Genomic DNA, 57,081 nt, shown 5'->3' on the forward strand with positions numbered 1-57,081 from the left:
GTCCCAGAAGCAGCTGAAGGTCCAGAAGAAGACCGTCCAGGACAAGCTGACCGAGGCCCGGCGGCTGCTGGCGAATCTGACCGCCAAGGAGAAGGCGCGGCTGGCGGCGATCGAGAAGAAGAAGGCGGAAGAGGCCCGCCGTAAGGCCGCCGAGCTGGCCGAGAAGCAGCGGCAGGAGGCCGCCGCGCGCGAGAAGCAGCAGGAGCAGAACGCGGGTGGCTCCGGTTCGACGTCGCCCTCCACGCCCTCTGCCCCGGCCAACAGCTCCAAGGCGGCCCAGGCCATCGCCTTCGCCAAGGCGCAGCTCGGCAAGCCGTACGTCTGGGGCGCCACCGGGCCCAGCTCCTTCGACTGCTCCGGGCTGACGCAGGCGGCCTGGAAGTCCGCCGGGATCTCGCTGCCGCGCACCACCTGGGACCAGGTGAAGGCCGGTACGCGCGTCTCGACGTCCCAACTCCACCCGGGCGATCTCGTCTTCTTCTACGACGACATCAGCCATGTCGGCCTCTACATCGGCGACGGGATGATGATCCACGCGCCGAAGCCGGGCGATGTGGTGAAGAAGGCGCCGATCACGGAGATGCCGATCTACGGAAGCGTGCGGCCCTCGTAGGGCCCCTGATCGCGACGATGCCGCTGCCGGGGCCGGACCCCGGGCAGCGGCATCGCCATCAGCTCAGCGGCGCCGTCAGCGCCTGACGGCGCCGTCAGTGGCTCTCGGCGCCGTCAGCGCCCCTGGACGCCATCAGTGGCTCAGGTGCCGGGCTTGCGCCCGTAGACGTACACGTCATCGCCGTTCTTCAGCAGGCTCCAGTACTTCTTGGCGTCGCCCTTACGCATGTTGACGCAGCCATGGGAGCCGGGCGGGGACCATACGCTGCCGGCGATCGAGTGAAACGCCTGGCCGCCGTCGAAGAACTGGCTGTACGGCATGGCGACCTTGTAGAGCGTCGACCAGTGGTTGATGTTCCGCCAGTAGACCCTCTTCAGCCCGGTGCGGGTCTCGAAGCCGTCCCGCCCTGACCGCACCGGCACCGGTCCGTAGACCAGCCGGGAGCCGTCCTGGACCCAGCTCAGCTGGCGGGTGAGGTCCACGCAGGCGATACGGCCCCTGTTGGTGGGGCACTTCTTCGCCGCGTTCGGATTGTGCCCGGCGGCCTTCTGGGCGCTGATGAGGCTCATCACGCCCGAGGTGATCGGGCCCGCGTAGCCGATCGTCGGGCTGATGCCGTGGCCGATCTGGAACTTCTGGATCGCGAGACAGTCCGCCCGCGACTGCCGCCCGTCCACGGGACGGCCCAGGAACCGCTCGGCCTGCTTCTGGTACGGCCCCGCGGTGGTCGTGCACGACGACGCGGCCATGCTCACCGGTGTCACCGTGCCGGCCGACCGGCCCAGTGGCCGCGCCTGAGCCTGCGCCGGACCGGCGACGGCCACCGCGAGCGGCACCGCCATCCCCGCCAGCCCCAGCGCGACGCCCATGCGCCGCCTATGACTTCTTACTGCCCCCACTACCCCCATTGGCCACTCCTCTCGACTGCCTCGCTCATTACTAAGACAGCTCGCGAGTGCAAACGGTTGCCTCGGGATCGTGTCGCGATTGCCTTGGGATTACCCCCAGAACACTCGTTCGTCAGGTCCACAGCACGGCGATGAAGATGTTTGCCGTTGTCAAGGCACCCACCGCGCCGAAGGCGGCCGACTCTACCTTCTCCTCGTCGCGCTTCACATAGACCAGGCCGAGGATTACGACCAATAGCGCCAGCTTTATACCTATTTTGACGTTATTGACGCTGTTGTCGTCCGCCTGGTTGAGCCCGACCAGCGCCACACCGGTCACCAGCATGGTCAGCGCGCCGTGCAGCATCGCCGGGATCATCCGGGCCTCGCCCGCGCGCGCGGCTTTGAGCTGCGAGAAGAAGCCACCGAGCAGCGCGCCGATGCCGACGATGTGGAGGCCGACGAACACGTGAATGAGTACGTCCATGGCTCCGGAGACTAGCCGCGCGCATATCATCGCCCGGCACTCGGGTGGGGCCCTATCGCCGCTTCGATCACGGCCGCCCCACACTTCCGACCTCCCCACTCGCGGGGCGATCAGCAGCCGTCACGGGACCGACGAAATCCGTGCACTCCCGTTCAATCCCCCGCATGACCCCCGCTTTCCGGCCTAGCTTCCTCCTCCAGGTGGCAGTCCGCTTCCCGTCAACCGAGGGTCCCCGCCTCATGGCGGACTGCCACCTGCCCGTCCGCTCCCCACAAGGGTCCAGGATCCGCCGAATGTCCTGGATTGCCCGAACTGGAATTGCCCAAGAAAGACCAGGTGAACCGCCGCAGTGGCGTCGCACAGGAAGCCCAAGCAGCGCTCGCTCACCAGCAGCACCGCCCGCGCGGCCGCGCTCCTCGCCCTCACCGGCGCCGCGTCCGCCACCCTCCTCGACGGCACCGGGCACGCCGAGAACCGCCTCACCCCCGCTCAGGTGAGGGCGAAGGTCGACGCGTACCAGCGGGAGGCCGAGGAGGCCACCGAGAAGTACAACGGCGCGAGGGAGAAGGCCGACAAGGCCCGCCGGACGCTGGAGGCGCTGCGCGACCAGGCCGCCCGCCGCACCACCCGGCTCAACACCGCGCGCAACGCCCTCGGGGCCTTCGCCACCGCCCAGTACCGCTCGGGGACGATCGCCCCGGCCCTCCAGCTCGCCCTGTCCTCCTCCCCCGACCAGTACCTTCAGCGCGCCTCGCTCGCCGAGCGCGCGGGGAGCCGCCAGGCCGCCCTGATCGCCACGATCGGCCGCCAGGAGCGGAAATTACGCCAGGTCCGCGGCGAGGCGGCCGACCGCCTCGCCGCTCTGCGCGCCTCCCGGACGGCCGCCGCCCACCACAAGCGGACCGTCCAGGAGAAGCTCGCCGCCGCCGATCGCCTCCTCGGCCGGCTGACCCTCGAGCAGCGGCAGCGCCTGCTGGCGGCGCGGGGCGGCGACAAGGCCGCCGGCTCCCTCGCCCCCGCCGAGGGCCGCGCCGCCCGCGCCGTCTCCTACGCGTACGCGGCCCTCGGCAAGCCGTACGTATGGGGCGCCACCGGTCCCCACGGCTATGACTGCTCCGGGCTCACCCAGGCCGCCTGGCACGCCGCCGGGGTCGCCCTGCCCCGCACCACCTACACCCAGATCAACGCCGGACAGCGCGTCAGCCGCGATCAACTGGCCCCCGGCGACCTGGTCTTCTTCTACTCCGGCATCAGCCATGTCGGCCTCTACATCGGCGGCGGCCGCATGATCCACGCCCCGCACCCCGGGGCCCCGGTCCGGTTGGCCTCCGTGGCGGACATGCCCTTCGCGGGGGCATCCCGCCCGGCGTAGCGGTCCCGGACGGCGTCCCGCCCGGTAGCGGTACCCGGTCCCGACCTGGTGGCACAAGCCCGATCTGATGGCACAAGCCCGGCCTGGTGGCACAAGGCAGACTGGCCGCATGTCACGCGAAGCCGAAGTCGGGCCCGAACCCTCCGTCGTGCTGTCGGGGTACGGCCCGGTGGGCCGGGCCTACGCCGAGCGGCTGATCGGCGGCGCGCTGCCGCTGCGGCTCGCCGCCGTGCGCACCAGCGCGGCCGAGGGGCTGCCGCCGGAGCCGCGCACCGGCTGGGGCCCGCTGCCGCCGCTCGCCGAGACCCTGGAGCGTACGGGGGCGGTGGTGCTGGCCCAGGCCGTGCCGTCGTCCCCGGCGGTGCGCGAACAGGCCGCCGCGGACGCGCTGTCGGCCCTGCGCCAAGGGGTCCATGTGGTGACCGCCACCAAGAGCCATCTGCTCAGCCACTGGGGCGAGCTGGGCCGGGCGGCGGCCGAGGGCGGCAGCCGCATCCGGATCTCGGGCGCCACCGGAGCCGCCCTCCCCACCGCCGACCTCGCGCGGATCGGGGTACGCGGCCTCGGCTGCCGTACGCTGCGCGCCTGCCCCAACGGCACCGCCACCTTCGTCCTGGACCGGCTGGCGGACGGCGGCGTGCTGGACGACGCGGTCGCGGAGGCCCAGCGACGCGGTATCGCCGAGGCCGACCCGACGGCCGATCTCTCCGGTGCCGACGCGGCCGTGAAGGTACGGCTGTTGGCGGCGCTGCTGTGGGGGTGGGACGCGACGGCCGTAAGGACGGAGGCGGGCCCGGGGATCGACGCCGGGACGGCGGAGGCGGCCCGTACGGCCGCCGCGCGGGGCCGCCGTCTGCGGTCGGTCGCGACCGCGACCGCCGATGAACCGCTCATCGTCCGCGTCGCGTTGGAGGAGACGGAACCGGGCGACCCGCTGCACGCCCTCAAGGGCCCCGAGAAGGCCGCCGTCTACGGCTGCCCCGACGCCGGCGACATCACGGTGAGCGGCGGCCGCTCCAGCCCCCTGGGCGCGGCGCTCGCCATGGTGAAGGACACGCTGGACGTGGCGGGGCCGGTGGGTTCCGGGTTCGCCTGAGCGGCGATCTGTCGGCGGGGTGCCGGGGGTGACGGCGCTCTGTCGGCGAGGTACGGGGGATGACGGCGCTCTGTCGGCGGGGCGTCGGTGACGACCGTAAGGCTGATACGCGTTCAGCGTGAGCCCCATTGGGCACCGTCCCCGCCCTCACGAACGCAAAGGAGCCCCCGTATGCCTTCCACGGCCCCGACCGAACCCTCGACCGGATCCCCGGCCGGATCCCCGGCCGAGCCCTCGACCGAGCGGTGGGACGTCCACAGCCTTCCCCGGGCCGACGGAAAGACCTTTCTGGTGACCGGAGGCAACGCGGGGATCGGTTACTTCGTCGCCGAACAGCTCGCCGGTACGGGAGCCACCGTCGTCCTCGGCAGCCGGGACCCGGGCCGGGCGGACGCCGCCGTGTCCTCGATCCGCTCCCGGGTCCCCGACGCCCGGGTGCGTCATATCCGGCTGGACCTCGCCGATCTCCCGTCGCTCGAAGCCTCCGCGGAAGCGCTGGGGTTGGACCGTCTGGACGCGGTCGTCCACAACGCCGGGGTGAAGTTCGACCAGCCGCCGCGCCGAGAGACCGGGGACGGCCATGAGGCGATGTTCGGCATCAACCACCTCGGGCACTTCGCGCTGACCCACTGGCTGGCCCCACTGCTCGCGGCCGCCCCCGAGGGCCGCGTCATCACCACGGGCAGCTTCGCGGCCATGTCCGAACGGCTGGACCTCGACGACCTCGAGAGCACCCGGGACTACGAGCCAGAGCGCACCTATGGGCGCTCGAAACTGGCCCAGATGCTCTTCGGTTTCGAACTCGACCGACGGCTGAGGGCGGTCGGCAGCACGGTGCGGAGCGTGGTCACCCACCCCGGCGGCGCGCTCGACTCCCTCACCCCGTCCCGCCCACCCCTGCACGTCCGTACACCCGCCGAACGGCTGCGGGGCCTGCCCGCCGGAATCCTCGTCCAGGGCAAGGACGCGGCCGCCTGGCCCGCCGTACGAGCGGTCCTCGACCCGTCCATCACCGGCGGCGAACTATGGACCCCCCGCCACTTCGCCCTCCGCGGCACCCCCCGCCGCCGCCCCGTCCGAGGTCATCTCGCGGACGCGGACGTCGCGGCCCGCCTGTGGTCGGCAAGCCGCGACCTGACGGGACTCGAACCGCGGTTCGGCCCCGGCCCGCGGTCTCAGGCCCGGGTGCCGCCGTCCACGCGGAGGACCACGCCCGTCACATAAGAAGCGCGATCGCTGAGGAGCCAGGCCGCGGCTTGGGCGATCTCGTCGGGGGCGGCGGCGCGGCGGAGTGGGGCGTGGGTGGTGATGCGGTCGACGATGCCGGGGGACTCCTCCTCCCATTCGCGGATCATCTCGGTGAGGGTGGCGCCGGGCGCGATGGCGTTGACGCGGATGCCCTTCGGGCCGTACGTGACGGCGGCGGACTCGGTGAGGCTGTTGACCGCGCGCTTCATGGCGCCGTAGGCGGGGAGTTCGGGGTTGCCCATGAGGCTGCCGACGCTGGAGTTGTTGACGATGGCGCCGGTTCCGGCGGTGGCGCGGATGGCGGCGACCTCGGCGTTCATGGCCAGCCAGGGGCCCCGGAGGTTGACGGCGTAGACGTGGTCGAAGTCGGCCTGCGGCAGCTGGTCCATCGGGCCCGGCTGCTGGATCGTCGCACCGTTGTTGAAGGCCACGTCGAGCCTGCCGTACAGCTCCACGGCCCGGTCGACGGCGGCGCGGACGCTCGTCGCGTCGGCCAGGTCGCACACCACGTGATCGGCGGTGCCGCCGGCCGCGCGGATCTCCTCGGTGACCGTCTTGAGCTGGGCCTCCGTACGGGCCGCCAGCAGCACCCGGGCGCCCTCCCGGGCGAAGAGGCGGGCCGCGGCCGCGCCGATGCCGCGTCCGGCGCCGGTGATGAAGGCGACCTTGCCGGCCAGGAGGCCGGCGGCCGGGGTGAGGGGCGAGGTGTCCAGGGGGGTGGTGTTCGGTGTGTCGTTCATGCTTCCGAGGCTGCTGCGGGCGCCGGGGCCCAACCAGGCACCGGCTGTACCTGGCTGAGCCTCCGGCCGTCCGCGCACACTGAAGGCGTGGACAGACGAGAGCTGGCGGCGTTCCTGCGCAGCCGACGTGAGCGGATCACCCCCGCCGACGTGGGGCTGCCCGCCGGGACGCGGCGCCGGACGCCGGGGCTGCGGCGCGAGGAGGTGGCGCAGCTGGCGTTCATCTCGACCGAGTACTACACCCGGCTGGAGCAGGCCCGCGCCCCGCGCCCGTCCCGCGAGGTGCTGACCGGGCTGGCCCGCGCCCTGCGGCTGGGCGATATCGAGCGCGAACATCTGCACCATCTCGCGGGCGCCCCGCCGGGCCCGCCGCCCGGGCCCTCCCGCGAGGTGCGGCCGAGCATCGCGAACCTGCTGCGGCGGCTGCCGAACGCGGCGGCGATCGTGCTCTCCGCGACATACGAGGTGATCGCCTGGAACGATCTGGCCGCCGCCCTCATGGAGGACTTCTCCGCCCTCTCGCGCCGCGACCGCAACTTCGTCCGCCGCGCCTTCCTCGGGCCGCACCGGGACGGGCGGCGGCTGTACGGGGTGTCGGACGCGGACGAGTTCGCCCAGACCTCGGCCCAGGGGCTGCGCGCCGCGGCCGCCCGCTACCCGGACGACCCCGAGGTGACCGAGCTGGTGGCCGAGCTGCGTGCGGGCAGCGAGGAGTTCGCCCGGCTGTGGGACTCCCACGATGTGTCCGCCAAGCCCATCCTGTGCAAGACGCTGCACCATCCGCTCGTCGGTCCCATCACCGTCAACTGCGATGTGCTGGACATCGCCGACCGGGATCAGCGGGTGATCATCTACACCGCCGACCCCGGCTCACCGGCCGAGGAGGCGCTGCGGCTGCTGTCGGTCGTCGGCACGCAGCGGATGGGGGCGCCGGGCTGAGCCGCCGCGCCGTCCGTCCTGTTCCCGTTCCTGCTCTTGTCGCGCTTTCCGCTTCCCGCTTGGGTCGCTTCCCGCTTCCCGGGCTCAGACCAGGCGGCGGGCCGTCGCCCAGCGGGTCAGCTCATGCCGGTTGGAGAGCTGGAGCTTGCGGAGCACCGCCGAGACATGGCTCTCGACCGTCTTCACCGAGATGAACAGCTGCTTGGCGATCTCCTTGTACGCGTAACCGCGCGCGATCAGGCGCAGCACCTCGCGCTCGCGCTGGGTGAGCCGGTCCAGGTCCTCGTCCACGGGCGGGGCGTCGGTGGAGGCGAAGGCGTCGAGGACGAAACCGGCGAGGCGCGGGGAGAAGACCGCGTCGCCCTCGGAGACCCTGAAGATCGCGTCCACGAGGTCGGTGCCGGTGATGGTCTTGGTGACATAGCCGCGGGCGCCGCCGCGGATGACGCCGATGACGTCCTCGGCGGCGTCCGAGACGGACAGCGCCAGGAAGCGCACCGGGCGGTCCGGGTCGGCCATCAGCGAGGCGCTGCGGCGCAGCACCTCGACGCCGCCCCCGCCGGGGAGGTGGACATCGAGCAGGACGACCTCGGGGCGGGTCGCGGTGATCACGGTCACGGCCTGGTCGACATCGGCCGCCTCGCCGACCACCTCGACACCGGTCCGGGCCGTCTCCCCGATCTCGGCCTGCACCCCGGTGCGGAACATGCGGTGGTCGTCCACGAGCACCACGCGCACCCGCCGCGCCACCTCGGCGTCGTCCGCCCCGGAGCCCCCAGGGCCCCCGGAGCCCCCGGCTCCCGCCGGGCCGGGCGCCGCGCCGGGCACACCCTGCGCCCCGGGGCCGCTCGTCGCGTTCGTACCGCCCGTAGCGTCGGTCATGTCGTCGCCGCCCTCTCCATCTCCAGCTCCACTTCCGTGCCCCCGTCCGGCGCGGATCTCAGCCGCGCCGTGCCGCCGTTCCGCTGCATCCGGCCGATGATCGACTCGCGTACGCCCATCCGGTCCTCCGGCACCGCGTCCACGTCGAAGCCGGGGCCGCGGTCGCGCACGGAGATGAACACCGTGGCCCCCTCGACCTCGGCGAAGACCTGGACGGCCCCGCCGTCGCCACCGTACTTGGCCGCGTTGACCATCGCCTCGCGCGCCGCCTGTATCTGTGCGCCCAGTTTCTCGTCCAGGGGGCAGTCGCCGACCACCACCACCTCGATCGGGACGCCGTGGTGGTCCTCGACCTCCGCCGCCGTCTTCTTCACCGCCTCCGCGAGGGTGTCCGGCTCCTCGGCCTCGTCCTTGCCGGTGCCCTCCGGCCGGTAGAGCCACGCGCGCAGCTCCCGCTCCTGGGCACGGGCGAGGCGGGCCACCTCGCGGGGGTCCTCCGCGCTGCGCTGGATCAGGGTGAGGGTGTGCAGCACGGAGTCATGGACGTGGGCCGCCACCTCCGCCCGCTCCTGCGCGCGGATGCGCATCAGCCGCTCCTCGGAGAGATCCTGCGTCATCCGCACCACATACGGGCCCACCAGCAGCGCGATGCCGACAAGGACGGCCAGGGCCGCCTGGAGCACGGCCCCCAGATGCTTGGCCGAGCCCTGGAGGACGACGATCCCGGACACCCCGGCGGCGACCAGCACCACCCCCGAGGCGCCACGGGCCAGCGGCAGGACCCGCTTGCTGCGGCTGAGCTCGACCCACTGGGCGCGGCGGGCGTTGTCCGCCTGGCGCCAGAAGAGGGCGACGCCCGCGCCGATGAGGAGGAGCGGCCAGATATAGGTGTTGGCGCGGCCCAGCTGGAAGCCCTGGACGAAGATCCCCATGCCGATGAAGAGGGCGACCAGGGCGATGATCTGGCCCCGCTCCGGCCTGCGGGTCAGGATCCGGCGGCGGCCGTCGGGGCCCACGGCGGTGAGCGGGCGCCCGGCGGTCGTCTCCACGCCGCCGACGCCGAGCGGGACGATGAACCAGAAGAGCGCGTAGACGAGCGCGCCGAACCCCTCCGCCATGAACAGCGCGATGAAGACGATCCGCACCCAGGCGACCGGCAACCCGAGATGGCCCGCGAGCCCGCGCGCCACACCGCCGAGGAGGCGGCCTTCGGCACTGCGGTAGAGCTTGCGCGGGGGTGGCTCGGGGGCCGTGGGGGGCACTGCGGCGGTCATGGCTCGATCGTCACACGCCCGGCCGACAACGGGCATCAGGGTCGCCCCTGATCGTTCCCCGACCCGGGCCCGGGGCCCCTCAGTCGTCCGGCGTCGCCCTGCCCGACCGGCGGCGGAACGCGTACGTGAGGGCCGAGGTCAGGGCCGCGACGCAGAGGCCGCACAGGAGGGCCGGGAGGGCGATCTCCGGGCGGACGTCCCACTCCCCGGCCGCGTCCATCCCGTACGCGGCGGCCACGCCCAGGATCACCAGCCCGGCCACCAGCCTGCCCGGCTCGAACGGATGGCGGGTCCGGTCGGGGCCCGCGTGCCCCAGCCAGTGACCACGCATGTGGTCGGACCGATGCCCGAACCGACCACCGAACCGGCGCCCGACCCCGTGGTCAGCCCCATGCCCGACCCCGTGGTCGAACCGCTGCCCAAACGAACGTGAACGGCGCCTCATGAGCGCTTCACCTCCACCGCGCCCAGCCCCATCTCCAGCTTCAGCGAGACCGTGCCCTCGGCCTTACCGCCGCCCACCGGCTCCAGGGTGAGCTTGCGCTCCCGGTCCGGGCCGATGTCGACGTTGTGCTTGTCCCGCTTCTGGCCCGGCAGCCAGATGTCGCCGATCCCGACCTCGATGTCCAGCCTCACCCGGGCGTCGCGCGGGACCGTCACGGCCAGTTTGCCCGCGCCCATCTCGACCCGGCTGGAGACGGAGCTGCCCGCTTTCAGGGGCAGCCGGTCCAGCTTCAACTCCGCGACGCCGCCGCCCAGCTCATAGCCGTCGCGCAGCGACGCCACCGAGGTCGGGGCCCAGGTGCGGCGGGCCCAGTCGGGGGTGACGGCATCGGGGAGGGCGGCCGCGCCCGCCAGCAGGGCGCTCGTCAGCAGCGCGAGGAACACCGTGCCGCCACCGGCCCGCCCCCAGCGGGAGCTGATGACGAGGGCGAGCCCGAAGACGCCCAGCGCGCAGGCGAACCCGATCTCGAGGCTGGTGCCCAGCGGCCGCGAGGACCACCCCGCCCGCGCCCCCACCACGGCGGCGGCGACCGCCACCAGGAAGGCCCAGCCGCCGATCGAGGCCCGGTCCGGCACCCGGTGGGCCCGCTCCGCCTTCGCCTCCCGCTTGTCGTACGGGCCGTCGTCCGGCCCCCACAGATAGCCGGTCCGCGACCCGGCCCCGGTGCCGAGCGGCCCGGTCGTACCGTCCTTGACGATCGGGTCACGCCACCAGGAGGGGCCGGGGCCGCCGCGCGTGGGCGGCGCCTTGGTCTCGGGCGGCGCGTCGGCGACGGCCTGGGCCGTGGCCGCGTCCACCGCGCCCACGCTCTCCGCCTGCCGCCGGTGGTGCGACCAATAGCCCGCACCGGCCGCCGCGAGGGCGAGCATGAACGAGAAGTACATGACGCCGCCGTTGTTGAGCATCGACAGGAAGAGCCCACAACCCACCAGCGCCACCAGCACCGCCGTCAGCCCAGGGCCCTCGACCCGGCCCGAGAGCAGTCTGCGCCCCTCGTTCTCGTCCTCGCCGTGGAACGGGATCAGCAGCCAGCAGAACCCGTACACGATCAGACCGAGGCCGCCCGCGACGGCCAGCACCGACAGCACCACCCGGAAGATCACCGGGTCCAGATCGCAGTAGCGGCCGAGCCCTCCGCAGACCCCCGAGATCACCTTATGGTCACGACTGCGCCGAAGGGGCGTCTGTGACAGGCGGGAACCGGACGCGGCCTCAGCCTCGTCCGCCACGGTGGGTGCTTCGGTCATGCGTCCATGGTGACAACAGGGCCGTACTCGCGACATCCGGCATGCCCCTAGGTCTTCCCTGAGATCTCCCCGGGGGTGACGGCGGCTATCGTGTCGCATCGAACGTGTGCGGGAGGGGAGAGCGGTGTCGGACGAAGGCCACCTGATAGCCGGACGTTACCGCCTGGTCGAGAAGATCGGCCGTGGTGGCATGGGCGAGGTGTGGCGCGCGGAGGACGAACTGCTGGGCCGCCAGGTCGCGGTCAAGCAGCTCTACGTCTCTCCGCACCTAGCCGATGACGAGCTGACGACCCTGCACGAACGCACCCGCCGCGAGGCGCGCAGCGCGGCCCGCATCACCCACCCCAACGTGGTCGTGGTCCATGACGTGGTGGACCACCAGGGACTGCCGTGCATCGTCATGGAGTACGTGCCCTCCACAACCCTCGCCGACCTGCTGAAGGACGGCGGACGCGTCTCGCCCGACGAGGCCGCCCGCATCGGCCGCGGCATGATCGCCGCACTGCGCGCCGCGCACGCGGCCGGGGTGCTGCACCGGGACGTCAAGCCCGGCAATGTGCTGCTCGGCCCCGAAGGCCGGGTCGTACTCACGGACTTCGGCATCGCCATGGCCACCGGCACCTCGACGCTGACCAAGACAGGCGAGGTCGTCGGCTCCATCGACTACATCGCGCCCGAGCGGGTCAGGGGCCGCAAGCCCGGCCCCGCGTCTGACCTCTGGGCGCTGGGGGCGACGCTCTATCAGGCGGTCGAGGGGCGGCCGCCGTTCCGCAAGGCCACGGCGATCGAGACGGGTTACGCGATCGCCGTCGATCCGCTGGACCCGCCCAAACGGGCGGGCGCGCTGACCCCGTTGATCGAGAGCCTGCTGGCCAAGGAGCCGGAGCTGCGGCCCACGGCCGAGGAGACCGAACGGGCGCTGCGGCTCCCGGCGTCGGAGCCCGAGACGACATCGCTACAGACCTCGCCGCTCGATACGACCACCAAGAATCCGCCGATCGACGCGACCATGAACCTCTCGACGCGGCGGGAGCCCGGTACGGGCACGGACCGGACCACGAGCACGGACCGGACCACGGGCACGGACGCGCACGCCGCGCCGAACGCGCCCACGACACCGACCCCGTATCAACACACGACCCACACACCGAGCACTCCGCACAACGCGACGAGCGCTCCGCACAACCCGCTGAACGCTTCCCACACTCCGAGCACACCGCACGCGCCGGACCCACGGCTTCCCTCGCACCCCCCGGGCACCGGGAACACGCCCGGCTCTCAGCACACCCCGCCCACCGCCACGCCGTTCACCGCCTCGACGCCGTCCATGACCGCCCAGACGCCGGTGCCCCCGCCCGCCCCCGCTCCGGTCCGCAAGAGCCGTAAGGCGGTGTGGACCGCCGCGGCGACCTCCCTCGCGGTCGTGGCCGTGGCGGGCGGCGTCTATCTGTACGGCCTCGACCACGACAACGGCGGGGGGAACGGCGGGGGATCCTCCGCCACGGGCAACCCGTCGGCCTCCCCGACCAAGCCGTACAACCCGCCGTCCGGCTACCACATCGTCACCGAGAAGAAGTTCGGCTTCTCCCTCCCCATCCCCGACGGCTGGACCCGCCAGGAGCAGAACGACCCCGACGGCAACACGGTCGACCGCACCCAGGAGGTCCGCTACCTCGACCCCAACGGGCTGGCCGGTTTCAGGATCAACGTCCTGGACTTCGCCTCCGGCGACCAGGTCCAGCACTTCGAGGACCTCGAGGTCGCGTTCAAGGACAAGAGGGAGTACCCGATCTACGAGCGGCTGCGGCTCCAGGAGACGAAGTACCAGGGCATGCCCGCGGCGATCTGGGAGTTCAAATTCCGCGGCGAGGTCCGGATGTTCCGCGCGATCGACCTCGGCTTCGGCAACGAGGGCGACAAGGAGTACGCGATCTACCTGAGCGCCCCGGACGCGGACTGGAGCACCTACCGGCCGATCTTCGACGAGGTACGGGACGGCTTCCGCATCATCAAATGACGGGGCAGGGCCCGGCGGCACGCCCCGCGTGAAGAGGCGCGCCCCCGGGGAAGAGACGCGCCCCGGGAAGAGACGCGCCTCCCGTGAGAGCCGCGAGCTATGTGAAGAGCTGCGAGCCCTGCCGGCGCCGGCGCCGGGAGATGACGACGTCCAGGGAGAGATACGGCGCCCCGGCCAGCACCAGCGGCAGCCACGCCATCAGATAGGCCAGGTCGTTGCCGTAGTAGTACGGGTCCGACTGCCAGCTGACGGTGAGCCACAGGCTCAGCGAGATCAGCGCGCCGCCGAAGGCGGCCAGGCGGGAGAGGAGGCCCACCAGAACGCCGAGGCCGACGGCCAGTTCGCCGTAGGCCATCGCGTACCCGAAGGCGGTGGGGTCCTTGAGGGCCTGGTCGACCAGCCAGGGCACGGCCGAGCTGTCCCGCACCTGGCGCATCAGCTCGCCGATCGAGCCCGAGCCCGAGTCGGACAGGAAGGCCGAGTCGGTGAGCTTGTCGATTCCGGCGTAGACGAAGGTGACGCCGAGGAAGATCCGCAGCGGCAGCAGGGCGTAACGGCCGGCGGTGGCTCTGATCCCCACGGGCTGCTGCTGCCCGCCTATGCCGCTCACGCCACCCATCCCGCCCATACCGTGCACGCTCCCGCCGCTGCCCGCCGTACCCGAACCGGCCATACGATCCGCGTGTCTCATGCCGCCCGCCTCTCCCGTCGCACCGCCGTTTGGTTGCGTGTTCGACGAAACCATACGGAGCGGCCGGCCGGAACGACTCAGTCCATAACATCGATGGGATAGCGGTTGGTCTCCGCCCCCGAGGCCGTCACGACCTGCACATCCACCCGGCCCGGCTCCACGTCCACCGGGACCGGCACGGTGAGCGCGGTGTCCGTGGGGCTGCTGAAGCCCCCGGCCACCGGAACCAGCGGAACATGGACGTGCACCGCGCCGATGCGGACGACCAGCTTGGCCAGCCGGTCCGGGTCCTGGGCGCCAGGCGGGACGAAGCCGCTGCCGCGGATCTCGATGTCGTCGCCGGTGCGGATCGGGGCGTCGCGGTCGATGGCCCCCGCCTCGGGGAGGGCCCTTACGACGGACAGCACGGTCGGGCGGCCGCCCTCCGCGTACTTCCCGGTCAGGTACATCACCACCGACACGGCCGCCAGCAGCGCCAGGCCCCACGGCACGTCGGGCAGCCGCCACGGCTCGCGGGCGAGGCGGACCGCGGTGAAGGCGAGGGCCACGGTGTGGACGACGATGTACTGCACATCGGCGAAGCTGCCGCGGCCCGCGTCGTCGGTCAGCAGATCGGCGGCGCGCGGGCGCACGGCCCGCACCTTCTGGAGCCGCTGCGCCCGCACCCGGGCCGCCACGACGAGCCGTGCCAGCACCGCGGCCACACACGTCAGCGCGGCGACCGTGAGGAGCCCGGCGGTGCGGCCGAGGGCGAGCCCGTCGGTCAGCCGCTGCCGGTCGCCGGGGGCCACCGCCAGCTCGACGCCGAGCACCAGCACCGCGAAGACCGCGATCAGCAGCCAGGCGGCGGCGACGGTACGGGAGGTGGAGAGGCGGTTGTCCTCGCCGACGAGCGGGGCGAGCGGACCGCCGTCCGCGCGGTGCAGCCGGGCGGTGAGGGTGAGCAGCGCGGCGGTGATCACGGCGGCGGTGAGCCCGGCCGTCCGCGCCACCGACCAGCCCGCGCCGATCGCCGTGGCCAACTGGCCGATCAGCAGCGCCCCGGCCGCGCCCCACACCACGAACACCGTGCGCAGCCACACCCGGTGGCGCCAGGCCGAGGTCTCGGCGCGGCCGCTGTCGGCCACCGAACGGGCCGCGTGGGCCAGCTCGTCCGAGACCCACTGCCGGGACGCCCCGGCCGAGTGGACCAGAGCCTTGGGAAGCCCCTCTCCGGCCGCGAAACGCTCCCGTAGGGCCACGAACGTGGCCACGGCCCTCCGGTGGCCCTCACGGGCCCCCTGAGGGCATTCACAGCCCTTGTGGCCGTGCGGGTGCCCATGAGGGTGCTGTCCTTCTGCCGTCGTGGCGTTCTCCGCCTGCTCCACCGCCACGCGGGTCGCTCCGTCGTTCACTCGTTCCGTACGGGACCGCGGGTTCGCACGGCACCGCCCAACTGACATGTGTTGAGAGGGGATTGTGCCGCACCGCAGAGGGTGTCAGCTCAGCAGGTCCGGCTCATCGCGGGTGATCTGCAAATACAGAGGTTGATAGTTGATCCACGCCACAAGATCGTTTCCCAGCTGCTCACGCGTCCGCATCGCGTCGGCGTAGTCGATGGGCACCGGCCTGCCCGAGGCCTTCGCGGTCAGCTGCACCTGGGCGGCCCGCTCCATCGTGATGAACCACCACGCGGCCGCGTCGACCGAGTCCCCGACCGTCAGCAGACCGCGATTGCGCAGGATGAGGGCCTTGTGGCCGCCGAGCGCGGCGGCGATGGCGCGCCCCTCGTCCTCGTCCACGACGACCCCCGTGGTGCCCCCGTAGACCGCGTGGTCCTCGAAGAACGCGCAGACCTCCTGGGTGATCGGCTCCAGCGGCTCACCGAGCGCGGCCAGCGCGCGGCCGTGCACCGAGCGGCTGTGCGCGACGGCCACGACGTCCGGCCGCGCCTGATGCACGGAAGAGTGAACGACGAAGGCCGCCTGGTTGACGTGGGCGCGCCCCTCGACCACCTGGCCCGCCTGATTGACGAGGAGCAGATCGCTCACGGTGATGTGGCCGAAGGGCATGCCGAACGGATTCACCCAGTAGCAGTCGGTGAACTCCGGGTCCCGCACGGTGATGTGACCCGCGACCCCCTCCTCGTACCCGAACCGCCCGAACAGGCGCAGCGCCGCCGCAAGCCGCTCCTTGCGATAACGGCGCTCGTCATGGGGCGAGGCGTGCTGCGGGGGCATGGTGAACCGCAGCTGGTCGGTCGGTATCGGGGTGGGGGTCTGCGGCTGGTTCGTCATCGGCAGCTCCGCTCCTCTGGTGTGCTGGAGCGGAAGCTACCTCCGGGTATCGCAGGAGGCCAGAGTCAGGACGGTCCGGGGCGGGCCGCAGCGCGGACCGGTCACTCCCACTCGATGGTGCCGGGCGGCTTGCTGGTGATGTCCAGCACCACCCGGTTCACCTGGTCCACCTCGTTGGTGATGCGGGTGGAGATCCGCGACAGCACGTCGTACGGCAGCCGCGACCAGTCCGCCGTCATCGCGTCCTCGGAGGAGACCGGGCGCAGCACGATCGGGTGGCCGTAGGTGCGGCCGTCGCCCTGGACGCCGACCGAGCGGACGTCGGCGAGCAGGACCACCGGGCACTGCCAGATGTCGCGGTCCAGACCGGCGGCGGTCAGCTCCTCGCGGGCGATGGCGTCGGCCTCGCGCAGCAGGTCCAGGCGCTCCTTGGTGACCTCGCCGACGATACGGATGCCCAGGCCCGGCCCCGGGAAGGGCTGGCGGTGGACGATCTCGTCCGGCAGGCCGAGCTCCTGGCCGACCATCCGCACCTCGTCCTTGAACAGCCGGCGCAGCGGCTCGACCAGTTGGAACTCGATGTCGTCGGGCAGCCCTCCCACATTGTGGTGGGACTTGATGTTGGCGGTGCCGGTGCCGCCGCCGGACTCCACGACATCGGGGTAGAGGGTGCCCTGGACCAGGAACTCCACGTCCTCACCGGCCGCGCCCGCCTCGGCCACCAGCTCGGCCTGCGCCTGCTCGAAGACCCGGATGAACTCCCGGCCGATGATCTTCCGCTTCTCCTCGGGGTCGGACACCCCGGCGAGCGCGGTGAGGAAGCGCTCCTCGGCCTCGACGACCTTCAGCTGCACGCCGGTGGCCGCCACGAAGTCCTTCTCGACCTGCTCGGACTCGCCCTTGCGCATCAGCCCGTGGTCCACGTAGACGCAGGTCAGCTGGTCGCCGATGGCCTTCTGGACGAGGGCGGCGGCCACGGCGGAGTCCACACCGCCGGACAGCCCGCAGATCGCGCGCTTGGTGCCGACCTGCTCCCGGATCGCGGCCACGGACTCCTCGACCACATTGGTGGTGGTCCAGGTGGGCTCCAGGCCGGCGCCCCGGTAGAGGAAGTGCTCCAGCACCTGCTGGCCGTGGGTGGAGTGCATCACCTCGGGGTGGTGCTGCACGCCGTACAGCCTGCGCTCATCGCATTCGAACGCCGCGACCGGCACCACATCGGTGGACGCGGTGACGGTGAAGCCCTCGGGGGCCTGGGAGCAGGCGTCGCCGTGCGACATCCACACCTGCTGCTCCTCAGGGGTGCCCGCGAAGAGCGTCGAGCCCTGCTTGGTGACGGTGAGCGCCGTACGGCCGTACTCCCGCGCCCCGGTGTTGTCCACGGTGCCGCCGAGCGCCTTGGCCATCAGCTGGAAGCCGTAGCACATGCCGAAGACGGGGACGCCCGCCTCGAAGAGCGCCCGGTCGAGCGTGGGCGCGCCCTCGGCGTAGACCGACGAGGGGCCGCCGGAGAGGATGATCGCCTTGGGGTTCTTGGCGAGCATCTCGGCCACCGGCATGGTGGACGGAACGATCTCGCTGTAGACCCGGGCCTCACGGACCCTGCGGGCGATGAGCTGGGCGTACTGCGCGCCGAAGTCGACGACCAGGACGGTGTCGGGGGCGGCAGCAGGGGACGCTGATGGCACTTCGGCGGCCTTCCGGCGGTGGTGGCGTGCGGTGGAACAGGGCTGCGGCGGGGCCACGGCTTCGGGGCGGGACCGCAGGTTTGGACTTTCGATTCTAACGGGCCCATAATCGACGCCATGTCCACGCGCATGACCTTCGTCTTTACCTATGGCACCGGCCCGTCCGGCTGCCATGGTCGTGCTGCGTAAACACTGACAGCGACTTCCCAGGCGCCCCGGGCCGGCAAAGGCCCGGGGCGTTCTGTCTTGTCTCCGGGTCTCGACCGGACTCCAGGGGCTCCGCTACACGGACCAGGAGATATGGACATGAGCAGCAGCGTTTCGGCCACGGAGGCCGCCGAGGCCACGGAGGCCACCAAGGCCGCCGATGTGATCGGCACCGCGCGGGAGCGGATCGACGCCCTCGACGGGCAGATCCTCGATCTCGTCCGGGAGCGGATGGCCGTCTCGGCCACCGTCCAGGAGGCGCGGATCGCGGCGGGCGGGCGGCGGGTGCACCTCTCCCGCGAGATGGAGATCCTCGACCGCTACCGGCAGCGGCTGGGCAAGCCCGGTACGACGCTCGCCATGACGCTGCTGGAGCTGTGCCGGGGCCGGATCTGATCCCTCCGTGTCCGATCCCTCCACCGTCCTCGCGGCCACGGGCAGGCGAAGGGCCCCGGGGGCGCCCGAGCGGGGCGGGCGCCCCCGGGGCCCTAGGCGGTCAGCACCGGCGTCAGGGCAGCGCCGGTGCTGAGAGGCGGCGCCGGGGGGTTGCGCCGCTGGCTTATGGGGCCCGCATATCAGGGGTGTCTGAACGGCGTACGCCCGCGTGGTCGGACCAATGTCGGGGTGTGACCGGGGGCGTTTTCCCTCTCAGCATCGTGGTGGATGCGGAGCGCCGGGCGCAAGCATTTCGACCGGATACGGTCGGCCCCAGGCGTCCCCGGGGCCGACCGCCCTTAGGTGGTGACCGGGCTGCTGTCCCCTGCCGACCGGTCACCTCGCCGAAGCGAGGTCCCACGACGGGCCGCCTGAATCACCGCAGGGGCCGCGTCTCATCGCTGCGGCGGATCTGAGCCACGCGTGGATTTTCCGGGCCGCTCCTGGCTGGCGCGGCATCGGGCACAACGAGCCCGCGCGCGGGCCGGTCACGCGCCGTACGGGTGACGACGTGCGAGGCAGGGCGCCTGTCGCGGATTCTGTGACCATTCCGTGAGCAACCGTGAAGGCAACCTTTCAGCCATTCGCCTGGTCATGTACGTGCAAACGCACGGCCATCCCGCGCCCCACCGCGACGGCCTTCCACACGCGTATCGCCCCCAGGGGATACGTACGGACCCAGAGAGGTCTTCATGAAGCTTCGCCGCGCCCTGGCGGCCGCCGCAGCGACGGCCGCCATAGCCCCCGCCGCGCTTCTCGCGGCCCCCGCTGCCTTCGCGGAGACGCCGAGCGACAGCCCGTCGCCGTCCGCCTCCGAGACCGTGACGCCGTCCCCGGACGACCCCGCGCCGTCGCAGACCCCGACCGACGAGGCCACGCCGACCACCCCGGCGCCGTCCACGAGCGCCACCCAGCCACCGACCCCCGGCGACCCCTCTCCCTCCTCCACCCCGACCGAGAGCGCCACCCCGACCCCGACGCCGACCTCGACCGAGGAGCCGGGCGACGGCGAGTGCGCGGACGACGGGGACTACAACGAGGACCCGGAGCTCAGCACGACCCTGGTCGGCCTGCCGTCGAAGGTCGTGGCGGGCAGTGGCTTCCACGGCTTCAAGTTCCAGGTGAAGAACGAGTCGGACCGCGCCTACCAGCGGGTCGACTTCGGGCTCTTCGCGGGCACGGTGCACGAGTCCGCCCCGGACGGGACGGGCAAGTACCTGACCCTTCAGTACAAGGACCCCAAGTCCGGCGCCTGGAAGGCGATCTCCACCGACGAGAGCGACCCGGGCTCCGGCTACATCGGCTACACCGATGTGCGCCCCCACGAGACCCTTACGGTCGACCTCCGGCTGAGCGTCGCCAAGAGCGCGCCCGAGGGCTTCGGCTACGCCATCAGCGTCGGGGTGTACGCCGACGACGAGGGCAACTGCGTCTACTCGACCGGTGAGTACTACGAGTTCGACGTGTTGAAGGCGGGTTCGGAGCCGGGCCATGTGCCGCCGGCCGACCCGAAGCCGCAGGGTGGCGAGAAGCCGCTGCCGCACAAGCCGGAGGGCGACACGGAGATCAGCCCGAAGGGCAGCCTGGCCGAAACGGGTTCCTCCTCCGCGCTGCCGATGATCGCCGTGATCGGCGGTGTGGCGATGGCCGCGGGCGGAGGCGCGGTCTTCGTGGTCCGTCGCCGTCGCGCCACGGTCTGACGGTCCTCGCGAGGGTTCTGAGGGGCGCCGTACGGGCTGTTCTCCGGCCCGTACGGCGCCCCGGCGCTCAGGCGCGCGGCCGGAGTCCGTACGGCGCCCCGGCGGTCGGCTGCGCGGCGCTCAGGCGCGCGGCGGGACCTTCGGCACCGGCAGCAGCGGGAGCCGCAACGCCCCGAAGGCGTCCGCCGGTACGGCGGGGCTGCGCGGCGGGACGGGCCGCAGGCGCTCGTACGGCGCCCCCGGGGCCGGGCGCGGGTCGGACTCGCCCTTGTTCGGCCACAGGGACATCGCCCGCTCGGCCTGTGCCGTGATGGTCAGGGACGGGTTGACGCCCAGGTTGGCCGAGACGGCGGCGCCGTCGACCACATGGATGCCCGGATGGCCGTAGAGCCGGTGGTACGGATCGATGACGCCCTCTTCCGGGGACGCCCCGATCGGGCAGCCGCCGAGGAAGTGGGCGGTCAGCGGGGTGCCCATGAGCTCGCCCACATTGCTGCCCGCGAAGCCGTTGATCGAGTCGGCGATGTGGCGGGCCGCCTCGGCGCCCTCGGGGATGTGGTCGGGATTGGGCTCACCGTGGCCCTGGCGGGCGGTGAGCAGCCCCTTCCCCGGCCCCTTCGGCTTTCGGTAAGTGGTCAGCGAGTTGTCGTGCGTCTGCATGACCAGCCCGATGATGGTCCGCTCCGACCAGCGGCGGTTGGACAGCGAGCGCACGGCCAGGGTGGGATGCCGGAGGTTGGCGCCCAGGAAGCGCAGCCAGCGCGGAACACGCCCGCCGTGCGGGATCTGGAGGATGGAGAGCATCCCCATCGCGTTGGATCCCTTGCCGTAGCGGACGGGCTCGATATGGGTGTTCTCGTCCGGGTGGATGGACGAGGTGATCGCGACGCCCCGGGTGAAGTCCGCCCGCCCCTCCCCGCCCCGCGCGCGGCGGTAGCGGCGGTCGGTGGTCTGCGCGCCCACCAGGGCCTCGGAGTTGGTGCGGGTGAGGATGCCGAGCCGCTCCGAGACGCGCGGCAGCAGCCCCTTGTCCCGCATCGTGTGCAGCAGCGTCTGGGTGCCGTAGGTACCGGCGGCGAGGACGACGTACCGGGAGCGCAGCGCCTTCGGCTTGCCCTTACGGCGGCTGTCGGTCGGGACGGTGGTGACCGTATAGCCGCCGTGCGGGTCGTCGCACAGGGCGACGACGGTCGTCATCGGGTGGACCACGGCTCCGGCCCGCTCGGCGAGGTGGAGATAGTTCTCGTTGAGGGTGTTCTTGGCGCCGTGGCGGCAGCCGGTCATGCACTCACCGCACTCCGTGCACGCCTTACGGGACGGGCCCGCGCCGCCGAAGTACGGATCGGGAACGGCCCCGCCCGGCGCGGCCTTGGTGGTCCCGTCGGCGTCGTGGCCGTCGCCGAAGAAGACCCCCACGGGCGCCATATGGAAGGTGTCGCCCACGCCCATCTTCTCGGCGGCCGCCTTGAGGTGGACATCGGACGGGGTGAGGGTGTGGTTGAGGCGCGCCCCGAGCATCCGCCGCGCCTGGTCGTAGTACGGGCTCAGCTCCTCCCGCCAGTCGGTGATGTGCCCCCACTGGCGGTCCCGGAAGAACGGCTCGGGCGGTACGTAGAGGGTGTTGGCGTAGTTGAGCGAGCCGCCCCCGACCCCGGCGCCCGCCAGCACCATGACCTTGCCCAGGACATGGATGCGCTGGATGCCGAAGCAGCCGAGGGCCGGGGCCCAGAGATAGTTGCGGAGGTCCCAGGAGCTCTTGGGCAGGGTTTCGGGGGTGAAGCGGCGGCCCGCCTCGAGGACGCCGACCCGGTAGCCCTTCTCGGTCAGGCGCAGGGCCGACACCGATCCGCCGAATCCCGAGCCGATCACGATCACGTCGTAGTCGAAGTCACCGTCACCGTCGTCGGCGTCGGCGTGGGCGTCGGCGGCGGCGGCGTCGGCATGGGCGTTGAGATCGTCGGCGAAGTCCTCGTCATGGCCGGGCTCTTGTGCCCGCTTTTGGGCAGACCTCTCCCCTGACACTGGTACCTCCATTGAAATGTGCTGGTCAGCGCAGGCGCAGTGCCTTGAGCGCACGCAGGCTGCGGGTCATGAAGTCCGCGTATTTCTCGTCCGTCATCCCGAAGGCCGGGCCGAGCGGCATCAGCCGCTGCTGGGCGACCGTCTGCGGTTCGGTGAACCTGAGGATGCCCTCGGAGCCATGGCGGCGGCCGAGTCCGGAGTCGCCCATGCCGCCCATGGGCGACGCGACGCTGCCGAAGGCGGCGGCGTAGCTCTCGTTCAGGTTGACGGTGCCCGCGCGCAGCCGGGTGGCGATCGCGCGGCCGCGCCGGGAGTCCTTGGTCCAGACGCTGGCGTTCAGACCGTAGGACGTCGCGTTGGCGCGCTCGACGGCCTCGTCCTCGTCGCGGAAGCGGTAGACGGAGACGACCGGGCCGAAGGTCTCCTCGGTGCAGACGGCCATCGGGGACTCCACGCCGTCCAGGATCGTCGGCTCGTAGAAGTACGGGCCGACGTCGGGGCGGGCGCGGCCGCCGGCGAGCACCGTGGCGCCCTTGGAGACGGCCTCGTCCACATGGCGGGTGACGGTCTCCAGCTGGCGCTCCGAGACGAGCGAGCCCATCTCCGCCCCGTACGCGAGGGCGGTGCCGAGCCGCATGGCCTTCGTACGGGCCGCGAAGCGCTCCAGGAAGTCGTCAGCGATCGACTCGTGGACGTACAGCCGCTCCATGGAGATGCACAGTTGTCCGGCGGAGGCGAAGCTGCCGCGCACCGCGCCGTCGACCGCGCGGGCGAGGTCGGCGTCGCGCAGCACCAGCATGGCGTTCTTACCGCCGAGTTCGAGGGAGCAGCCCACCAGGCGGGCGGCGGCGGCCTGGGCCACCTCGCGGCCGGTGCGGGTGGAGCCGGTGAACGCGACGTAGTCGGCGCGCTCGACCACGGCGGGGCCCACCACCGGGCCGTCCCCGATCGCGATCTGCCACACCCCGGCCGGAAGTCCGGCCTCGACCATGAGCTCGCGCGCCCACAGGGCGGACAGCGCGGTCTCGGTGTCGGGCTTCATCACCACGGCGTTGCCCGCCACGAAGGCGGGAATCGCATCGCCCACGGAGAGCTGGAGGGGGTAGTTCCAGGGCGCTATGAGGCCCACGACCCCGCGCGGCTGGCGCAGTTCGGTGACCTTGGTGAGGGTGGGCACCGCGCCCAGATGCCCCTTGGGGCGCAGATACGCGGGCGCCTTACGGCCGTAATGGCGGGCCACGATGGCGACGCCCTGGATCTCCTCCTGGGCGTGCAGCCGGGTCTTGCCGGTCTCCAGCTGGATCAGGTCCAGGATCTCCGGCTGGCGGCGCAGCAGCAGATCGTGGAAGCGGAGGAGGACGGCGGCGCGCCGGCGGACGGGCGTCGCGGCCCAGGCCCGCTGGGCGGCACGGGCGTTCTCAAAGGCGGTGGCGACGTCCTCGGGGGTGGACTCGGGCAGGGCGGCGGCGAGGACTTCCCCGGTGAACGGGGTGTGGCTGACGGTGGTGCCGCTGCCGCCGACGCCCCGGGTGAGCCGGGTGATCAGCTCGGGAGTGACGACGTCGGCGGCGGTGCGGGCGCCTTCGGGGGCGACCGGGTTGCCGGCGCCGCCCTGCGTGATGTGCGAGTCCGTCATGGGGGCGAGAGTAGGCCCGCCCGGCGGCTTTGGGTACCCGGCGGTAACAACTTTCGTCCCCTGGCCCCGGGCGGACCCGGCCAACTCCCACGGAGCCCGTCGATACCCCCTCAGAGCTTGTCGATCTTCAGATTCCGTACGACCCGCTCGTAGAGCTCCTCGCCGTCCCTCTGGGCGTCGCCATTGGCGGGCATGGAGACCGTCAGATCCCAGGCGACCTTGGCCTTGTTGACGTAGAGGTGATCGCGCTTCACATATCGGACGGGGTTCTTGTTGCTGCTGGTCCCGTACGGCAGATAGGAGGTGGTGACGTCCCGCGCCTCCTTCCCCTGCTGCTTCGACCCGGCCTTCTCGCTCTTGGCCTCCTCGACCGTCGCCTCGCCGCCGTCCTTGTAGAAGGCCACGATCTGGTCCGCCGCCGCGTCGAGGTCCGCGGGGTCGTTCTCGCCGTCGGGGGTGGACCGCCGCAGGGAGACGCTGAAGACACCGCTGGGGTCGTAGTACGTGACCACCGGGTTGTCCGAGTCGCTGTCGTCCTGGACCCGCCGGTACTCGCCCGGCACGGCCAGGGACGCGCCCACGACATCGCGCTCCTCCCGGACCGTCCAGCCCGGCGGCAGCCCCTCACCGGAGAACGGCTTCACGATCGTGAGCACCAGGGCGGCCGCCACCACCAGCACCAGACCGCCCAGCCCGAACTGCGCCTTACGGTTCTTGTGCAGGATCGGCGGTACGAAGCGGCTGCCCGTGGACTGCCCGCCGCCCGGCGGGAATCCGGCCGTGGCGAGCATGGTGGGCACCGACTGCGGCTCCCGCGCCGCAGCCGCCAGGGCCTGCCGCACCTCGGGCACCGCCGGGCGCATCGCGGGGTCCTTGCGCAGCAGTTGCATGATGAGCGTGGCGAGCGGACCGGTGGCCCGCGCGGGGACCTGCGGTTCGGAGCCGAGCACGGCCTGGAGGGTCGCGGGGGCGTGGGAGCGGCGGAACGGCGACATGCCCTCGACGGCCGCGTACAGCACGACCCCGAGCGACCACAGGTCGGACTCCGGCCCCGGCCGCTGGCCCAGCACCCGCTCGGGCGCGATGAACTCGGGCGAGCCGACGAAGCCACCCGTCTCGGTGAGCCGCTGCTCGCCCTCGATCTGCGCGATGCCGAAGTCGGTGAGCACCACCCGGTCGCTCCGGCCGAGCAGCACGTTGTCCGGCTTCACATCGCGATGCAGCACGCCCGCCTCATGGGCCGCCGCCAGCGCGCCGAGCACGGCGAGGCCGATCCGGGCCGCCTCGCGCGGATCCAGCGTGCCCTCCGTCAGCCGGTCGCCCAGCGACTGGCCGCGCACCAGCTCCATCACGATCCACGGGCGGCCGTTCTCCACCACCACGTCGTGGACGGTGACGACCGCGGGGTGGTCGATCCGCGCCGCGGCGCGCGCCTCGCGCTCCATCCGCTGATAGACGGTCTGCCGCTCGCGCTCGGGGAGATGGTCGGGGACGCGCGGCTCCTTGACCGCGACATCGCGGTCCACGATCTGGTCGTGCGCACGCCAGACGGTGCCCATACCGCCGTGGCCGAGGCGGGAGACGAGCTGATAGCGGCCGCCGATGAGCCGCCCGCTGCTCGGGTCCTGCGAGGCGGGCCGCTCTCCGGCGGGCGCCGCTTGGCCAGATCGCTGCCCGGCGGGTACCGCTTCGCCAGGCCGCTGCCCGGCGGGCGGCTGGGCGCCGCCGCGCGGATCGGCGAGCTGCGTCGGCTCGTACGCGCCCCGCGACGGCCTCGCCGCCTCGGCCCCGGCCCCGGCCTCCTGGCCCGGCTGCCGGGCCCCCTGGGACCACTCGGATCCCTGGGACCGCTGGGCCCCTTGGTGCGCCTCATGTGCCTCGGGCACCTCGGGCACCTCGGGTGGCGGCTGCGGCGCCGGCACCGGGGCGGCCGGAGCGTGCGGTGGCCGCAGGCTGTAGCTGGTGGGCTCGTTCACCCGTCCCCCGTCGTTCGTCATGCGCCCATCATTACCCAGTCGGCGGCACCCCTGTGGAGACGCCGTGGGCGCTCGTGACAAAGCCGTTGCGACGTCGCTCAGTTCTCCGCGCCGGGGCGTACGAACGTGGCGGCGGCGGTGTCGAAATGCCGCTTGCCCAGGGATTTCTCACCCACGGGGGCGGATAGCCACAGGTCATACATTTTACCGTTTTCATTCCAGCTCAGGTCGTATGTCTGCCGTGAGCCGCCGTCGTCGGCCGAGCCGTTCCAGATGAACGCCCACAGGGCGGCGGGGCGGCCGTTGTGCTCGGTCTCGATGACCTGGCCGCTGCGGTAGCCCGGATAGTCCTGCGGGCCCTTGGCGTCCGCCTTACGGCTGAGCCCGAGCGGGCCCTCGGGGCTCTGCTCCTGGACGTGGATCCCGATCCGGAACTCCATACCGGGCGAGTTGTAGTAGACCCGGGGCGCCTTGTACTCGCGGGCGAACCCCTCGGGCACGGCGAGCGAGAAGCCGAGCGGGTCCTTGACCAGCTCATAGCCGTCGGGAATCCGGTCCGACGGGCTCGCCGTGGGCTCGGAGTCCTTCACGGGCCGCTGCGGCGCCTTCTCGGGGGCGCCCGGGCTCCGCGAACTCCCCTTGTCGGCGCTCTGGCTCGTACGACCGCCCAGCGCCGCCTCGCCGTCACCGCCCCCCTCGTCCAGCAGCGCCACGACACCCGCGGCCACACCGGCGAGCGCGACCACCGCCGCGGCCGCCATAAGGACCGTACGGCGGCGCCCGCCACGGCCACCGGAACGGGACCGGGCGGCGGGGGCGGCCACGGGGGCGGGGGCGGCCGGGTGCGCGGAAGCGGGGAACGGCGCGGGGGAGGACACCGGAGACACCGCGGGCGGCACGGGTACGGACGCCGACGAACCGCGGCCGTCCGGCCCGAACGGCACGCTGGGCTGGGTCGGGGTGTACTCCAGCGGGATCTCCGGGGTGTCGCCCACCTCCTGGGCCATCAGCAGCATCCGCTCGACCTCGTCGGCGCTCAGCCGCTCCTCAGGAGCCCGCCGCAACAGCCCCTCGATGACCGGTGTCAGGGGCCCTGCCGCCTCCGGCACGGGGATCTCGTCGAAGACGACGGCGTGCAGCACCCCGGCCAGCGACTCGCGGTGGAACGGGGATTCACCGCCCACCAGCGTGCAGAGCAGCACCCCGAGCGACCACAGGTCCGACTCCGGCCCGGTCCGCCGTCCCGACATCCGCTCCGGCGCGGTGTATTCGGGCGAGCCCACGAACGAACCGGTCTCGGTGATCGTGGTGGACCCGGTGACCTGCGCGATCCCGAAGTCCGTCAGCACGACCCGGCCGGTGCCCGACTCCACCAGCACGTTGGCGGGCTTGATGTCGCGGTGCAGCACGCCGCGCACATGCGCGGCGCGCAACGCGCCCAGCAGCGCGGTCGCGATCCGCCCCGCCTCACGCGCCCCGACGGGGCCGTCCGCGCCCAGCCGGTCGGCGAGCGAGAACCCGTCGACCAGCTCCATGACGATCCAGGCGCAGTCGTCCTCCTCGATCACATCGTGGAGGACGATCACGTTCGGATGCTTGATCTGTGCGACGGTCCGGGCCTCGCGCAGGGTGCGCTCGCCGCGCAACTGCGAGTCGAAGGCCGTGAGCCCCTCGTCCACATGGAGTTCCTTGACCGCGACATCGCGGCCCAGCAACTCGTCGACGGCCCGCCAGACCGTGCCCATTCCGCCGCGTCCGAGCCGTGTGGCCAACCGGTAGCGGTTGGCGATCAGACGGCCTTCTCCCCCGGTACCCATGGGCTCATCTTGCCTCACCCCACCGAGGCCCTCGAACACCGGACCACCGACCCGCCCTCACGGGCGATTGAGCCCGGGCGCGCCATACGGAAGTCTGGGACCCGCCGATGTTAAAGGGGCGGACCGCGGCCGCCCCTTATCGGGCACGAAAGTGGGCCGCCCCGCAGCGGGGGTCCACGGGGCGGCCAGTCAAGGGAGGACGGGAAGGGTCAGCCGGTGACCTTCCACGTCCGGGAGCCGCTGAGCAGCTTCCGCAGGGCTGGGTCCTTCACCGCGCTCGTGCCGTCCGTCGCCTTCGCGGTGACCTTATGGGTCGCTCCGTCGCTCGGGACGCCCAGCGACGCCGGAGTCACGCTCGTCTTACCGTTCGCGGCGGTGACCTCCGCCCCGTCCACGTACCACGTCAGCGACGCGCCCTTGGGCACGTCCACCTCGATGCCCGCCGACCGCTTTACGGCCGTCGCGGTGGCCGTACGGCTGCTGAGGGCGCTGGCGTGGCGGTAGAAGCCCGCGATCATCGCCTCGCGGCCGGGGAGGCTGAACTCCCGCCCCAGGGTGCGCATGATCGAGTTGTCCGTGGGGCGGTTGATGCCCTTGGGGTAGTAGCGGCCGCCCTCGTAGGCGCCGACCGTGCCGCCGTCGGGCGAGGTCTGGCCGATCCAGCGGTACCACTTCTTCTGCTGGGCGGTCAACTGCGCCGCGCTCAGCTTGGTGGCGTTGGACTCGTCGGGCTCGGCGCCCGTGTAGGTGCCGTACTCCGGGTAGAAGTACTCGTCGGCCAGCTTGCCGAGCGAGTGGCCGGTCTCGTGGACCGCGATCTGGTCGGAGTCGGCGTGGTCGGAGGCGGCGGTGGCGATGCCGTCATAGCCGACCTGCGAGGTGAGGGTGTAGCCCGCGCCGCCGTACTTGGTGGAGTTGGACAGCACGACCACCAGATCGGCCTGCGGCGCCTTGGCCGCGTACGACTCGACCTTGGCGGTGTCGACGCACAGCAGCCGCTCGATGTCGTCGCACCAGAAGTACGAGCCGAGGGCGGTGTCCTTGACGACGCCCTTGGACGGGTCGCCGGAGACGCCGGACTGGTTGGAGACGGCGTCCACCGTCCAGACGTTGAAGAGGTCCTTGTACGAGGCGTAGGGCTGCACGGCGGACATCTGCTCCCACTTGGAGCGCGCGTCGGCGTGGAAGTCCTCCTGCTGGCCCGCGGTGTAGCCGTCGCCGATGAAGACGACGTCCAGCTTGTCGGCCGTGGTGCCGTTGTCGGCGACCGAGCCGACCTGGCCGTCGGCGGCGGCCTCCTTGGCGGACAGGGAGCGGGCGGCGCGGGCCAGCCGCTCGGGAGTGGCGGCCGGGACCTCGGTGTGGCGGGGGTGGCCGCCCGGTCCGGTGAAGTACTCCACGTCCAGGGCGCGCGGCGACGAACCGGCGTCAGCGGCGGCGGCCGAGCCGGACGCTCCGGGCGACGCCGTGGCCGGCGCGGTCATGGCCGCGGCCGCCGCCAGGGCGATGCCTCCGGCGACGGCCGCGGTGCGCAGGGGGAAGCGGCTGCGTATGCGGCTCCGTATGCGTCTGCGCACGGTGACTCCCGAAGTCCTCGCGATAAGCGGCCAGTTAAGCAGGATTAATTCGCCGCTCAACCTAAGGGGTCCGGGTGTCGGGGGCAATGGGAATTAGGGAAGTGGCTAGGAAATCGGGCACCGCACAACCATGCGGCGCGCTCATCGCTCGCCCCCTCCCCTCCTCCCGTTCGCCCCCTCCCGACCTGCCGCTCGGCCCCTCCTTCCGGCTCAGCCCTTCCCCGCTCAGCCCCTCCCGTCGCGCGCCAGCCACAGCAGCCGGTCCAGGACCCGGCGGCCCCCGGCCCGGATCCCGTCGTGCTCGAACTCGTCCGTCACCCAGGTGCGCACGCCCCGGATCGCCCGCGCGGTGGCCAGGGAGTGCCCCGTGTCCACGTACAGGTCGTCGTGGTAGATCACGGCGGCCACCGGCACGGTGTTACGGGCCAGCCGCTCGGTGTCGTACAGCGGGCCCCAGCCGGTGCGCGCGGCGAGCAGTTCCGCGGTGCGGGCGAGCGGGCGCAGCGCCGCGTGGGTGTCCAGCATCCAGGGGTGCACCGTCTCGCCCGTAAGGAGCACAGGACGGTCCTCCGCGACCGCCTTACCGGCGTCGAACGCGGGGAATTCGGCGCGGACCCGCTCCGCGGCCCAGTCGGTGGCCCGGCCGTCCTGGGCGTAGGTGGACTCCAGCAGCAGGCTGTAGAGCGGGGTGGCGGCGCGGGAGAGCACGGCCGCCACCTGCTCGCGGAAGGCGTCGCTCAGCCGCGGCCCGTCGGCGGTGGGCACGAACACGTCCTCCAGGAGGTAGTGCAGCCGGTGCGAGCCGTCGCCGGTGCCGAGCAGGAAGCCGAGCTGCTGGAGGGCGGGGACGGTGAGCCGGGTCCCGTCCGTAAGGACCTCCTCGTGGTCGGTCAGATGCCGCACCAGGGCCCGTACGGTGTCCGCGTCCCGCGGATAGCGCGCGTAGTGGGCGAGGGTCTTGCGCTCCATCCGCGGATAGGCGGTCCGGTAGACGGCGTCCGCGTCGGTGCCGGGGTCGATCGCGGGCAGTCCGCCGGCCAGCAGCACCGCGTCCAGCCCCTCGGGCGCGTGGGACAGATAGGTCACCGCGCAGAAGCCGCCGAAGCTCTGGCCGAGCACGGTCCACGGGCGGTCCCCCATGAGCCGGCGCCGGATCAGCTCGCAGTCGCGGACGATCGCGTCGGCGCGGAAGTGGGAGAGGTACTCGGCCTGTTCCCCGGGTCCGCCGCGCAGCGGCAGGGTCTGGCGGTTGGCCGGGGTGGAGCGGCCGGTGCCGCGCTGGTCGAGCAGGAGCACGCGGTATTCGTCCAGCGCGCGGTCCAGCCAGCCGGAGCGGCCCACCGGGCGGTCCGCGCCGCAGCCGGGCCCGCCCTGGAGGTAGACCAGCCAGGGGAGCCGCTCGCGCTCGGCGGCGGATTTGCCCGCGGCGACGACCTCTCGTGCGTAAAGCCGGATCAGCTCGCCCTCGGGAGCCTTATGGTCGAGCGGTACGTCGAAGTGATAGTCGGCGAGGAGCAGTTCCGGCTGACGGACGGTCGTCACGGCGCCCGGCCCGGCCGGTACCGCTGTGCTTGCCTGCTGCATCCTTCAATCCTCACGTTAAATGGACTTAGCCCGGCGATTAAGTTACCGCCGGGGAGAAGAGGGCACGGTGGCCGACAGAAGCGCCGGTGACGGGCGGACGGCGGGAACGGTGACGGGGGCGGCCGGGGCGGAGTCAACCGCCGAGATAGGGCGCCGGGTGTTAAGACTGCGTACCGAACGCGGCTTCACCCAGCGTCAACTGGCCGAGCCCGCGTACACCGCCGCCTATGTCTCCACCCTCGAGGCCGGGAAGGTGCGCCCCTCGGAGGCCGCGCTGCGCCATCTCGCGGACCGGCTCGGCATCAGCTACGAGGAGCTGACCACCGGCCGCTCACCCCGCGACGCCACCCGGCTGCGCGCCGCCGTCACCGACGCCCGGCGGGCGCTGGCGACCGGCGCCGCCGAGGACGCCGCCATGCTCTTCGCGGAGGTGCGCGACGAGGCGGAGCGGCTCGGGTTCGCCGAGGAGCGCTCGGCGGCCCTGCTGGGGCTCGGCGACTGCGCGCTGGAGACCGGTGACCTCACCGTCGCCCGGGACCACTTCGAGGCCGTGGAGCGGCTGCTCGCCGGGGAACCGCTGCCCCGCCGGATCCCGGCGATCCGCGGCCGGGCCGTGGCCCACCTCCTCGCGGGCGAACTGCGCTACTCCTGCTATCTGCTGGAGAGCTCCATCGACGAGCTCAACGCCTCGGGGCTGCACGACCCGTACGCGCTGCTGCTGCTCTATACGGCGGCCATCGCGCCCTATATGGACATGGGGGCGCACGCCCGTGCCGTACGCGCCGCCGAGTTGGCGCTCGCGCTGGCGCCGAGCGTGGACGACCCGGGGCTCATCGCCCGGATGCACCGCGGAGTGGCCCGCACCCTGATCGCCGAGGGGCGGACGGCGGAGGCCGACGCCTCCCTGGCCAAGGCGCAGGAGCTGTACGAGCAGCTGCGCATCCACACCGACCTGGCGCACTGCCACTGGATGCGCGGCTACGTACACGCCCAGGACGGCAATCTGGAGCGCGCCGAACGCGAACTGCGCACCGCCCGCGACATGCTGGCCTCCAAGCGGGCCGCGCTGTTCACCGTGCAGGTCGAGGTCGAGCTGGCGGATGTGCTGCGCCGTCGCGGCCGTACGGCGGAGGCGGAGGCCCTGCTGCTGCCGCTGCTGGCGAGCACCCCCGCCGCGGGGGCCGCGAACACCGCCGGAGAGCCGGGCGAGGCGCCGAGCGAGGCCGGGACGGACGCGGCGCCGGGCCAGGCCGGGCTGACCGCCGACCGCGGCGCGGTCCACGCGGGCGGCGCCCACCGGCTGCTGGGCCTGATCGCGGACGAACGGGGCGACGCCGAGGCCGCGGAGGAGCACTACTGCGCGGCGCTGTCCCTGCTCGAACGCACCGGCGCGGCCGGTGACCTGGCCGACCTGTGCCGACTGCTGGGCGATCTGCTGCGCCGGGAGGGCCGCCAGGAGGCCGCGATGGACGCCTACCGCACCGGGCTCGGCCACCGCGCCGCGCCCGGCACCACCACCCTGGGCCCGGCCCCCGCCGAGCCCCCCATGTGAGGCGTCCATCGGCCCCTCCCGCCCCCACCGACCGCCCGCCCGGCCCCTCCCCGTAGCTTCTCGGGGGCCGGCCGGCGCCTGGGTCGCCGGGCCGAGCGCCTGGTCGGGGCGCACCGCACGGCGGGCGGTCGGAGAGACGAACAGGCCGCCGCGTGTGGGGGTCGCGGCGGCCTGACCGCGGCAACGCCCCGCTGCCGTGTCCGCCGATCGCGCATCGGGAGGCACTCCGGCGCGGTCACGGGGCTGGGGTTCGGGACGACCCCACGGGGTGATGCGGCTTGCGATCCACTCTGCCTGCCGGGAGCCACCATGGAAATCCACCATTGGTCTGCCGTCACCCCCTCCGACCGGCGGGGGTGTTCCCGCCCACTGACGGAGCCAACCACTCCATATTCGCTCTCCGATGAGGCAGGCTGTCCGGGCAATGGGCATGACAGCTGAGGACAGGGAGCGGCCGGTGATCCGTGTGGCTGTAGTGGACGACGAGGCGCTCGTACGATCCGGTCTGCGACTGATCCTGGGCACGGCCCCGGACATCGAAGTGGTCGCCGAATGTTCCGGAGCATTCGCCGTGGACACGGTGCTGGGCAGCAAGGCCGATGTGGTGCTGCTCGACATCCGGATGCCGGACGCCGACGGGCTCAGCGTCCTCAGACAGTTGCGGGCCGCCCCCGCCTCCCCCGCCGTGGCGATGCTGACGACCTTCGACGTCCAGGAGTACCTGGCGGCCGCGCTGCGCGCCGGGGCCGCGGGCTTCCTCCTCAAGGACACCGATCCGGAACAGCTGGTACGGGCCGTGCGCACGCTCGCCGAGGGCGGCAGCGTCCTCGACCCGGCCGTCACCCGCGCCGTGATCGGCGGCTATCTCGCCGCCGAGGCGGAGGCGACGGCGGCCGAGGCCGTCGAGGCGCTCACCCCGCGCGAACGCGAGGTGCTGACGCTGCTGGGCGAGGGGCTCGCCAATCCGCAGATCGCCGAGCGGATGGGGCTGGCGCCCAGCACCGTCAAGGACCATGTACGGGCGGTGCTCGGCAAGTTGGGCGGGCTCAACCGCGTCCAGGCGGCGATCGTCGCCGACCGCGCCGGGCTCGTCACCAGCCGTCCGCCGATAGGTGGCCCCCGATGACCGTCTCCCCGCTGCCCCCGCCCCGGAGTTCGTCCCCCGGCACGCCGGGTACGCCTGGCGCGTCCGGTACACCGGGCACGTCCGGTACGCCCGGCGCGTCCCCGGCCCCGTCGCCCGCGCCCACCTCCTCCCCCTCCTCGCCGCCGCCCGCCCCGGCCTCCCGGCGGCGGCCGCCACAGCGGGTCATGCGCTGGGGCTCGCTGATCGTCCCCGTCCTGCTCGCGGTCGCCGACGCGCTGCTCGTCAACGGCGTCACCTTCGGCCTGGAGCTCAACGTCTCGCTGGTGGCGGCGGCCGCGCTGCTGGTGCGCCGGAAGCTGCCCGCGCTGGTCTTCCTGGTCACGCTGCCGGGGATCCTCATCGGCTACGTCTGGTTCGCGCCGATGATCGCCCTCTACACGGTGGCCCGACTCCGCCCCGACCGGCGGCTGCTGGGCGTCTCCGCGCTGCTGCTGGCCGCCGCGCACTTCATCCCCTGGCCGGTCTCCGACTTCGAGCCGACCGCGTACCGGGAGAACACCCTCACGCTGATCGACGCGTGTGTGACCTCGGTGGGGCCCATCGCACTGGGCCTCCTGGTGCGTACGCGCGGGGAGCTCGCCGCCCGGATCGAGGACCTGACCCGCAGCCGCCGCCACGCCGACGAGCTGATCGCCGAGCAGGTGCTGTCCACCGAACGCGCCCGGCTCGCCCGCGAGATGCACGATGTGGTCGCCCATCAGGTCAGCCTCATCAGCCTCCAGGCCGGTGCGGTGCAGATCAGCGCGGAGGACGCGAAGGCGCGGGAGGGCGCGCGGACTATCCGCGAGCTGTCCGTACGGACCCTGGACGAACTCCGCCATATGGTCGGCATCCTGCGCGCGGCGGGCGGCGACCACGAGGAGCTGACCCCGCAGCCCCGGCTGGCCGACCTGCCCCGGCTGATCGAACTCAGCGCGCTGGACGTCAGCTTCGAGACGGACGGCGCGACCCAGCGGCCGGGTCACCCGGAGGCGGTGGAACGGGCCGCCTTCCGCATCGTTCAGGAGGCGCTGACCAACGTCCGCAAGCACGCTCCGGGGGCGCGGGTGACCGTACGGGTCAACGACGCGCAGCCGGACGGGCCGGAGGCGGCGGGCGGGCCGGGAGCGGCTGATGGGCCGGGAAGGGATCGCGAGGCGGTTCGGGGAACGGCTCAGGGAGCGGCGTCCGGGGCAGCTCAAGGAACGGGGCCCGCGACGGCGTCCGGGTCGGAGTCCGGGGCGGCGGCGTCCGGGGCGGCTCAAGCGGCGGAGGAGACGCGGGGCCTGCGGGTCGAGGTGCGCAACGGCCCGCCCGACGCCTCCGCCGTGGCCCCGGGGCTGCCGGGCGGCGGTCACGGTCTGGTCGGGCTGCGGGAACGCGCACAGTTGCTGGGCGGCACACTGGAGGCCGGGCCCACGAAGGAGGGCGGCTTCGTCGTACGGGCCGACTTCCCCAAGACCCCGCGCGTCACGGGTCCGGCGGCATGAACGGGCCGCACAGCGCCCTGGTCGCGCCCGCGGGCGCGACCAGCCACGACGGCGCCGTGGACGATCGGCGGCAGGTCAGGGCACTTCCGGCGGAGCGCTTAGGCCGACAGGGGGTCGACCGCGTCCTCGTCGTCCCCGTCCAGCTCCGTGGCCGCCCCCAGGTCGGGGTAGACGTCGAACAGCCGCCGCACCCCCAGGGCCGCCAGCACCCGGTGCACATGCGAACCGTGCGCGGCGTCCTGCGGCGGCAGGATCAGCCGCAGCCGACCCGAGCACGACCGCATCAGCCGACGCGCCGCGATCAGTACGCCGACCCCGCTGGAGTCGCAGAACCGGACCTCCGAGAGATCCAGAACCAGCCAATGGCGGCCCTCGGCGACCGCGTCGTGGACGTGCTGCCGGACTGCGGGCGAGGTCACCAGGTCCATCTCTCCCGCGACCTGGAGAACGACCCACTCCCCCCGCCGGTCCTCCATCACCTTCAACGTCACGCGCCCGAAGCCCTTCGCTCGCCGCTAACCGGAATTTGCTGTTCCCGGGCGGCTGCCCGCCCGTCGGCGCATGAAACTCCCCCAGGCATACGCCTTGAGGGACGACCCTATGCCGCGCCGAAGCGTTTCGTCTCCCCGATCCTGCGCAAAGCGACCGTCCCAATACCATGCGCAGCCTCGTTCTCACGCACTTTGCCTGATGGACGCGTGTTGTGAGAGCCACCGGCATTACATTCGATATGAACGTGGGCATAGTGCCTGGAGGGCCGGCCGGACAACTCGGGATTGGGGGCCGCATGGCGAATGACGCACCGCCCCGCTGGGATCGCAGGATGCAACAGCGCCTGGCACGCGGCGAAGCGGCCGCGCTTGCCGAGCTCTATGACCGATTTGCCTCGCTTGTCCATACTTTGGCGTATCGGGTCCTCGAGGACGACACCGGTGCCGACCGCGTCACCAGGGAAGTCTTCGGCTATGTCTGGGAGAACCCGGACGCGTACGACCCCCAGCAGGGCTCGCTGCGCGCCTGGATCGCCATGCTCACCCAGCGCCAGGCGGTGCACCGGCTGCGCGCGTCGCAGACCACCTCGGCCCGCGGTGACGCTGACGCCCTTACGAGCGAGGCCCTGGAGGAGCGGATCCGCGAGGCGTCCGTCGCCGCCCGCGCCGACTACATCGTCACCTCCATGCCCGCCCCGCTGCGCGCCGCCCTGGAGCTCGCCTACTTCGACCGCCGCGACTACCGCCAGGCCGCGGCCGCCCTCGGGGTGACCGAGGACGAGGCCAGGCGCCGCCTCCGACTGGGCCTCCAGCTGCTGTCCACGGCCCATGTCCAGCCGCCCCGCGCGGTCTCGCCTCCCGGCTACGGACGGGCGCTGTGACCGGGCGCGGCGGGCCGGACCCGTACGACGACGCCTACGGCGAGAGTTCCGGCGGCTCCGGTTCCGGTTCCGGGGACGGAAGAGACGGGCCCGGACGGGGCAGCGACGCGGATCTGCCGCCCCACCCCGCCGGGCCACCACGCATACCGCCGCCGCGGCCCGCCGCCGAGGACAGCGGTCACTGGCCGGGCGCCCTGGACGGCGGCATCCCCGCCCCACGCCCGCCCACGGCGGACGAGGCACGGGCGGACGAGGCACGGGCGGACGAGACATCGGCGAAACGGACACCCGGCTCCGGACCGGAAGCGAATCCGGAACCAGAACCGGCATCGGGACGGGAACCAGAACCGGACCCGAAATCGGATGCGCGCCCCGAGCCAGACCCCGAGCCACGTCCGGCCCCGGAACCGCCCGCCTCCGCGGCGCTGCCCGCGCCCGCGCCCGCACCCATCCCACCGGCCGCGCCCGCCCCACCAGCCGCGGCCATCCCACCGGCCCCGCCCCTGGCGGCGCCCACCCCCTCCGCGGCCCATCCGCTCTCGCACGATCTGCTCCGCTCGCTGCTCGGCGCCTGGGCGCTGACCGCGTGCTCGCAGGAGGAGACCTCCGCCGTCGAGGCGCATCTCAACCACTGCCCCTCCTGCGCCGAGGAGGCGCTGCGGCTGCGCGACGCCGTCGGCCTGCTGCACACCGAGCACAGCCTGGACCTCGATCCGATGCTGCGCTCCCGGGTGCTCGCGGGCTGTCTGGGCCGCCGCCCGGCCCGGATACCCATGCCCGGCTGGGCCAGTGCCTACGACGCCGAGGCCGCCCGGCTGGACGCGCTGCTGCGCGACATGGGCGAGGCCGAGTGGCGTGCGCCGGTGCGGCTCAAGTGGTTCGACGGGCGGCGGCTCACCGGCCGGGACACCACCGTCGCCGGGGTGATCGGCCATCTGATGGTCGTGGACGGCATCGTCGCCGCCTCCCTCGGCCTCCCCGACCCGATGGGCGCCGCGATGGGCGCCGCCGCCCCCGGCTCGCCCCTGGCCCGTACGGAGGCGTACTGGCACCACGAGCCGGGCGCCGCGTACGGGGCCGGGCCGCCCGGTGAGGTACGGGAGTTGTGGCGCGAGCAGGGCCATGCCCTGGTCCGTACGGTGTCCTTCGCCGGGCGCGGGGTCGCGGAGCTCGATGTGCCGTACGGGGACTTCGCGCTGCCGATCCGTGACGCGTTCCTCGATCGCGCCCTGGAGTGCTGGGTGCACGCCGGGGACATCGCCGAGGCCATCGACTACCCCTATGAACCACCGGCCTCCGCCCACCTCAAGGCCATGATCGACCTGTGTGCCCGGCTGCTTCCGGGGACGCTGGCCGAACGTCGCCGGGCCGGGCTCGCGGCCCCGCCCCGCCGGCTGGTCGAGGCGGGCACTCCGGGCCGTACGCTCCATCTCCAGGTGGAGGGCACGGGCGGCGGCGACTGGTACATCCCGCTGGACTCCCCGGCGGCGATGGCCGCGCCGGAGGAGGCGGTGGCGGGCCTGTCCGGGGACACCGAGGCGATCCGGGATGTGCTCTTCGCCACAGCGTCCCTGTCCCGCCTCTGAGCGGGCCCTCCGAGTCAGTCGAAGACGGTCAGAAGGCAGTCACGAAGGCAGTCAGTCGAAGACGACCGTACGGTGCCCGTTGAGCAGCACCCGGCGCTCGCTGTGCCACTTCACCGCGCGGGCCAGCGCCTGGCACTCCACATCGCGGCCGACCGCCACCAGCTGGTCCGGGGTGAGCCCATGGCCGACGCGCTCGACCTCCTGCTCGATGATCGGGCCCTCGTCCAGATCGGCGGTCACATAGTGGGCGGTGGCCCCGATCAGCTTGACCCCGCGCGCATGCGCCTGGTGGTACGGCTTGGCGCCCTTGAAGCTCGGCAGGAAGCTGTGGTGGATGTTGATGATCCGGCCCGACAGCTCCTTGCACAGGTCGTCGGAGAGGACCTGCATATAGCGGGCCAGCACCACCAGTTCCACATGCTCCGCGCGCACCAGGTCCAGCAGCCGGGCCTCGGCCTCCCGCTTGGTGTCCTTCGTCACGGGGATGTGGTGGAACGGGATCCCGTAGGAGCCGACCAGCGCCTCGAAGTCCGTGTGGTTGGAGACCACCGCGGCGATCTCGACCGGCAGCGCGCCGATCCGCGACCGGAAGAGAAGGTCGTTCAGGCAGTGCCCGAACTTGCTGACCATGAGCAGGATGCGCATCTTCTCGTCGGCGCGATGGATCTCCCAGTCCATCTGGAAGGACTCGCCGACCGCCGCGAAGCTGGCCCGCAGATCCGCCACCTTCACCGGCGAGACGGCACGGAAGGCCACCCGCATGAAGAAGAGCCCGGTGTCACGGTCCCCGAACTGCTGGCTGTCCTCGATGTTGCAGCCGGTCATGAACAGATAGCTCGACACGGCGTGCACGATCCCCTGCTTGTCCGGGCAGGACAGCGTGAGGATGTACTGGTCGGGGACGGGATGCGACTCGCTCATGACTCCATAGCGTCCCACACCCGCGACAGCGTCCCACACCCGCGACGTCGTTCAGACCGCCTGCGTCATGATCGCCAGCACTTCGAGGGTGCGCGGCGGGATGTCCGGGTCCTCGCCGTCGTTGGTCGCCAGCCGCACATGGGCCTCGCGGGCCGCCCGTACGGCCTCCGGCCAGCCATGGTGCTCGAGGTACGCCGAGACGGGGGCGTCCGCGCCCGCCTGGTGCATGATCCTCAGCACCCGCAGCACGGCGACATCGACCAGCGCCGCCTCCTGCGAGTCACGGAAGATCGTGCCGACGTACTTCTCGGCGGACCAGTTGTCCAGCCAGGTGTCCTCGACCAGCCGGTAGACGGCGTCCGTCACATCCCCGTACCCAGGCTGGCCGGCCAGCCAGCACTCCTGCTGGAAGACGGGATCCGAAAGCATATGCAGCGCCGAGCGCACATTGGTGCGCCAGCGCCACCAGGGCATGTCGTTGACAGGCATGACTCCCATGGTGGTCGAGCGACGGGCGCGACGGGAAGACTTCTCCGAACCTTGCACAGTCACCGATCGTACGTTCTTCACACATAGAGCCGGATCAACCCCCGCTGTTCACCTCTACGTCACCATCCCTTGTCTTGTCATAGCGGCTGCGTTCCTCGCGAAGCACCAAGCTCGCTTGCCATGACCGGACGGCGACGCCCCTCCTCCCGCCCCTTCCGAGCCGCCGTCGCGGCACTGTGTACGGCGGTCGGCGCGTCGCTGCCGTCCGGCTGCGGCGCGGTGCTGTCGAACGAGAGCGACAGCGACCCCATCACCGTCATGACCTGGGCCCCCGAGGGCACCAAAGCGACCAATATGCCGGGAATGCCCGCCATGGCGAAGGCATTTGCCCGCTGGGTCAACGACTCCGGCGGCATCCACGGCCGCAAGCTCGAGGTCATCACCTGCAACGAGCGCAACGACGCCGTCCAGGCCGCAGGCTGCGCCCAGCAGGCCAAGGAGGACAAGGCCGTCGCGGTCGTCGGCTCGTACAGCCAGTACGGCCGGTCCTTCATCTCCCCGCTGGAGGTCGCCGGCATCCCCTACATAGGCGGCTACGGGCTGACGCAGGAGGAGTTCGACAGCCCGTACTCCTATCCGGTCAACGGCGGCCAGGCCGCCCTGCTGGTGGGCAACGGCCGCCAGCTGGCCTCCCGCTGCGAGCGCACCGCACTGGTGCGCCCCGACACCATCGCGGGCGACGAACTCCCCCAGCTCCTCAACACCGGCCTCAGGGCGGGCAATCGCGCCGACGCCCATGACGTACGCGCCCCCGAGGGCGCGGGCGACTACAGCAGGCAGGCCGCCACGGCCCTGGAGGGCGTCGGCGCCGACAGTTCCCTCGGCGGCGCCGACCAGGGCGCGACCCTGGAGAGCTCGTGCGTCACCGCAGCGCTCGGCAACCGCACCGGTACCTTCTTCGACTCGTTCCGCCGGGTGCAGGAGAACCATCCGAAGGTGCGGATAGCCTCCATCCTCGGCGGCGTCCGGCAGTCCCTGATCGACTCCACCGGCGGCACCTCCAGCCCCCTGGAGGGCACCTACGCCACGGGCTGGTACCCGGCCGGGGACGATCCGCGCTGGAACCCGATGAAGAACGTCATCAACAAGTACGCCTTCGACGACAACCGCATCGACCCTGACGACCCCGGGACGCAGACCACCTGGATCGGCTACACGGTGCTGCGCTCGGTGCTGATGTCCCTGCACTCCGACGACATCAGCGCCCGCACCGTGCGCAACGCGCTGGACAACGGCCACGCGGTCAACACCGGCGGGCTGACGCCGACGCTGCGCTGGGGCTACGACGACACGCTGCACGTGCCCAACTACTCGCGGATCGTCAACGCGGACGTCACCTACCAGATGGTGCGCGACGGCCGACTGGTGGCGGTGCGCAAGGGCTTCGTCAACGTGTCCAAGATCCTGGAGCGCTACCACCCGGCGGACTGAGCCACGGACTAGGCCGCAGACCGAGCCACGGACTGGGCCGGGGGCGGCAGCAGCGCCGTCCCCGGCCGCCCGGTCACAGGTCGGTGGCCTGGCGCTGGGTGAGGCCGTACTGGGAGGCGATCGGGTTCCACAGCCCCGAGGCCGTCTTCTTGGCCTGGGTCGCCTCGCCGCTCGCTCGCTCGGCCGCCCCGGCCCGGGGCGAACGGCGGGCCTTGCCCTTGGGGCAGCCCTTCTTGCCGCCGACCTGGTCGGCCCAGGCCGCGTACTCGTTGTCGGCCCTGGCCGAGGACCTCCACGCCCTGGTGAGCGACGCGGTCAGCCGCGCGTGGTCGGGCAGCTTGTCCACCGACAGCTTGCCCAGCCGGGTCACCAGGTCATTGCGCTGGCCCGCGGCGGTCCGCAGATCGGATGCCGCGGTGGTCAGGTCCTTACAGGACTTGATGTTGTCCACGGCCTTGATCACCGATGACCGGCTGTTGTTGCTGTCGGCGAGCAGCGCGTCCAGCGCCTTCGCCTGCGTCTCGACGGGGTCGGGGGCCTTGGACGACTCCGCCGCGCTCGGCGAGGCGCTGCTCAGCGTCGAGTTGTCCTTACCGTCGTCATCGCCGCCCATACTGAGCACGGCTCCAGCGGCGAGTCCGGCGACGGCGCAGCTCGCCACCACCACGATGCCGATGATCATGCCCCGCGACATCCGGCGCCGCCCACCGCCGCCATGACCGCCGTCACCACGGCCGCCGGGCGGCGGTTGCGGAACGTCCGGGCCGAACTGCGGAAGCTGCTGCGTCTCATCGGCGCCACCGCCACCGGCACCGCCGGAGTCGCGGAACAGACCGTCGAACTCCGAGGGCGGCGGCCGGTCCCCGGGACGGCCGGGACGGATCGCGTACGGGGCACTGCCGGGCCGCTCCGGAATCGGCGCGGGCGCGGCGGGCGTGGGCGGGAGCACCGCGGTCTCCTCCGCGGCCGCGGCCGCGGAAGTCTGCTGGCGGTGGGCGCCCCGGCGGCCGGGGCGGACGGCGCGCAGCTGGGTGGTGGACTCGGCCGGTGATTCGGGCCGGTTCTCGGGCGGCAGCGGCACGCTCTTGACCGTGGCGAGCGTGGTGGTGGGGGTGTCCAGGGGCCGCGGGGCCTCACCCGGGACCGGGGGTATGACCTGGGTCTCGTCCGCGTCCCCGGCGGGCTGCGGCGGCATCACCTGGGTCTCGTCGGCGGCCTGGTACGGCAGCTGCTGGGGCTGGTACGGCGACGGGACGCTGTGCGGCGGCTGAGCGCTGTGCGGCGGCTGGGCCGGTCTCTCGGGAGTCGTCCAGCCCTGCTGCTGCCCGTACGGCTGCGCCTCGGGCGGCGGCGGGGCACCGAACTCGGCCCGCGGGGGCAGCTCCCCCTGCGGCGGCGGCGCGCCGAACTCACCCGGCGGCGGCAGTTCGCCCTGCCGCGGCGGTTGGCCCTGCTGCGGCAGTTCGCCCTGCTGCGGCAGTTCGCCCTGCTGCGGCGGTTCCGGAGCGCTCTGCGGCCCCCAAGGCTGCCCCCACGCCTGCCCCCCGGCCGGGGCCCCCTGTTGGGGTTGGGCGTCCGAGGGCCTGTAGTCCCCCTGGGCAGGCAGCACAACCCCCTCGCGCACGGGGTGCGCGGGCGGGACCGCGGGCAGCCGCGGCTCATTCCCCTGACCGCTCTGCGTCACCGGGACTCCTTGGTTATACGGAACGACGGAATCGTCGGGTCACGCTACCGGTTCCCCAGAGGGCGCGGTGCCCATGAGCCCATCGGGACGGAGAGAGACTGGTCACCGCGACATGGGGCACATCACCACGATCAGGGGCGATATGAACCCCATCCGTACCCGCGGTAAACACAACGCGACACACTCCACAACATCCATGCCCCACCACACGCGCATCAGCCACCACAACACAACGCACCCGTAGCACCCACACCGCTCAACGCGCCCCACACCCGGGAGAAGTCTCGAGCCGGACCCGGGAGAGGTCTCCAGCCGAGTCTCAGGCCACCTGCACCTGGAGCCGCGCCCCGAACTCCCGCACCACCGGCTCGTCCCGGTACGGCTCCAACCGCTGCTGGAAGTCGTCCAGATACTCCGCGCCCCGGTTGGACCGCAGCGTGCCCAGCAGATCCACCGCCTGGGTGCCCACATGGCACGCCTGCTCCACCTCGCGCTGCTGCACATGCGCGGTGGCCAGCAGCAGCAGCCCGATCGCCCGCCGCCGCACCCGCCCCTCCGGATGCCCCTCCAGGGCCTCCTCGGCGCGCCGCCTGGCCTGCTCGGCCTGGCCCAGGTCGCGGTGACAGTGGGCCAGCTCATCGGCGAGATAGGCATGGTCGAAGTGGCGGATCCAGTTGGGTTCGTCGCCCGTGACGGACCCCGAACCGCTGCCCACCGCCCGCTCCATGGCGTCCAGCGACCGCCCGGCCGCGGACTGGCAGGCCCGGGCGTCCCCCATCAGGGCGTGGCCGCGCGCCTCGGCCGCCAGGAACATCGATTCGGCACGCGGCGGCACTTGGCCCCGCGCACCCTCCTGCGCGGCCTTCGCAAGCTGGGCGATCTCCCGGGGATTGCCCAGCTGGGCGGCGAGATGGCTCATGCTGGCGGCGAGCACATAGCCGCCGTAGCCCCGGTCCCCGGCGGCCTGGGCGAGCCGCAGCGCCTGGATGTAGTACCGCTGGGCGAGACCGGACTGACCGGTGTCGACGGCCATATAGCCGGCCAGCTCCGTCAACCGCGCGACGGCCGAGAACAGTTCGCGGCCGACCGCCTCGGTGTACGAGCCGGCCAGCAGCCCGGAGACCACGCTGTTCAGATAGTGGACGACGACGGGGCGCACATGGCCGCTGCCGTAGCGGTGGTCCAGGTCGACGAGCGCGTCCGTGGTGGCCCGCACCGCCGCGACGTCGGACCGCCCCACCCGGGCGCCCGCGGTGCGCGCGACCTGGGCGTCCGCACCGGTGATCAGCCAGTCGCGGCTGGGCTCGACCAGCGCCGAGGCGGCGACCGTCGAGCCACTGAGGAAGTCACGGCGCCCCACATCGCTGCGCCACAACTCGCAGACCTGCTCTATCGCGCCGAGGACGGTGGGCGAGAACTGCAAACCCACCCCGGAGGCGAGGTTCTTGCCGTTGGCCATGCCGATCTCGTCGATCGTGACCGTGCGGCCGAGCTTGCGGCCGAGCGCCTCGGCGATGATGCCCGGCGCCCGGCCCCGTGGCTGCTGGCCGCGCAGCCAACGGGCCACCGACGTCTTGTCGTACCGCAGATCGAGACCGTGCTCGGCGCCGCACATATTGACCCTGCGCGCCAATCCGGCGTTGGAGCAGCCGGCTTCCTGGATGAGCGCTTGCAGCCGTTCGTTCGGCTGCCGCGCCACAAGCGGCCTAGCGGCCATGGCATTACCCCCAGTGACTGCTTGCGTTCTCGGCGTATCCGTCCCTGTTGCTGAGTGATGCCCCGCAGATATCGCAGGTATACGGTGAATGCGGAACTTGCCCGTATTGACCGCATGGACCGCATCGTTCGCGTACGGCGCCGATCCGAGTCCGGGACCGCCCTCCCCCTGACGCCGCGGCATGGCCGCCGGACACTCGCACGCCCGTCACGCATGGTGGCTACCCGCTCACGGAGCCGCAACCCCATACGCGCCCCCACCCGTGCACCCATGCGCCCCGCCGTGCCGTCACCGCGCACCCCGGACCCCCGATGGCACCGCCCGTGCGGGGGCCCGGCCGTAACCCTCGTTGACGGCGGAAGTTGTCCTGTGCGTGGAAGAGACCATGGACGTGACAGGACCAACGCGGTTCCCCGCGGGAACCTCGCAGATCCCCCAGCAGCGCGGGGAGCGGCTGCGCGACGCTGCGGTGCGATACGCCGAGGAGCGGCATTGGGACGTGCTCTCCGGCGCCTGGCTCGAGGCCGTGGCCGGAGTGGAGCGCTGCTCCTGCGGAACCGCCGACTGCCCGGCCCCCGGCGCCCATCCGACCGGCCGGGACTGGGTGAACCAGGCCACCGGCAGCGCGGTCGTGATCCGCCGCATGTGGGCCAGGACGCCGCGCGCCGCCATCCTGCTGCCCACCGGCCGCACCTTCGACGCGCTCGACGTCCCGGAGTCCGCGGGCTGTCTGGCGCTCGCCCGCATGGAGCGCCGCCAGGTCGAACTGGGCCCGGTCACCTGCACCCCCGGGCGCCGGATGCTCTTCTTCGTCCTCCCGGGCGCCGCCGCCAAGGTCCCCGACCTGGTGCGGAATCTGGGCTGGCCGCCGAACGCGATCGACCTGACCGCCCGCGGCGAGGGCGACTACGTGGTCGCGCCGCCGACCCGGGTGGGCGTGCGCGGCCCGATCCAGTGGGCCCGGCGGCCCACCGCCGCCAACCGCTGGCTGCCCGACGCGGAAGAGCTGGTGAGCGCCCTCGCCTACGCCTGCGGCCGCGAGCGCCGCTGACACTCCGGAGGGCTCCCCGGGACGGCCCCTATCGTGGAGCGACGGCGGGGGCGTCATGACTGGCCCCCGCGTGACACGTCAGTGGGACACGTCCCACGGGAAAACGGGGTAAACCGGTGCCGCAGGAGCAATCAGCAGACAGCACACAGCCACAGTCGTCCCGGGCCGCCGCCGTGCGGGTGAGCGGCCTGTGGAAGCGTTACGGGGAGCAGGTCGCGGTCGCCGGGATCGATCTGGAGCTGCCCGCCGGGCAGTTCATCGGACTCGTCGGGCCCAATGGCGCCGGTAAGACCACCACGCTTTCGATGATCACCGGCCTGCTGCGCCCCGACAAGGGGACCGTGGAGATCGGCGGCCATGACGTCTGGCGGGACCCGGTCGAGGTCAAGGCGCGGATCGGGGTGCTGCCCGAGGGGCTGCGGATGTTCGAGCGGCTCTCCGGCCGGGAGCTGCTCACCTACACCGGGCGGCTGCGCGGGCTGCCCGGCGCTGAGGTCGACCGGCGCGCCACCCAGCTGCTGGACGTCCTCGATCTCGCGGGCTCCCAGAGCAAGCTGGTCATCGACTACTCCACCGGTATGCGCAAGAAGATCGGGCTGGCCGCCGCGCTGCTCCACAACCCGGAAGTCCTCTTCCTCGACGAGCCCTTCGAGGGCGTCGACCCGGTCTCCGCCCAGACCATCCGCGGCGTCCTGGAGCGCTACACCCGCTCCGGCGCGACCGTCGTCTTCTCCAGCCATGTCATGGAGCTGGTGGAGTCGCTGTGCGACTGGGTGGCGGTGATCGCGAGCGGACGGATCCGGGCCCATGGCCCGCTGGCCGAGGTGCGCGGCGACGCGCCCTCCCTCCAGGACGCCTTCCTGGAACTGGTCGGCGCCAACCGGCGCGAGGCGGGCCAGAGCCTCGACTGGCTGGGCGGCGGCGCCCGATGACGCTCACCGACCCGCTCGACGCCAAGGACCCGCTCGGCACCGCGGCCCCCGCACCGCCCACCGTCCCCACCGGCTCCCCCACCCCCGTCTTCGTCTCCCTGAAGCTGGCGCTGCTGCGCAACGGGCTGCGCCAGTCCAGCGGCCGGCGGGCCGCGTACATCACCTCGCTGGTGATGGCCATGCTGTTCGCCGTGTTGCAGCTGCTCGGTCTGGTGCTGCTGCGCGGTACGAACCACGTCGACGCGCTGGTCACACTGCTGACGGCGGTGCTCGCCCTCGGCTGGGCGGTGATGCCGCTGTTCTTCCCCGGCGGCGACGAGACCCTCGACCCGACCCGGCTGGTGATGCTGCCGCTGCGGCCGCGCTCGCTGATCACCGCGCTGCTGGTGTCCTCGCTGATCGGCATCGGCCCGCTGTTCACCCTGACCCTGGTGGCCGGTTCGGCGATCGCCGTCGCGCACGGGGCGGCCGCCGCGGTGGCGGGCGTCGTGGCCGTGGTGCTGACGGTGCTGGTGTGCGTGGCGCTGGCCCGCGCCGTCGCCACGGCCAACACCCGCCTCCTCACCAGCCGTAGGGGCCGCGACATGGCGGTGCTCAGCGGTCTGTTCGTGGCGATCGGCGCGCAGTTCGTGAACCTCGGGGCCCAGCAGCTCGGCGGTGAGAACGGCCTGTCCGTGCTGGAACCGGCGTCCGCGGTGCTGCGCTGGGTGCCGCCCGCGGCGGCGGTGGACGCGGTCCAGGGCGTGAGCGACGGCGCCTACGGGGTCGCCGCGGCCCAGTTCGCGCTCACGGTCGCGGCGTTGGCCCTGCTGATGTGGTGGTGGCGCGGAACCCTCACCCATCTGATGACCACGCCGGACGCCTCCACGATCCAGGCGGCGGCGCCGCGCGAGCGGCGGTCCTCCGGCGCGGCCGACACCCCGGACGCCTCGGGCCCGTTCGCCCGGCTGCTGCCCTCCGGCCGCACCGGCACGGTGCTGCTGCGCACGCTGCGCTATGCCGTACGGGACCCGAAGACCAAGTCGGCATGGGTCACCTCGCTGGGCGTCGGCCTGCTGCTCCCCTTCATCACCGCGGCCCAGGGCAACGGCTCGATCTACTGGGCCTGCTGGGCGTCGGGGATGCTCGGCATGCTGATGTACAACCAGTTCGGCCAGGACACCTCCGCCTTCTGGATGGTCGCCCAGACGATCTCCTCGCCCCGCGACGCCTATCTGGAGCTGCGGGGCCGCGCGCTGGCGCTGCTCCTGGTCGCGGTGCCGTACGTGGCGGCGGCGGTGCTCGGCTGCGCCGCCGTCCTGAAGAACTGGCCGGCCGCCCCCGAAGCGCTCGGCATCGCCCTGGCGCTGCTCGGCTCGATGCTGGCGACCGGCGCCCTGACCTCGGTGCTGGCCCCGTACTCCATTCCGCAGGACAGCGGCTACAAGAACGTCGTCCCGGCGCAGGCGGGGATCGCCTGGCTCAGCATCCTCGGCGGGATAATCGTGGGTTCGGTGCTCTGCGCCCCGGTGCTGGGCCTGACGATCTGGCTGCATGTCTCCGGGACGCACGGCTTGCTGTGGGTGGTGTTCCCGCTGGGCGCGGTGTACGGCGCGGCCATCGCGGAGACCGGCCTGCGGGTGGCGGCGCCACGGGTCGCGGCGCGGCTGCCGGAGATCCTGGCGGCGGTCAGCAAGGGGTGAGGACGCGGCGGGGCCGGGGCGAGCCCCCGGCCCCGCCGCATGCCGTCGTACGAAGCCTCCCCCCGACTCCCGCCCACCCAGCTGCCGTAACGTTCCGGCTAGTCGAGGTACTTGCTGTAGACCCAGCCTCTGGTCCCGGCAGGAATTCCGGTCGTGGTCCGCTTGAGGATCTTTCCGTAGGACCAGCTGTTCTCAAAGCCCCGGGTGCGGCAGAAGTACCGGAAGGAATCCCCTCGGTAAAGCGTCCCTATAGCGCGGTACCGCTTTCCCGGCCCGGTACGGAATCTGGCGCCACTGGTCGAGACCTTGAAATTGACATCCGGGGAATTGAACTGACACGCCGATGACCCCACCGCCGACGCCGATGGCGCCAGGGCGACGGAACCGCCCAGCATCAGCGCCGCCGAGAGCACGACCATCGAGGCTTTACGTTTGATCTTCACGCGACCACCCCCCATGATCAGATAATTCATTGCGCGCCAAGGAGCGTAGCACCCGTCAATCCGGAAGCTGAGGACGCGGTAAAACCCCGACGCCCCCTCGGCGAGTCGCCGATGGACCGGCGTGGCTGACAAGTTGAAAGCCGAAGGGAATTGTCAGCCGAGCGCCTCCGGGGTGAGCCCCGCTCCATCGGCATGGCCCGACAGCGCCAGCGTCAGCTCGAACTCGGCCAGCAGCGCGCGGATCACATGCTCCACCCCCGGCTGCCCGTCCAGCCCGAGCCCATAGGCGTACGGCCGCCCCAGCAGCACCGCGCGGGCGCCCAGCGCGAGCGCCTTGAACACATCGTCACCGGTGCGCACTCCACTGTCGAAGAGCACCGCCAGCCGGTCGCCGACCGCCTCCACCACCCCCGGCAGCGCATCGGCCGCTCCGATCGAACCGCCCACCTGGCGGCCGCCGTGGTTGGACACCACGACGCCGTCCATCCCCGCGTCCGCCGCGCGACGGGCATCATCGGGGTGCAGCACACCCTTCAGCACGATCGGGCCATCCCAGTGCTCGCGCAGGAAGACCAGGTCGTCCCACGTCTTCCCGGGGTCGCCGAACAGCTGCGTAAAGTGCAGCACCGCGGCGTCCCGGTCCTCGTGGACCGGCTTGGTGAGCCCGGCCTGGAACGCCGGATCGGTGAAGTAGTTGGCGGTGCCCACACCGTGCAGGAACGGCAGATACGCCTGGTCGAGATCGCGCGGCCGCCAGGCCAGCAGCGGGGTGTCCAGGGTCACCACCAGGGCCGTGAAACCACAGGACTTGGCCCGGCCCAGAAAGCTCCTGGTGACCTCGCGGTCCTTGCCCCAGTAGAGCTGGAACCACCGCTCACCGTCGCCCATCGCCTCCGCCACCTGCTCCATCGGCGTACTGGACGCGGAGGAGAGGATGAACGGCACGCCCTGCGCCGCGGCGGCACGCGCCGCCGCGCACTCGGCCTCCGGATGCATGATCGACAGCACTCCGATCGGCGCGAGCGCGAGCGGCGCGGGCAGCCGGGTGCCGAACAGCTCGACCGACAGATTCCGCCGCCGTACGTCACGGAGCATCCGGGGCACGATCCGATACCTGTCCAGCGCCGCCCGGTTGGCCCGCTCGGTGCTGCCGCCGCCCGCGCTGCCCGCCACATAGCCCACCGGCCCCGGCCCCAGCCGCGCCTCGGCCAGCTCCTCGAGCCGGGTGAGATCGGCGGGAAGCCGGGGAACGGCGCCGGTCATCCCGTTCAGATAGATCTCGTACTGAAATGCCGCCCAGTCCTTGCCGGGTTCCGGTTCCATGCTGTCGCCACCGATCATGTGCTTCCCTTCACCTGTCCATTACTGGTCAATTTCCCATTGCTGTAAGGGAGTAGAGGACTCGTAGGATCGACGAACCGTCGATCGCGTTCAAGGGATCACACCGGAACGCGATGAGACCACGTTCCCGCATTGGAGTTCCACTTGCCGCTGACCAAGACAACGTGGCTGCGTGCCGGCGCGCCCGTTGCCGTACTGGCTCTCGCCCTGACCGCATGCGGACCATTCGACGAAAAGGGCGATACCTCCGAGAACGCACGCCACACTTCCCGCTCGGGTGTCACCGATGGTCACCAGAGCGGTGCGCAGAAGGTCGGTATGCGATCGGAAGGCGAGCCGCCGCTCCAGCCGGGCCAGGCCGCTACGCGTGCCTTCAAGGAGGACACCGGGGTCGAACCCACCTATCGGATCGCGGCACAGAAGGTCGACATCGGCACGGCGGCCGAGGCGAAGGCGCTGGTGTCGAACCCGGCGGACGCCGAGGGCAAGGTGCCCGCGGTGGCCTATGTGAAGTACACCCATCTGCGCGGGGCCACGGTGGAGGAGTATCCGCGGGTCGGGGACTACGCGGAGGTGTACGCGGACGGGCGGCGGGGAGCGAAGGTCATCGGCGGCGCTGCCGGACGCCCCAAGGGATGCGCGGACTCGGATGAGATCAAGAACTGGAGGAGCGGGCAGAGCCATCTGCTCTGCAACACCTTCCTGATCCCCGCACGGGCGAGGTCGGTCGAGGTCATATGGACGGAGATCGGCGGCAAGCCGTTCGTCTGGAGGTTCTGAACCGGGCGCCGACTCATTGAGGTTGGGCGCCGAAGGGCACTGTGCGGCTACAGGCCACTGTGCGGCTAGACGGGCAGGACCGAGGCCAGGAAGGGCTCCACGGCGCGGCGCCAGCCGTCCGGCTGGTCGTAGTGGACGAGATGACCCGCGTCCACCACCTCCGCATACTGACCCCGGGGCAGCACGCGGACCATCTCCTGCGCCTCCGCGCGGCCCAGCTCACCGTCCAGCCCGCGCACGACCAGGGTGGGGCACTCGACCAGCGCGAGCTCCTCCCAATGGGCGTCATGGACCCAGGTGTCACGGATCTTCAGCATCTGGCGGCAGGAGAACGCCGGGCGCCAGCCGTCCGAGCGCTCGGCCATGACCTCGGCGAAGAAGTCGCCCCGGGGCGGATTCGGGCGCTCCAGCGTCGGATCGTCCTCACCGAACCACTTGCGCACATCGGCGAGCGTCGCGAACGGCACCGGCCAGGAACGGAACCACTCGGCCCACTCGCGCTGTGAGGCGGCGCCGAGGGCCGAGGCCCGCATATCGCAGATGACCAGCGCCCGGACCAGATCGGGGCGGCGGGCGGCGAGCTGCCAGGCGGTGAGGGCGCCCATGGCATGGCCGATCAGGGTCACGGGGGCGAGGCCGAGCTGCTCCACGGCCGCCTCGGCGTCGTCCACATAGGTGGAGCGGCCGAACGGACCCTCGGCCGGCTTCTGGCTGCGGCCATGGCCGCGCTGGTCGAGGGCGACCGCCCGATAGCGGGTGGAGAGCCAGCGGGCCGTCTCCGCCCAGTGGGCGGCCCGGCCCAGCAGCCCATGGAGCAACAGCACTCCGGGGCCCCGCGCTCCCTCGCGGCCAGCGCCTGCCTTGGGCGGATCGGTGAACTCCCAGGCGGCGAGCCGCACGCCGCCGGCCCCGCTCACTTCGATGCGTCGCACCATGTGGTCTGGCACCTCCAACCCTCTCTCGAACACCCTCACAGTATCGAACTCATATTCGAACACGGGGGCGTTGCCGCCCAACACCCCTCGTTCGAGTGACCGTGCTCGGGGATTGATCGTCTGCGCCCTGGGGAGACAGCTAGCGGGAGGCGGACTACTCGGGGAAGGGAGTCCGCGGGGGACGACCCTGGGAGCTCGGGGCTCCGGGTCACCAGGGCCCCGGGTCGCACCGGCCGCGTTCGCGCGGTCCGTGCGGCCCGGGGCCCAGCGGGGGGACATGGGGAAGCGGGGCCCCGGCACCTGACGACACCGGGGCCCCCGCTCAAGAACACCCCCTCGGCGGCACAGCCCATCGGGCCCACCGGACCCCCTCCCCTGACGATCCGACCGTCAGCGACAGCGTCGCACGCGGCGGCCCGGCCCGCTCGGTTTCTGTCGACTCCGGTATCGGGAAAATCCGTCGTCGCAGGTCGTGACGGCCGAATGACTTGAACCGGGTGTATCGGTCAGCGTGTCGAGGCGCGGGAGGTCGTGCGGGGGTGCGTTCGCGCGGGGTTGGGAGGCCAGGCCAACGCGCCGTTGGAAGGCGAGGTCAGCGCGCCGCTGGGACGCGGGCCAGCGCGCTGAGGGGAGGCGAGGTCAGCGCGCTGCTAGGGAGCAGGCCAGCGCGCTGTTGGAGGCATGGTCAGAGGGACGCGAGGTCAGGGAGCGTCAGCGCTTGGCCACGAAGACATGCGAGGCGATCTCCGCCTCCAGCTCCGCCGCCTCGCCGCTGCTGCCGATCAGCACCCCGCCCGCCGACTCGGTGACGCTCACCACGGAGCCCGGCTGCACCCCGGCCCGCCGCAGCGTGTACATCACCTGGGCGTCGGCCTGGATGGGCTCGCCGATGCGGCGCACCACCACCGTCTTGCCCTCCGAACCCGGCTCCAGCTCACGCAGGCTCACCATGGACTCGTCCAGGAACGGATCGGCCTCGGCCTTCTCGCCCAGCTCCTCCAGGCCCGGAATCGGGTTTCCGTACGGCGACTCCGTCGGATGGCGGAGCAGCTCCAGCACCCGCCGCTCCACCGCCTCGCTCATCACATGCTCCCAGCGGCACGCCTCGGCGTGGACCTGCTCCCACTCCAGCCCGATCACATCCACGAGCAGGCACTCCGCGAGACGGTGCTTGCGCATCACGCGCGTGGCCAGCCGACGGCCCTCCTCGGTCAGCTCCAGATGGCGGTCGCCCGCGACCGTGACCAGCCCGTCGCGCTCCATCCGCGCCACCGTCTGGCTGACCGTCGGACCGCTCTGCTCGAGCCGCTCCGCGATCCGGGCGCGCATGGGGACCACGCCCTCCTCCTCGAGCTCGAGGATGGTGCGGAGATACATCTCCGTGGTGTCGATCAGTCCGGACATGCGTGCCCCTCGAAGTGTCGTGCGGTGGCCCTCAACCAATTCTGACGCATCCCACCGACAACGGGGCCGAGTCGGCCCCTTCCGCCGCAAGGGACCGGACTGCTATTCACAGCGTCATGATCGAAACCCCCCACAGGGAAGGCGACGCGTTGATGAGCGAGTCCAAACCGGCCGGGCAATTCTTCGACGCGGCCATCGGCCTGCTGCGGCAGGTGCGGGACGAGGAGGGCGAGCATATCGCCGCGGCGGGCACTCTGATCGCCGATACGGTCGCCGCGGGCGGCCGCCTCTTCACGTTCGGCGCCGGCCACTCCTCCCTGCCCGCGCAGGACGTCGTCTACCGCGCGGGCGGGCTCGCCCTGATGAACCTGCTGCCGGTGCCGGGTGCGGTCGGCGTGGACGTCGTCCCCGCCACCCTGGGCAGCGCGCTCGAACGCGTCGACGGGCTCGCCACCACCGTCCTCGACAGCAGCCCGCTCCGGGCCGGGGACCTGCTGATCGTGATCTCGCTGTCCGGGCGCAACGCCCTGCCCGTGGAGATGGCCATCAGCGCGCGGGAACGCGGCGTCAAGGTGATCGGGGTGACCTCGGTCGGCTACGCGACCGGCACGACCTCGCGCAACCCTTCCGGTGGCTTCCTCAAGGACCACTGCGACCTGGTCGTCGACAACAAGATCGCGGTCGGGGACGCGGAGCTCACGGCGGACGGCGTGGGCGCGCCCTTCGCGCCCGCGTCCACCGTCGTGACGAGCGCGATCATGCAGTCCATGGTGGCGGCCGGGATCGGGGAACTGGCCGAGCGCGGGATCGAGCCACCCATGCTGAGGTCGGGGAACGTGGACGGCGGGCACGAGTGGAACCGTAAGGTGATGACCGAATACGGGGACCGGATCTTCTACCGACGGTGACGGTCCGCCGCCGGTGATCCGCCGCCCGGCGCCCCACGTGGTCGCCGGGCGCCCGCCGGTCCCAGGTGCGGCGGCAGCGGCCAGCACGGCGCCAGCACCGTCCAGCACAGCGCCAACGCCGCCCAGCACGACGTCAGCGCCCGCGTACGGCCAGGTCCACCGAGGCCGCGACCCGGGCCGCGACGTCCTCCGCGTACGTCGCGTCCGTCCGGTCGAAGGCCCGGCGGCTGGAGGTGCGCAGGAAGGTGACGGCGCCGAGGGTGCGGCCGCGGCTGCGCAGCACCGCGCACAGGCCGTGCACCGCGCCCTCCGGCCATTTCCGGGCCGCCGCCCACTGGGCCGTCCCCGACTCGTCCGAGCGTCTCGCGCTCGCCCGCACCGACCCGCAGCGCTCCACCGCCTGGAGCGCCGGATGGCCCTCCGGGTAGGCCAGCGGGATGCCGCCCGGGACGACGGGCGGGCAGGGGCCGGGGGCGCCGGTGGGCGTGGCCGCCGCCCGGACCAGCCGGATCCGGTCGGCCGGGGCGCCCGGCGGCGGGTCCAGGACCAGGTCGATCAGGGCATGGTCGGCGAAGCCCGCCAGCGCGAAGTCCAGGTGGACCGAGGCGGCCTCCATCGGGTCCTCGCATTCGGCCGCCGCCCGCGCCGCCCGGTGCAGCTGGTTGCCCCGGAAGCGCATCCGGGCGCTCTCCTGCTCCTGGCCCTTCACCTCCGTCACGTCCTGGAAGATCCAGGCCGCTCCGAGCGGCGCCGGTTCCTCGGTGAGCGGTGAGGCCAGCCGGAGGAAGCCGCCGCGCCAGCAGCGGCGCCGCGCCGCCGCCCCTGCCTCGCCCCGGTCGCCGCCCTCGCCGCGCACCGCCTCGTCGTCGTCGAGCAGTTCGTAGCGCACGCCCTCCGCGCCCTCGAGGCCGTCCGCCACGTCGGCGTCCCGCAGCGTCACCCACAGCTCGGTGGGCGCCGGGGGCGCGCCCTCCGCCAGGACGTGCTGGAGCGCTGCCTCCGCCTCCTCCACGCCCTGGTCCAGGAAGTCCCCCAGCGGCCGGCCGGGCGCGGCCTTACGGGCGGTGCGCAGCGCGCCCGCCGCGTTGGAGTTGACGACGGCCACCCGCAGATCCGCGTCGACCAGGACCACGTTCCACGACGCGTCGTCCAGCAGCGCCTCGCTCAGCGCGATCGACCGCTCCAGGTCGACCTGGGCGTGCACCTCGCTGAAGGCGCAGTACACCCCGGCCGGGCGGCCGTCCGCGCCCGGCACCCCCGAGGACTGCGTACGGACCAGGACCCGGCCGCCGTCCTTGGTCAGCAGCGCGAACTCGTGCACCCTGCGCCCCGTGGTGCCCATGGCCTCCGTAAGGCGCGCCTCGACGTCCCGGGCGTCCCCCGGGCGGGCCGCCCAGCCGCCCAGCCCCTTGCGGCCGACCGCCTCCGCCGCCGTCCAGCCGAGGATGCGCTCGGCCTCGTGGTTCCAGTGGGTCACCGTGCCGTCGGCGTCGAACGCGCACAGGGCGGCGTCCATCCCGTCGAGCAGCGCGGCGAGCAGTTCGGAGTCGGGCCGCTCGGGGCCGTCCGGACAGTCGGGGTGGCCGGACGCCGACGGGGCCGCGCCCGGCTGTCCCGGGACCCCCCGCGAGGACCGGGCGGAACGCGCTGGACGTGCGGGTTCGGAACGTTGTGAAGCGCTCACCTGACACCCCTTGCTGGACGTGGCTGTCTGTGGTGGGGCACGTCGGACATTGAACTCGAACGTGACACGCGCCACACGGCATTCGTCGAAATCGTTGCCTCACGGAAATTCGCTTGTGTGTGGCAGGAGGGGGTTCTTAGTGTGTCGGTACACGAGAAGGGAGGTGGTTCGGCAGATGTATGAAATCCGGACGCGTGAGGTGACTGCGGGCTAGCAGTCCGTCGTCGCGCTCAGCGCATTCGCCGGACTGGCGCACCAGAGGTGCGCAGCCGGCCAATCCCAAGCAGTCACCCGACCCGCGGGTCGCCGGTACGTCCGACCGGCCCCCTTCCGCCTCAGGGCGTCAGGGGACAGACCCGCGGGTTGTCTGCGTTCCGGGGGCGTTCTCGGGCGCGTTCTAGGGGCGTTCTCGGGCGCGTTCTACGGGTACAGCCGCTCCACCCGCCAGCCGCCGCCCTCCTCCTCGGGCAGCCGGACATACCGCAGCCGGTCGTGCAGCCGGTTCTCCCGGCCCTGCCAGAACTCCACCGCCTCGGGCACCACCCGGAACCCGCCCCACTCCGGCGGCACCGGCACCTGCTCGCCCGGCGGATAGCGGTCCGCCAGTTCCTCGTACGAGCGGTCCAGCTCCTCCCGCGAGCCCACCACCGTGGACTGCGAGCTCGCCCACGCCCCCAGCTGCGAGCCGTGCGGCCGGGTGCGGAAGTACGCCGCCGTCTCGTCACGGCCGGTGCGCCGCGCGGTGCCCATCACGATCACCTGCCGGGCGATGGGGTGCCAGGGGAAGAGCAGCGCGACATGCGGGTTCTCGCCCAGCTCACGGCCCTTGCGGGAGCCGTAGTTGGTGTAGAAGACGAAGCCGCGCTCGTCGAAGCTCTTCATCAGGACCGTGCGGGAGCTGGGGCGGCCCTGCGCGTCGGCCGTCGAGACGACCATGGCGTTCGGCTCGAAGAGCCCGCTGCCGACGGCGTCCTCGAACCACCGGGTGAACTGCCGGAACGGATCACCCACCAGGTCCGCCTCGTCGAAGCCGGCCGCGCGGTAGTGCTCGCGCATGGCGGCCGGGTCGTACGTACGCGCGGAGGAAGCCGAGGGCTCCGAGTCAACGTGAGGCACGGGCATATCTTGCAACATCATCGGTCCGTCGGACGGGCGGCCCCGGAAGAGCGCTTTCCCTCCCCCGTCCCCGCACCCCGTAACCCTCCCGCGTTCCGGAGGGGATGTGCCACTTCTCACGCTTCCCCATGGGCAGGGCACGCAGCAGACTGAGCGGACCACGCGCCGCCCGTTCGGCGCCTGGACAGGCACCACCCCCCGTGTCCCGGAGGTCACTCCCCGCCGCGGTTGGGTGACCAACACCCGCACGGGGCACATCACGGAGTGACCGGTACGGACCGCGAGCCGTGTCAGGCGGCCGCGTAACCGTTCCGGCACCGTTCGTCGCAGACCGCCGTCCCGCAATGAGGAGCCGCCTGATGTCCGACTTCGTACCCGGACTCGAAGGAGTCGTCGCGTTCGAGACGGAGATCGCCGAACCCGACAAGGAAGGCGGCGCGCTCCGCTACCGAGGCGTGGAC

48 protein-coding genes (2 of these 48 only partly in view) are annotated in these 57,081 nt (G+C 72.3%); 20 read left to right on the forward strand and 28 right to left on the reverse strand.

Translation table 11 applies throughout. The features are described 5' to 3' along the window. Positions 1–613 carry the 3' portion of an NlpC/P60 family protein gene (locus tag ACJX2R_RS23485; RefSeq protein WP_413101737.1) on the forward strand. It extends 551 nt beyond the left edge of the window, so the window shows 613 of its 1,164 coding nt (coding positions 552–1,164); the start codon falls outside the window, past its left edge; it ends in the stop codon at positions 611–613. 140 nt (positions 614–753) lie between these two features. Here ACJX2R_RS23485 and ACJX2R_RS23490 read toward each other — a convergent pair whose 3' ends face one another. After that, positions 754–1,521 (reverse strand): L,D-transpeptidase, encoded by a 768-nt coding sequence (locus ACJX2R_RS23490; protein ID WP_413101738.1) that lies wholly within the window; start codon positions 1,519–1,521, stop codon positions 754–756. Positions 1,522–1,633: 112 nt separating this feature from the next. Further along, the gene (locus tag ACJX2R_RS23495; protein ID WP_413101739.1) at positions 1,634–1,987 is read right to left on the reverse strand and encodes a hypothetical protein; all 354 of its coding nucleotides are present in this window, start codon (positions 1,985–1,987) and stop codon (positions 1,634–1,636) included. Between the two features lie 349 nt (positions 1,988–2,336). Here ACJX2R_RS23495 and ACJX2R_RS23500 point away from each other — a divergent pair, with 349 nt between their 5' ends. The 3 genes from ACJX2R_RS23500 (at position 2,337) to ACJX2R_RS23510 (ending at position 5,679) form a co-directional block, all read left to right on the forward strand. Beyond that, the gene (locus ACJX2R_RS23500; RefSeq protein WP_413101740.1) at positions 2,337–3,359 is read left to right on the forward strand and encodes an NlpC/P60 family protein; all 1,023 of its coding nucleotides are present in this window, start codon (positions 2,337–2,339) and stop codon (positions 3,357–3,359) included. Between the two features lie 109 nt (positions 3,360–3,468). Next, positions 3,469–4,455 (forward strand): homoserine dehydrogenase, encoded by a 987-nt coding sequence (locus ACJX2R_RS23505; protein WP_413101741.1) that lies wholly within the window; start codon positions 3,469–3,471, stop codon positions 4,453–4,455. A 171-nt stretch (positions 4,456–4,626) separates the two neighbouring features. Continuing rightward, on the forward strand, positions 4,627–5,679 hold the full coding sequence (locus ACJX2R_RS23510) for an SDR family NAD(P)-dependent oxidoreductase (protein ID WP_413101742.1): 1,053 nt from the start codon (positions 4,627–4,629) through the stop codon (positions 5,677–5,679). On the opposite strand, the gene ACJX2R_RS23515 is transcribed toward ACJX2R_RS23510, so the two are convergent. Then, positions 5,631–6,443 carry an SDR family NAD(P)-dependent oxidoreductase gene (locus ACJX2R_RS23515; RefSeq protein ID WP_413101743.1) on the reverse strand — a complete coding sequence of 271 codons (813 nt, stop codon included), beginning with the start codon at positions 6,441–6,443 and terminating at the stop codon, positions 5,631–5,633. The two genes, ACJX2R_RS23510 and ACJX2R_RS23515, sit on opposite strands and share 49 nt — an antisense overlap. A gap of 87 nt (positions 6,444–6,530) precedes the next feature. On the opposite strand from ACJX2R_RS23515, the gene ACJX2R_RS23520 reads away from it, so the two are divergent. Further along, positions 6,531–7,382, forward strand: a complete 852-nt coding sequence (locus ACJX2R_RS23520) for a helix-turn-helix transcriptional regulator (RefSeq protein WP_413101744.1) — start codon at positions 6,531–6,533, stop codon at positions 7,380–7,382. A gap of 84 nt (positions 7,383–7,466) precedes the next feature. On the opposite strand, the gene ACJX2R_RS23525 is transcribed toward ACJX2R_RS23520, so the two are convergent. From ACJX2R_RS23525 to ACJX2R_RS23540, 4 genes are all read right to left on the reverse strand, one after another. Further along, positions 7,467–8,264 carry a LuxR C-terminal-related transcriptional regulator gene (locus ACJX2R_RS23525; protein ID WP_413101745.1) on the reverse strand — a complete coding sequence of 266 codons (798 nt, stop codon included), beginning with the start codon at positions 8,262–8,264 and terminating at the stop codon, positions 7,467–7,469. Continuing rightward, on the reverse strand, positions 8,261–9,538 hold the full coding sequence (locus ACJX2R_RS23530) for a PspC domain-containing protein (RefSeq protein WP_413101746.1): 1,278 nt from the start codon (positions 9,536–9,538) through the stop codon (positions 8,261–8,263). The genes ACJX2R_RS23525 and ACJX2R_RS23530 overlap by 4 nt, the downstream gene beginning before the upstream one ends. A 79-nt stretch (positions 9,539–9,617) precedes the next feature. Further along, positions 9,618–9,869: a hypothetical protein gene (locus tag ACJX2R_RS23535; protein ID WP_413101747.1), complete on the reverse strand. Its 252-nt coding sequence runs from the start codon at positions 9,867–9,869 to the stop codon at positions 9,618–9,620. Between the two features lie 110 nt (positions 9,870–9,979). Further along, positions 9,980–11,290 carry a PspC domain-containing protein gene (locus tag ACJX2R_RS23540; RefSeq protein WP_413101748.1) on the reverse strand — a complete coding sequence of 437 codons (1,311 nt, stop codon included), beginning with the start codon at positions 11,288–11,290 and terminating at the stop codon, positions 9,980–9,982. A 124-nt stretch (positions 11,291–11,414) separates the two neighbouring features. Here ACJX2R_RS23540 and ACJX2R_RS23545 point away from each other — a divergent pair, with 124 nt between their 5' ends. Continuing rightward, positions 11,415–13,307 carry a protein kinase domain-containing protein gene (locus tag ACJX2R_RS23545; RefSeq protein WP_413101749.1) on the forward strand — a complete coding sequence of 631 codons (1,893 nt, stop codon included), beginning with the start codon at positions 11,415–11,417 and terminating at the stop codon, positions 13,305–13,307. A gap of 97 nt (positions 13,308–13,404) precedes the next feature. Here the strand turns inward: ACJX2R_RS23545 and ACJX2R_RS23550 are convergent, their stop codons facing one another. The 4 genes from ACJX2R_RS23550 to guaA form a co-directional block, all read right to left on the reverse strand. Continuing rightward, on the reverse strand, positions 13,405–13,935 hold the full coding sequence (locus tag ACJX2R_RS23550) for a DoxX family membrane protein (protein ID WP_371105973.1): 531 nt from the start codon (positions 13,933–13,935) through the stop codon (positions 13,405–13,407). Positions 13,936–14,075: 140 nt separating this feature from the next. Continuing rightward, positions 14,076–15,371: a hypothetical protein gene (locus tag ACJX2R_RS23555; RefSeq protein ID WP_413105937.1), complete on the reverse strand. Its 1,296-nt coding sequence runs from the start codon at positions 15,369–15,371 to the stop codon at positions 14,076–14,078. Positions 15,372–15,476: 105 nt separating this feature from the next. After that, positions 15,477–16,274: a class II aldolase/adducin family protein gene (locus tag ACJX2R_RS23560; RefSeq protein ID WP_191068184.1), complete on the reverse strand. Its 798-nt coding sequence runs from the start codon at positions 16,272–16,274 to the stop codon at positions 15,477–15,479. A 101-nt stretch (positions 16,275–16,375) separates the two neighbouring features. Then, positions 16,376–17,962 carry a glutamine-hydrolyzing GMP synthase gene (gene guaA, locus ACJX2R_RS23565; RefSeq protein WP_262699143.1) on the reverse strand — a complete coding sequence of 529 codons (1,587 nt, stop codon included), beginning with the start codon at positions 17,960–17,962 and terminating at the stop codon, positions 16,376–16,378. A 306-nt stretch (positions 17,963–18,268) separates the two neighbouring features. On the opposite strand from guaA, the gene ACJX2R_RS23570 reads away from it, so the two are divergent. Both ACJX2R_RS23570 and ACJX2R_RS23575 read left to right on the forward strand, forming a co-directional pair. Next, on the forward strand, positions 18,269–18,565 hold the full coding sequence (locus ACJX2R_RS23570) for a chorismate mutase (protein WP_413101750.1): 297 nt from the start codon (positions 18,269–18,271) through the stop codon (positions 18,563–18,565). Between the two features lie 731 nt (positions 18,566–19,296). Further along, complete coding sequence (locus ACJX2R_RS23575; protein ID WP_413101751.1) at positions 19,297–20,304, forward strand: LAETG motif-containing sortase-dependent surface protein; 1,008 nt, start codon at positions 19,297–19,299, stop codon at positions 20,302–20,304. A gap of 120 nt (positions 20,305–20,424) precedes the next feature. Here the strand turns inward: ACJX2R_RS23575 and ACJX2R_RS23580 are convergent, their stop codons facing one another. The 6 genes from ACJX2R_RS23580 to ACJX2R_RS23605 form a co-directional block, all read right to left on the reverse strand. After that, positions 20,425–22,338 (reverse strand): GMC oxidoreductase, encoded by a 1,914-nt coding sequence (locus ACJX2R_RS23580; protein ID WP_413101752.1) that lies wholly within the window; start codon positions 22,336–22,338, stop codon positions 20,425–20,427. Positions 22,339–22,351: 13 nt separating this feature from the next. Then, a complete protein-coding gene (locus tag ACJX2R_RS23585) occupies positions 22,352–23,962 on the reverse strand; it encodes a succinic semialdehyde dehydrogenase (protein WP_413101753.1) in 1,611 nt (536 codons plus the stop codon). Positions 23,963–24,072: 110 nt separating this feature from the next. After that, the gene (locus ACJX2R_RS23590; RefSeq protein WP_413101754.1) at positions 24,073–25,959 is read right to left on the reverse strand and encodes a serine/threonine-protein kinase; all 1,887 of its coding nucleotides are present in this window, start codon (positions 25,957–25,959) and stop codon (positions 24,073–24,075) included. A gap of 77 nt (positions 25,960–26,036) precedes the next feature. Next, positions 26,037–27,755 (reverse strand): protein kinase domain-containing protein, encoded by a 1,719-nt coding sequence (locus ACJX2R_RS23595; protein WP_413101755.1) that lies wholly within the window; start codon positions 27,753–27,755, stop codon positions 26,037–26,039. Positions 27,756–27,964: 209 nt separating this feature from the next. After that, on the reverse strand, positions 27,965–29,332 hold the full coding sequence (locus tag ACJX2R_RS23600; protein ID WP_413101756.1) for a M64 family metallopeptidase: 1,368 nt from the start codon (positions 29,330–29,332) through the stop codon (positions 27,965–27,967). A 225-nt stretch (positions 29,333–29,557) separates the two neighbouring features. Beyond that, a complete protein-coding gene (locus ACJX2R_RS23605; RefSeq protein WP_413101757.1) occupies positions 29,558–30,916 on the reverse strand; it encodes an alpha/beta fold hydrolase in 1,359 nt (452 codons plus the stop codon). A gap of 67 nt (positions 30,917–30,983) precedes the next feature. On the opposite strand from ACJX2R_RS23605, the gene ACJX2R_RS23610 reads away from it, so the two are divergent. The 3 genes from ACJX2R_RS23610 (at position 30,984) to ACJX2R_RS23620 (ending at position 35,084) form a co-directional block, all read left to right on the forward strand. Then, complete coding sequence (locus ACJX2R_RS23610) at positions 30,984–32,468, forward strand: helix-turn-helix domain-containing protein (protein ID WP_413101758.1); 1,485 nt, start codon at positions 30,984–30,986, stop codon at positions 32,466–32,468. Positions 32,469–32,925: 457 nt separating this feature from the next. After that, positions 32,926–33,594 (forward strand): response regulator, encoded by a 669-nt coding sequence (locus tag ACJX2R_RS23615; protein WP_262699152.1) that lies wholly within the window; start codon positions 32,926–32,928, stop codon positions 33,592–33,594. Then, positions 33,591–35,084, forward strand: coding sequence for a histidine kinase (locus tag ACJX2R_RS23620; protein WP_413101759.1), 1,494 nt, complete (start codon positions 33,591–33,593; stop codon positions 35,082–35,084). The genes ACJX2R_RS23615 and ACJX2R_RS23620 overlap by 4 nt, the downstream gene beginning before the upstream one ends. 98 nt (positions 35,085–35,182) lie before the next feature. Here ACJX2R_RS23620 and ACJX2R_RS23625 read toward each other — a convergent pair whose 3' ends face one another. Next, positions 35,183–35,560, reverse strand: coding sequence for an STAS domain-containing protein (locus tag ACJX2R_RS23625; RefSeq protein ID WP_262699276.1), 378 nt, complete (start codon positions 35,558–35,560; stop codon positions 35,183–35,185). Positions 35,561–35,871: 311 nt separating this feature from the next. Here ACJX2R_RS23625 and ACJX2R_RS23630 point away from each other — a divergent pair, with 311 nt between their 5' ends. Further along, on the forward strand, positions 35,872–36,456 hold the full coding sequence (locus ACJX2R_RS23630; RefSeq protein WP_413101760.1) for a sigma-70 family RNA polymerase sigma factor: 585 nt from the start codon (positions 35,872–35,874) through the stop codon (positions 36,454–36,456). After that, the gene (locus tag ACJX2R_RS23635; protein WP_413101761.1) at positions 36,453–38,042 is read left to right on the forward strand and encodes a zf-HC2 domain-containing protein; all 1,590 of its coding nucleotides are present in this window, start codon (positions 36,453–36,455) and stop codon (positions 38,040–38,042) included. The genes ACJX2R_RS23630 and ACJX2R_RS23635 overlap by 4 nt, the downstream gene beginning before the upstream one ends. Positions 38,043–38,093: 51 nt before the next feature. Here ACJX2R_RS23635 and purU read toward each other — a convergent pair whose 3' ends face one another. Beyond that, the gene (purU, locus tag ACJX2R_RS23640) at positions 38,094–38,963 is read right to left on the reverse strand and encodes a formyltetrahydrofolate deformylase (protein ID WP_413101762.1); all 870 of its coding nucleotides are present in this window, start codon (positions 38,961–38,963) and stop codon (positions 38,094–38,096) included. A gap of 51 nt (positions 38,964–39,014) precedes the next feature. After that, on the reverse strand, positions 39,015–39,461 hold the full coding sequence (locus tag ACJX2R_RS23645) for an SCO4402 family protein (protein WP_044573757.1): 447 nt from the start codon (positions 39,459–39,461) through the stop codon (positions 39,015–39,017). Positions 39,462–39,632: 171 nt separating this feature from the next. Between ACJX2R_RS23645 and ACJX2R_RS23650 the strand changes: the two genes are divergently transcribed. Then, positions 39,633–40,943, forward strand: coding sequence for an ABC transporter substrate-binding protein (locus tag ACJX2R_RS23650; protein WP_413101763.1), 1,311 nt, complete (start codon positions 39,633–39,635; stop codon positions 40,941–40,943). 73 nt (positions 40,944–41,016) lie between these two features. Here ACJX2R_RS23650 and ACJX2R_RS23655 read toward each other — a convergent pair whose 3' ends face one another. Beyond that, entirely contained in the window at positions 41,017–42,627 is a 1,611-nt protein-coding gene (locus ACJX2R_RS23655) for a hypothetical protein (RefSeq protein WP_413101764.1), read from the reverse strand. A 319-nt stretch (positions 42,628–42,946) separates the two neighbouring features. After that, entirely contained in the window at positions 42,947–44,344 is a 1,398-nt protein-coding gene (locus tag ACJX2R_RS23660) for a transcriptional regulator (RefSeq protein ID WP_413101765.1), read from the reverse strand. A gap of 385 nt (positions 44,345–44,729) precedes the next feature. Here ACJX2R_RS23660 and ACJX2R_RS23665 point away from each other — a divergent pair, with 385 nt between their 5' ends. The 3 genes from ACJX2R_RS23665 (at position 44,730) to ACJX2R_RS23675 (ending at position 48,009) form a co-directional block, all read left to right on the forward strand. Then, positions 44,730–45,395 carry a bifunctional DNA primase/polymerase gene (locus tag ACJX2R_RS23665; RefSeq protein WP_413101766.1) on the forward strand — a complete coding sequence of 222 codons (666 nt, stop codon included), beginning with the start codon at positions 44,730–44,732 and terminating at the stop codon, positions 45,393–45,395. A gap of 116 nt (positions 45,396–45,511) precedes the next feature. Next, positions 45,512–46,327, forward strand: a complete 816-nt coding sequence (locus ACJX2R_RS23670; protein WP_413101767.1) for an ABC transporter ATP-binding protein — start codon at positions 45,512–45,514, stop codon at positions 46,325–46,327. Further along, on the forward strand, positions 46,324–48,009 hold the full coding sequence (locus ACJX2R_RS23675; protein ID WP_413101768.1) for a transporter: 1,686 nt from the start codon (positions 46,324–46,326) through the stop codon (positions 48,007–48,009). Before ACJX2R_RS23670 ends, ACJX2R_RS23675 begins: the two co-directional genes overlap by 4 nt. Positions 48,010–48,107: 98 nt before the next feature. Here the strand turns inward: ACJX2R_RS23675 and ACJX2R_RS23680 are convergent, their stop codons facing one another. Next, the gene (locus tag ACJX2R_RS23680) at positions 48,108–48,482 is read right to left on the reverse strand and encodes an SH3 domain-containing protein (protein ID WP_413101769.1); all 375 of its coding nucleotides are present in this window, start codon (positions 48,480–48,482) and stop codon (positions 48,108–48,110) included. A gap of 123 nt (positions 48,483–48,605) precedes the next feature. Next, positions 48,606–49,775 (reverse strand): lactate 2-monooxygenase, encoded by a 1,170-nt coding sequence (locus ACJX2R_RS23685; RefSeq protein ID WP_413101770.1) that lies wholly within the window; start codon positions 49,773–49,775, stop codon positions 48,606–48,608. A 336-nt stretch (positions 49,776–50,111) separates the two neighbouring features. On the opposite strand from ACJX2R_RS23685, the gene ACJX2R_RS23690 reads away from it, so the two are divergent. Beyond that, entirely contained in the window at positions 50,112–50,573 is a 462-nt protein-coding gene (locus tag ACJX2R_RS23690) for a hypothetical protein (RefSeq protein ID WP_413101771.1), read from the forward strand. 65 nt (positions 50,574–50,638) lie between these two features. Here ACJX2R_RS23690 and ACJX2R_RS23695 read toward each other — a convergent pair whose 3' ends face one another. Together ACJX2R_RS23695 and ACJX2R_RS23700 are read right to left on the reverse strand one after the other, a co-directional pair. Continuing rightward, the gene (locus tag ACJX2R_RS23695; protein ID WP_262699165.1) at positions 50,639–51,508 is read right to left on the reverse strand and encodes an alpha/beta fold hydrolase; all 870 of its coding nucleotides are present in this window, start codon (positions 51,506–51,508) and stop codon (positions 50,639–50,641) included. A 711-nt stretch (positions 51,509–52,219) separates the two neighbouring features. Beyond that, positions 52,220–52,912 carry a metal-dependent transcriptional regulator gene (locus ACJX2R_RS23700; protein WP_198278096.1) on the reverse strand — a complete coding sequence of 231 codons (693 nt, stop codon included), beginning with the start codon at positions 52,910–52,912 and terminating at the stop codon, positions 52,220–52,222. Between the two features lie 152 nt (positions 52,913–53,064). Between ACJX2R_RS23700 and ACJX2R_RS23705 the strand changes: the two genes are divergently transcribed. Beyond that, entirely contained in the window at positions 53,065–53,820 is a 756-nt protein-coding gene (locus ACJX2R_RS23705; protein ID WP_262699166.1) for an SIS domain-containing protein, read from the forward strand. Positions 53,821–53,953: 133 nt separating this feature from the next. Here the strand turns inward: ACJX2R_RS23705 and ACJX2R_RS23710 are convergent, their stop codons facing one another. Both ACJX2R_RS23710 and pdxH read right to left on the reverse strand, forming a co-directional pair. Continuing rightward, complete coding sequence (locus ACJX2R_RS23710) at positions 53,954–55,504, reverse strand: PAS domain-containing protein (RefSeq protein WP_413101772.1); 1,551 nt, start codon at positions 55,502–55,504, stop codon at positions 53,954–53,956. Between the two features lie 420 nt (positions 55,505–55,924). After that, positions 55,925–56,626, reverse strand: coding sequence for a pyridoxamine 5'-phosphate oxidase (gene pdxH / locus ACJX2R_RS23715; protein ID WP_413101773.1), 702 nt, complete (start codon positions 56,624–56,626; stop codon positions 55,925–55,927). Positions 56,627–56,979: 353 nt separating this feature from the next. Between pdxH and ACJX2R_RS23720 the strand changes: the two genes are divergently transcribed. Continuing rightward, on the forward strand, positions 56,980–57,081 hold the 5' portion of the coding sequence (locus tag ACJX2R_RS23720) for a citrate synthase 2 (RefSeq protein WP_262699169.1). The gene runs 1,002 nt beyond the window's last position; the window shows 102 of its 1,104 coding nt (coding positions 1–102); the start codon lies at positions 56,980–56,982; the stop codon falls past the right edge of the window.

Source organism: Streptomyces sp. Inha503, assembly GCF_047215865.1.
In the GTDB taxonomy this organism is placed as follows: Bacteria; Actinomycetota; Actinomycetes; order Streptomycetales; family Streptomycetaceae; genus Streptomyces; species Streptomyces lycopersici.

Coding starts and splice junctions, on each gene's coding strand:
- ACJX2R_RS23490 (WP_413101738.1), bottom strand. CDS start 1,521: ATGGGGGTAGTGGGGGCAGTAAGAAGTCATAGGCGGCGCATGGGCGTC.
- ACJX2R_RS23690 (WP_413101771.1), top strand. CDS start 50,112: ATGCGATCGGAAGGCGAGCCGCCGCTCCAGCCGGGCCAGGCCGCTACG.
- ACJX2R_RS23540 (WP_413101748.1), bottom strand. CDS start 11,290: ATGACCGAAGCACCCACCGTGGCGGACGAGGCTGAGGCCGCGTCCGGT.
- ACJX2R_RS23705 (WP_262699166.1), top strand. CDS start 53,065: ATGAGCGAGTCCAAACCGGCCGGGCAATTCTTCGACGCGGCCATCGGC.
- ACJX2R_RS23650 (WP_413101763.1), top strand. CDS start 39,633: ATGACCGGACGGCGACGCCCCTCCTCCCGCCCCTTCCGAGCCGCCGTC.
- ACJX2R_RS23630 (WP_413101760.1), top strand. CDS start 35,872: ATGGCGAATGACGCACCGCCCCGCTGGGATCGCAGGATGCAACAGCGC.
- ACJX2R_RS23560 (WP_191068184.1), bottom strand. CDS start 16,274: ATGACGAACCAGCCGCAGACCCCCACCCCGATACCGACCGACCAGCTG.
- ACJX2R_RS23605 (WP_413101757.1), bottom strand. CDS start 30,916: ATGCAGCAGGCAAGCACAGCGGTACCGGCCGGGCCGGGCGCCGTGACG.
- purU (WP_413101762.1), bottom strand. CDS start 38,963: ATGAGCGAGTCGCATCCCGTCCCCGACCAGTACATCCTCACGCTGTCC.
- ACJX2R_RS23590 (WP_413101754.1), bottom strand. CDS start 25,959: ATGACGAACGACGGGGGACGGGTGAACGAGCCCACCAGCTACAGCCTG.
- ACJX2R_RS23575 (WP_413101751.1), top strand. CDS start 19,297: ATGAAGCTTCGCCGCGCCCTGGCGGCCGCCGCAGCGACGGCCGCCATA.
- ACJX2R_RS23625 (WP_262699276.1), bottom strand. CDS start 35,560: ATGGAGGACCGGCGGGGGGAGTGGGTCGTTCTCCAGGTCGCGGGAGAG.
- ACJX2R_RS23515 (WP_413101743.1), bottom strand. CDS start 6,443: ATGAACGACACACCGAACACCACCCCCCTGGACACCTCGCCCCTCACC.
- ACJX2R_RS23700 (WP_198278096.1), bottom strand. CDS start 52,912: ATGTCCGGACTGATCGACACCACGGAGATGTATCTCCGCACCATCCTC.
- ACJX2R_RS23660 (WP_413101765.1), bottom strand. CDS start 44,344: ATGGCCGCTAGGCCGCTTGTGGCGCGGCAGCCGAACGAACGGCTGCAA.
- ACJX2R_RS23530 (WP_413101746.1), bottom strand. CDS start 9,538: ATGACCGCCGCAGTGCCCCCCACGGCCCCCGAGCCACCCCCGCGCAAG.
- ACJX2R_RS23505 (WP_413101741.1), top strand. CDS start 3,469: ATGTCACGCGAAGCCGAAGTCGGGCCCGAACCCTCCGTCGTGCTGTCG.
- pdxH (WP_413101773.1), bottom strand. CDS start 56,626: ATGCCCGTGCCTCACGTTGACTCGGAGCCCTCGGCTTCCTCCGCGCGT.
- ACJX2R_RS23510 (WP_413101742.1), top strand. CDS start 4,627: ATGCCTTCCACGGCCCCGACCGAACCCTCGACCGGATCCCCGGCCGGA.
- ACJX2R_RS23585 (WP_413101753.1), bottom strand. CDS start 23,962: ATGACGGACTCGCACATCACGCAGGGCGGCGCCGGCAACCCGGTCGCC.
- ACJX2R_RS23695 (WP_262699165.1), bottom strand. CDS start 51,508: ATGGTGCGACGCATCGAAGTGAGCGGGGCCGGCGGCGTGCGGCTCGCC.
- ACJX2R_RS23665 (WP_413101766.1), top strand. CDS start 44,730: ATGGACGTGACAGGACCAACGCGGTTCCCCGCGGGAACCTCGCAGATC.
- ACJX2R_RS23680 (WP_413101769.1), bottom strand. CDS start 48,482: ATGAATTATCTGATCATGGGGGGTGGTCGCGTGAAGATCAAACGTAAA.
- ACJX2R_RS23580 (WP_413101752.1), bottom strand. CDS start 22,338: ATGGAGGTACCAGTGTCAGGGGAGAGGTCTGCCCAAAAGCGGGCACAA.
- ACJX2R_RS23620 (WP_413101759.1), top strand. CDS start 33,591: ATGACCGTCTCCCCGCTGCCCCCGCCCCGGAGTTCGTCCCCCGGCACG.
- ACJX2R_RS23525 (WP_413101745.1), bottom strand. CDS start 8,264: ATGACCGACGCTACGGGCGGTACGAACGCGACGAGCGGCCCCGGGGCG.
- ACJX2R_RS23535 (WP_413101747.1), bottom strand. CDS start 9,869: ATGCGTGGTCACTGGCTGGGGCACGCGGGCCCCGACCGGACCCGCCAT.
- ACJX2R_RS23645 (WP_044573757.1), bottom strand. CDS start 39,461: ATGGGAGTCATGCCTGTCAACGACATGCCCTGGTGGCGCTGGCGCACC.
- ACJX2R_RS23675 (WP_413101768.1), top strand. CDS start 46,324: ATGACGCTCACCGACCCGCTCGACGCCAAGGACCCGCTCGGCACCGCG.
- ACJX2R_RS23685 (WP_413101770.1), bottom strand. CDS start 49,775: ATGGAACCGGAACCCGGCAAGGACTGGGCGGCATTTCAGTACGAGATC.
- ACJX2R_RS23595 (WP_413101755.1), bottom strand. CDS start 27,755: ATGGGTACCGGGGGAGAAGGCCGTCTGATCGCCAACCGCTACCGGTTG.
- ACJX2R_RS23570 (WP_413101750.1), top strand. CDS start 18,269: ATGAGCAGCAGCGTTTCGGCCACGGAGGCCGCCGAGGCCACGGAGGCC.
- ACJX2R_RS23550 (WP_371105973.1), bottom strand. CDS start 13,935: ATGGGCGGGATGGGTGGCGTGAGCGGCATAGGCGGGCAGCAGCAGCCC.
- ACJX2R_RS23495 (WP_413101739.1), bottom strand. CDS start 1,987: ATGGACGTACTCATTCACGTGTTCGTCGGCCTCCACATCGTCGGCATC.